At 51.5% G+C, this 57,671-nt stretch carries 50 protein-coding genes and 7 pseudogenes (2 of these 57 only partly in view); 24 read left to right on the top strand and 33 right to left on the bottom strand.

Annotated features, from left to right (window positions below; translation table 11 throughout):
• Positions 1 to 193, top strand: a pseudogene (locus tag KRAC_RS53890) (IS1182 family transposase); it begins 1,461 nt to the left of the window's first position.
• A 159-nt stretch (positions 194 to 352) separates the two neighbouring features.
• On the opposite strand, the gene KRAC_RS53885 reads toward KRAC_RS53890, so the two are convergent.
• From KRAC_RS53885 to KRAC_RS53865, 5 genes are all read right to left on the bottom strand, one after another.
• Positions 353 to 1,573 (bottom strand): mannosyltransferase family protein, encoded by a 1,221-nt coding sequence (locus KRAC_RS53885; RefSeq protein WP_007921608.1) that lies wholly within the window; start codon positions 1,571 to 1,573, stop codon positions 353 to 355.
• A 719-nt stretch (positions 1,574 to 2,292) separates the two neighbouring features.
• Positions 2,293 to 3,915, bottom strand: a complete 1,623-nt coding sequence (locus KRAC_RS53880) for a WD40 repeat domain-containing protein (RefSeq protein WP_007921607.1) — start codon at positions 3,913 to 3,915, stop codon at positions 2,293 to 2,295.
• A complete protein-coding gene (locus KRAC_RS53875; RefSeq protein WP_007921606.1) occupies positions 3,899 to 4,468 on the bottom strand; it encodes an RNA polymerase sigma factor in 570 nt (189 codons plus the stop codon). Before KRAC_RS53875 ends, KRAC_RS53880 begins: the two co-directional genes overlap by 17 nt.
• A 1,229-nt stretch (positions 4,469 to 5,697) precedes the next feature.
• On the bottom strand, positions 5,698 to 6,795 hold the full coding sequence (locus tag KRAC_RS53870) for a pentapeptide repeat-containing protein (RefSeq protein ID WP_052569335.1): 1,098 nt from the start codon (positions 6,793 to 6,795) through the stop codon (positions 5,698 to 5,700).
• 86 nt (positions 6,796 to 6,881) lie between these two features.
• Complete coding sequence (locus KRAC_RS53865) at positions 6,882 to 7,232, bottom strand: hypothetical protein (protein ID WP_007921603.1); 351 nt, start codon at positions 7,230 to 7,232, stop codon at positions 6,882 to 6,884.
• A gap of 966 nt (positions 7,233 to 8,198) precedes the next feature.
• Between KRAC_RS53865 and KRAC_RS53855 the strand changes: the two genes are divergently transcribed.
• Positions 8,199 to 10,088, top strand: a complete 1,890-nt coding sequence (locus KRAC_RS53855) for a reverse transcriptase/maturase family protein (protein ID WP_007921601.1) — start codon at positions 8,199 to 8,201, stop codon at positions 10,086 to 10,088.
• A 310-nt stretch (positions 10,089 to 10,398) separates the two neighbouring features.
• Here KRAC_RS53855 and KRAC_RS53850 read toward each other — a convergent pair whose 3' ends face one another.
• The 5 genes from KRAC_RS53850 to KRAC_RS78885 all read right to left on the bottom strand — a co-directional run bounded on the left by KRAC_RS53850 (position 10,399) and on the right by KRAC_RS78885 (position 14,077).
• Entirely contained in the window at positions 10,399 to 11,940 is a 1,542-nt protein-coding gene (locus KRAC_RS53850; RefSeq protein ID WP_040447632.1) for a BAR domain-containing protein, read from the bottom strand.
• An 8-nt stretch (positions 11,941 to 11,948) separates the two neighbouring features.
• On the bottom strand, positions 11,949 to 12,401 hold the full coding sequence (locus KRAC_RS53845) for a helix-turn-helix domain-containing protein (protein WP_007921597.1): 453 nt from the start codon (positions 12,399 to 12,401) through the stop codon (positions 11,949 to 11,951).
• 4 nt (positions 12,402 to 12,405) lie between these two features.
• Positions 12,406 to 12,801 (bottom strand): hypothetical protein, encoded by a 396-nt coding sequence (locus tag KRAC_RS53840; protein ID WP_007921596.1) that lies wholly within the window; start codon positions 12,799 to 12,801, stop codon positions 12,406 to 12,408.
• A gap of 75 nt (positions 12,802 to 12,876) precedes the next feature.
• Positions 12,877 to 13,422 carry an ISAs1 family transposase gene (locus KRAC_RS78890; protein ID WP_052568076.1) on the bottom strand — a complete coding sequence of 182 codons (546 nt, stop codon included), beginning with the start codon at positions 13,420 to 13,422 and terminating at the stop codon, positions 12,877 to 12,879.
• A complete protein-coding gene (locus KRAC_RS78885; protein ID WP_040443781.1) occupies positions 13,361 to 14,077 on the bottom strand; it encodes an ISAs1 family transposase in 717 nt (238 codons plus the stop codon). The genes KRAC_RS78890 and KRAC_RS78885 overlap by 62 nt, the downstream gene beginning before the upstream one ends.
• A gap of 133 nt (positions 14,078 to 14,210) precedes the next feature.
• Here KRAC_RS78885 and KRAC_RS77650 point away from each other — a divergent pair.
• Positions 14,211 to 15,062, top strand: a pseudogene (locus KRAC_RS77650) (IS66 family transposase).
• Between the two features lie 78 nt (positions 15,063 to 15,140).
• Positions 15,141 to 15,374 carry an IS66 family transposase gene (locus KRAC_RS80520; RefSeq protein ID WP_083815222.1) on the top strand — a complete coding sequence of 78 codons (234 nt, stop codon included), beginning with the start codon at positions 15,141 to 15,143 and terminating at the stop codon, positions 15,372 to 15,374.
• Between the two features lie 56 nt (positions 15,375 to 15,430).
• On the opposite strand, the gene KRAC_RS53810 is transcribed toward KRAC_RS80520, so the two are convergent.
• Positions 15,431 to 15,931 (bottom strand): hypothetical protein, encoded by a 501-nt coding sequence (locus KRAC_RS53810; protein WP_007921594.1) that lies wholly within the window; start codon positions 15,929 to 15,931, stop codon positions 15,431 to 15,433.
• 233 nt (positions 15,932 to 16,164) lie between these two features.
• Between KRAC_RS53810 and KRAC_RS80515 the strand changes: the two are divergent.
• Positions 16,165 to 17,773, top strand: a pseudogene (locus KRAC_RS80515) (ISL3 family transposase).
• A gap of 16 nt (positions 17,774 to 17,789) precedes the next feature.
• Here the strand turns inward: KRAC_RS80515 and KRAC_RS53795 are convergent.
• From KRAC_RS53795 to KRAC_RS77630, 7 genes are all read right to left on the bottom strand, one after another.
• Positions 17,790 to 18,167, bottom strand: coding sequence for a nuclear transport factor 2 family protein (locus KRAC_RS53795; RefSeq protein WP_007920593.1), 378 nt, complete (start codon positions 18,165 to 18,167; stop codon positions 17,790 to 17,792).
• A 218-nt stretch (positions 18,168 to 18,385) separates the two neighbouring features.
• Entirely contained in the window at positions 18,386 to 18,931 is a 546-nt protein-coding gene (locus KRAC_RS64410) for a COG4315 family predicted lipoprotein (RefSeq protein WP_007921593.1), read from the bottom strand.
• A gap of 115 nt (positions 18,932 to 19,046) precedes the next feature.
• The gene (locus KRAC_RS53785; protein WP_244422568.1) at positions 19,047 to 19,553 is read right to left on the bottom strand and encodes a hypothetical protein; all 507 of its coding nucleotides are present in this window, start codon (positions 19,551 to 19,553) and stop codon (positions 19,047 to 19,049) included.
• 400 nt (positions 19,554 to 19,953) lie between these two features.
• Positions 19,954 to 20,391: a hypothetical protein gene (locus KRAC_RS53780; protein ID WP_007921591.1), complete on the bottom strand. Its 438-nt coding sequence runs from the start codon at positions 20,389 to 20,391 to the stop codon at positions 19,954 to 19,956.
• 81 nt (positions 20,392 to 20,472) lie between these two features.
• Positions 20,473 to 21,183: a hypothetical protein gene (locus KRAC_RS53775; RefSeq protein WP_007921590.1), complete on the bottom strand. Its 711-nt coding sequence runs from the start codon at positions 21,181 to 21,183 to the stop codon at positions 20,473 to 20,475.
• 400 nt (positions 21,184 to 21,583) lie between these two features.
• Positions 21,584 to 22,102, bottom strand: coding sequence for a transposase (locus KRAC_RS77635; protein WP_244422066.1), 519 nt, complete (start codon positions 22,100 to 22,102; stop codon positions 21,584 to 21,586).
• A 29-nt stretch (positions 22,103 to 22,131) separates the two neighbouring features.
• The gene (locus KRAC_RS77630) at positions 22,132 to 22,596 is read right to left on the bottom strand and encodes a helix-turn-helix domain-containing protein (RefSeq protein WP_007908429.1); all 465 of its coding nucleotides are present in this window, start codon (positions 22,594 to 22,596) and stop codon (positions 22,132 to 22,134) included.
• A 342-nt stretch (positions 22,597 to 22,938) separates the two neighbouring features.
• Between KRAC_RS77630 and KRAC_RS53760 the strand changes: the two genes are divergently transcribed.
• Positions 22,939 to 23,631: a DUF998 domain-containing protein gene (locus KRAC_RS53760; protein WP_007921584.1), complete on the top strand. Its 693-nt coding sequence runs from the start codon at positions 22,939 to 22,941 to the stop codon at positions 23,629 to 23,631.
• A 1,263-nt stretch (positions 23,632 to 24,894) separates the two neighbouring features.
• Entirely contained in the window at positions 24,895 to 26,253 is a 1,359-nt protein-coding gene (locus KRAC_RS53750; RefSeq protein ID WP_007921579.1) for an IS1182 family transposase, read from the top strand.
• Between the two features lie 1,325 nt (positions 26,254 to 27,578).
• Here KRAC_RS53750 and KRAC_RS53745 read toward each other — a convergent pair.
• On the bottom strand, positions 27,579 to 27,845 hold the full coding sequence (locus tag KRAC_RS53745; RefSeq protein ID WP_007921577.1) for a hypothetical protein: 267 nt from the start codon (positions 27,843 to 27,845) through the stop codon (positions 27,579 to 27,581).
• A 146-nt stretch (positions 27,846 to 27,991) separates the two neighbouring features.
• Between KRAC_RS53745 and KRAC_RS53740 the strand changes: the two genes are divergently transcribed.
• The 3 genes from KRAC_RS53740 (at position 27,992) to KRAC_RS53730 (ending at position 31,943) form a co-directional block, all read left to right on the top strand.
• Positions 27,992 to 29,890 carry a Mu transposase C-terminal domain-containing protein gene (locus tag KRAC_RS53740; protein WP_040447628.1) on the top strand — a complete coding sequence of 633 codons (1,899 nt, stop codon included), beginning with the start codon at positions 27,992 to 27,994 and terminating at the stop codon, positions 29,888 to 29,890.
• 5 nt (positions 29,891 to 29,895) lie between these two features.
• Positions 29,896 to 31,167 carry an ATP-binding protein gene (locus KRAC_RS53735; protein WP_007921575.1) on the top strand — a complete coding sequence of 424 codons (1,272 nt, stop codon included), beginning with the start codon at positions 29,896 to 29,898 and terminating at the stop codon, positions 31,165 to 31,167.
• Positions 31,168 to 31,247: 80 nt separating this feature from the next.
• Positions 31,248 to 31,943, top strand: a complete 696-nt coding sequence (locus KRAC_RS53730; RefSeq protein WP_007921574.1) for a hypothetical protein — start codon at positions 31,248 to 31,250, stop codon at positions 31,941 to 31,943.
• A gap of 146 nt (positions 31,944 to 32,089) precedes the next feature.
• On the opposite strand, the gene KRAC_RS53725 is transcribed toward KRAC_RS53730, so the two are convergent.
• Both KRAC_RS53725 and KRAC_RS73190 read right to left on the bottom strand, forming a co-directional pair.
• Entirely contained in the window at positions 32,090 to 32,803 is a 714-nt protein-coding gene (locus KRAC_RS53725) for an IS6 family transposase (protein WP_007921573.1), read from the bottom strand.
• A 2-nt stretch (positions 32,804 to 32,805) separates the two neighbouring features.
• The gene (locus KRAC_RS73190) at positions 32,806 to 33,018 is read right to left on the bottom strand and encodes a hypothetical protein (RefSeq protein WP_007921572.1); all 213 of its coding nucleotides are present in this window, start codon (positions 33,016 to 33,018) and stop codon (positions 32,806 to 32,808) included.
• A 170-nt stretch (positions 33,019 to 33,188) separates the two neighbouring features.
• On the opposite strand from KRAC_RS73190, the gene KRAC_RS73185 reads away from it, so the two are divergent.
• Entirely contained in the window at positions 33,189 to 33,512 is a 324-nt protein-coding gene (locus tag KRAC_RS73185) for a hypothetical protein (protein ID WP_007921571.1), read from the top strand.
• Positions 33,513 to 33,577: 65 nt separating this feature from the next.
• Here KRAC_RS73185 and KRAC_RS53715 read toward each other — a convergent pair whose 3' ends face one another.
• Both KRAC_RS53715 and KRAC_RS53710 read right to left on the bottom strand, forming a co-directional pair.
• Complete coding sequence (locus KRAC_RS53715) at positions 33,578 to 34,357, bottom strand: IS6 family transposase (RefSeq protein WP_007921570.1); 780 nt, start codon at positions 34,355 to 34,357, stop codon at positions 33,578 to 33,580.
• A gap of 117 nt (positions 34,358 to 34,474) precedes the next feature.
• On the bottom strand, positions 34,475 to 34,915 hold the full coding sequence (locus KRAC_RS53710) for a hypothetical protein (protein ID WP_169461063.1): 441 nt from the start codon (positions 34,913 to 34,915) through the stop codon (positions 34,475 to 34,477).
• Between the two features lie 182 nt (positions 34,916 to 35,097).
• Between KRAC_RS53710 and KRAC_RS53700 the strand changes: the two genes are divergently transcribed.
• Positions 35,098 to 35,451, top strand: coding sequence for a hypothetical protein (locus KRAC_RS53700; RefSeq protein WP_007921564.1), 354 nt, complete (start codon positions 35,098 to 35,100; stop codon positions 35,449 to 35,451).
• Positions 35,452 to 35,693: 242 nt separating this feature from the next.
• On the opposite strand, the pseudogene KRAC_RS53695 reads toward KRAC_RS53700, so the two are convergent.
• Positions 35,694 to 36,191 (bottom strand): annotated as a pseudogene (locus KRAC_RS53695) (IS6 family transposase); the annotation flags it as partial.
• 119 nt (positions 36,192 to 36,310) lie between these two features.
• Here KRAC_RS53695 and KRAC_RS53690 point away from each other — a divergent pair.
• The 5 genes from KRAC_RS53690 to KRAC_RS53670 all read left to right on the top strand — a co-directional run bounded on the left by KRAC_RS53690 (position 36,311) and on the right by KRAC_RS53670 (position 39,305).
• Complete coding sequence (locus tag KRAC_RS53690; RefSeq protein ID WP_169461062.1) at positions 36,311 to 36,670, top strand: hypothetical protein; 360 nt, start codon at positions 36,311 to 36,313, stop codon at positions 36,668 to 36,670.
• Between the two features lie 314 nt (positions 36,671 to 36,984).
• Positions 36,985 to 37,623 carry a hypothetical protein gene (locus KRAC_RS53680; protein WP_007921557.1) on the top strand — a complete coding sequence of 213 codons (639 nt, stop codon included), beginning with the start codon at positions 36,985 to 36,987 and terminating at the stop codon, positions 37,621 to 37,623.
• Positions 37,624 to 37,848: 225 nt separating this feature from the next.
• Positions 37,849 to 38,193, top strand: coding sequence for a hypothetical protein (locus KRAC_RS73180; protein WP_157508122.1), 345 nt, complete (start codon positions 37,849 to 37,851; stop codon positions 38,191 to 38,193).
• On the top strand, positions 38,190 to 38,831 hold the full coding sequence (locus KRAC_RS53675) for a pyroglutamyl-peptidase I (protein WP_007913602.1): 642 nt from the start codon (positions 38,190 to 38,192) through the stop codon (positions 38,829 to 38,831). Before KRAC_RS73180 ends, KRAC_RS53675 begins: the two co-directional genes overlap by 4 nt.
• 189 nt (positions 38,832 to 39,020) lie before the next feature.
• Complete coding sequence (locus KRAC_RS53670; RefSeq protein ID WP_007921555.1) at positions 39,021 to 39,305, top strand: hypothetical protein; 285 nt, start codon at positions 39,021 to 39,023, stop codon at positions 39,303 to 39,305.
• A gap of 756 nt (positions 39,306 to 40,061) precedes the next feature.
• Here KRAC_RS53670 and KRAC_RS53660 read toward each other — a convergent pair.
• Complete coding sequence (locus KRAC_RS53660) at positions 40,062 to 41,231, bottom strand: helix-turn-helix domain-containing protein (RefSeq protein ID WP_075164612.1); 1,170 nt, start codon at positions 41,229 to 41,231, stop codon at positions 40,062 to 40,064.
• A gap of 224 nt (positions 41,232 to 41,455) precedes the next feature.
• Here KRAC_RS53660 and KRAC_RS73175 point away from each other — a divergent pair, with 224 nt between their 5' ends.
• The 3 genes from KRAC_RS73175 to KRAC_RS53645 all read left to right on the top strand — a co-directional run bounded on the left by KRAC_RS73175 (position 41,456) and on the right by KRAC_RS53645 (position 45,112).
• Positions 41,456 to 41,599, top strand: coding sequence for a hypothetical protein (locus KRAC_RS73175; RefSeq protein WP_007921548.1), 144 nt, complete (start codon positions 41,456 to 41,458; stop codon positions 41,597 to 41,599).
• 149 nt (positions 41,600 to 41,748) lie between these two features.
• A protein-coding gene (locus KRAC_RS68340; protein WP_085954385.1) for a transposase occupies positions 41,749 to 43,259 on the top strand; the annotation gives its coding sequence in 2 pieces (ribosomal slippage) (positions 41,749 to 42,631 and positions 42,631 to 43,259; 1,512 coding nt in all).
• Between the two features lie 86 nt (positions 43,260 to 43,345).
• Positions 43,346 to 45,112 (top strand): asparagine synthase-related protein, encoded by a 1,767-nt coding sequence (locus tag KRAC_RS53645; protein ID WP_007921546.1) that lies wholly within the window; start codon positions 43,346 to 43,348, stop codon positions 45,110 to 45,112.
• A gap of 774 nt (positions 45,113 to 45,886) precedes the next feature.
• On the opposite strand, the gene KRAC_RS53635 is transcribed toward KRAC_RS53645, so the two are convergent.
• On the bottom strand, positions 45,887 to 47,218 hold the full coding sequence (locus KRAC_RS53635) for an IS4 family transposase (RefSeq protein ID WP_007904998.1): 1,332 nt from the start codon (positions 47,216 to 47,218) through the stop codon (positions 45,887 to 45,889).
• 406 nt (positions 47,219 to 47,624) lie between these two features.
• On the opposite strand from KRAC_RS53635, the gene KRAC_RS53630 reads away from it, so the two are divergent.
• Positions 47,625 to 49,397, top strand: coding sequence for an ABC transporter ATP-binding protein (locus KRAC_RS53630; RefSeq protein WP_040447623.1), 1,773 nt, complete (start codon positions 47,625 to 47,627; stop codon positions 49,395 to 49,397).
• Positions 49,398 to 50,184: 787 nt separating this feature from the next.
• Here the strand turns inward: KRAC_RS53630 and KRAC_RS53625 are convergent.
• Positions 50,185 to 50,901 (bottom strand): IS6 family transposase, encoded by a 717-nt coding sequence (locus tag KRAC_RS53625; protein ID WP_007921540.1) that lies wholly within the window; start codon positions 50,899 to 50,901, stop codon positions 50,185 to 50,187.
• Between the two features lie 345 nt (positions 50,902 to 51,246).
• A complete protein-coding gene (locus KRAC_RS78880; protein ID WP_274532204.1) occupies positions 51,247 to 51,369 on the bottom strand; it encodes a hypothetical protein in 123 nt (40 codons plus the stop codon).
• A 270-nt stretch (positions 51,370 to 51,639) separates the two neighbouring features.
• On the opposite strand from KRAC_RS78880, the gene KRAC_RS53610 reads away from it, so the two are divergent.
• The gene (locus KRAC_RS53610) at positions 51,640 to 52,392 is read left to right on the top strand and encodes a polysaccharide deacetylase family protein (protein WP_075164610.1); all 753 of its coding nucleotides are present in this window, start codon (positions 51,640 to 51,642) and stop codon (positions 52,390 to 52,392) included.
• Here the strand turns inward: KRAC_RS53610 and KRAC_RS53605 are convergent.
• Positions 52,389 to 52,631 carry a hypothetical protein gene (locus KRAC_RS53605; protein ID WP_007921535.1) on the bottom strand — a complete coding sequence of 81 codons (243 nt, stop codon included), beginning with the start codon at positions 52,629 to 52,631 and terminating at the stop codon, positions 52,389 to 52,391. The genes KRAC_RS53610 and KRAC_RS53605 overlap by 4 nt on opposite strands.
• 13 nt (positions 52,632 to 52,644) lie before the next feature.
• Positions 52,645 to 53,463: pseudogene (locus KRAC_RS53600) on the bottom strand (IS6 family transposase).
• A 40-nt stretch (positions 53,464 to 53,503) separates the two neighbouring features.
• Between KRAC_RS53600 and KRAC_RS53595 the strand changes: the two are divergent.
• Positions 53,504 to 54,721 carry an IS701 family transposase gene (locus tag KRAC_RS53595; protein ID WP_083815221.1) on the top strand — a complete coding sequence of 406 codons (1,218 nt, stop codon included), beginning with the start codon at positions 53,504 to 53,506 and terminating at the stop codon, positions 54,719 to 54,721.
• A gap of 230 nt (positions 54,722 to 54,951) precedes the next feature.
• Here KRAC_RS53595 and KRAC_RS53590 read toward each other — a convergent pair whose 3' ends face one another.
• A complete protein-coding gene (locus KRAC_RS53590) occupies positions 54,952 to 55,131 on the bottom strand; it encodes a hypothetical protein (protein ID WP_040447622.1) in 180 nt (59 codons plus the stop codon).
• Positions 55,132 to 55,574: 443 nt separating this feature from the next.
• On the opposite strand from KRAC_RS53590, the gene KRAC_RS77625 reads away from it, so the two are divergent.
• Positions 55,575 to 57,011 carry a serine hydrolase gene (locus KRAC_RS77625; protein ID WP_007921531.1) on the top strand — a complete coding sequence of 479 codons (1,437 nt, stop codon included), beginning with the start codon at positions 55,575 to 55,577 and terminating at the stop codon, positions 57,009 to 57,011.
• 194 nt (positions 57,012 to 57,205) lie between these two features.
• Here the strand turns inward: KRAC_RS77625 and KRAC_RS77620 are convergent.
• Together KRAC_RS77620 and KRAC_RS53575 are read right to left on the bottom strand one after the other, a co-directional pair.
• A pseudogene (locus KRAC_RS77620) lies at positions 57,206 to 57,427 on the bottom strand (tyrosine-type recombinase/integrase); the annotation flags it as partial.
• 131 nt (positions 57,428 to 57,558) lie between these two features.
• Positions 57,559 to 57,671, bottom strand: a pseudogene (locus KRAC_RS53575) (IS6 family transposase) (it continues 662 nt past the right edge of the window).

The raw sequence follows: 57,671 nt of genomic DNA, 5'->3' as shown, positions 1-57,671 counted from the left end.
AGGGACTCTTTCCCAAGGAGTTCGCGTGATGGGTTTGCGCCGTTCCCGGTATATTGGAGAGAGAAAAACGCACCTGCAACACATTGCCACGGCTGCTGCCCTCAATGTTGTGCGCAGCATGACATGGTTCGATGGCCTTCCTCGCGCTCAGACTCGTCGTTCTGCTTTTGCTCGTCTGTATGACGCTGCTTGAGAGGGTTCGCCAGTGGTATCAAGGTTGCGTAAGAGCCAAGTTATGGTCTTTTTGACAGCATCCCTGATCAGCAGAGGAATTGCCTAAAAATCAGCAGCGTAATGTCAAAGTTTACACTATCTAAGACTTGAACGCATTTCTGCTTGCCTCTTTTCAATTTTAAACGATCCAGTGACCTGTAAGAAACTGAGTCATCATCACAAAAAGCAAGACTCCCGATACCAGGAAGTAGTTCAAGCGGATGAAAGGAACTTTATCAAAGTCAGCCAGAATTATAAAGGCTGGGAAGATCTCCAGCATAAAGCGCGGCATACTTTGCAGGGGGAAATCACTGTGAACAGGTACCAGCAACACAAATAGATAGAAGGTCCATGCCAGTATCAGGTAACTTGTCCTCTCTTTACCTAGACGCCAGGGACCAAAGGAACCGAGCAGCAGCAAGAAGAAAACAAATAAGACACAACCCACATCCATCAAGTTGCGAATACCCCAGAATCCGAGCAAGCCGCTTCTCCAAGCCACAGAGAATGCCTCTACGATCCCATACCAAGGAACACTCAAAACACGCGACCAAAATGTCTGAGCATGGGAGAACGCCAGAGGATCACCAAAGGAGATGTAACAATATCCAGCAAACAGGATAACGCTCAATGGGATTATGAACAAACTGATAACGTCTAAACGGATCGCACGCACATTAAATTGACGTTGACGCATATACTCATAACAGAATGGCAGAGCAAGGAACACCCCTGCTGAGCGTGTTAAACCAGCAAAGAAAGCAAAGAGCGCAGCTAACCACCAACGCCCTCTCCGTAGATGATAAAAACTCAGTAGCGTTAGGCAGAGAAAGGGAGCTTCTGTGTATGCAGTAGCAAAGAAAAATGAGGTGGGAAAGAGTGACAAGTAGAGAACAGTTGCCTGTGCTCGTTTTTCATCGTAATCTTCTTTAACGAGCTGAAACAAAATGACTAGCAACACAAACCAGGCCGCATTAGAGATGAAAGCTCCAACATAAAAACCGTTTAATCCAGTAACATACGTTCCCAGGCGTATGAGCAGAGGGAAAAGCGGGAAGAAGGCTGTCCTTTGTACATCAGTATATCCTTCTGTAGCAATGCGCCGGTACCAGCCTACATCTTTACGACTCCAATACAGCAGTAGATCTTGTAGATGTGGATGAGTCGCTGAAAAGTCTGATTGGACAAAGAGAACTACACAACACGAGAGCACTAGCAAGGCCATATGCAAAGCAAAATACAAAGGAAATATTTGTTTTACAGCATAAATCCATTTGTTATCTAGCCAACGTGTTCGAGTTGCACCGGGCGTATTATCCAGCTTGCGTAGCTTCTCAATAGAAATCTGTTCTATGACCATGAAATATTCTCCATTTTCAAATATATACATATATTGAGGTAGGACTAAGATCCTGGCGATTTTGTGCATGAGCGTAACTTTGTTCTAAAAACGAGTGGATGGCAAATCTTTTCAGTTCACAGTTTTCCGCTCTCATTTCCCAGATCGAGCGTAAAATCTGAGCGGAGCAACCAACCGTGAATAGGCTGTTGACTTCACTGAAAGTACATTCAGTTCACAGCCTGAGCTTCATCCGGGCTTCCTGCACATTTTCGCTAACATCTTAGGCCACCCTCTAACTCATCCACAGAATAATCACAAAGAAATCAATGATTAATTTCCAAGACATCATGCTGCCTGCACAGCCGCACTACCTGGTGGATAGCCCCGAGAGGTGCAGCCTTGTTCCCTTTCTGTAAGGAAAAGCCTTCAACTCCTTTGCCACGTGCAAAGAAGGCCGTGAAAGCGGCAGGTGATGCGCGTTCCCAGTCGTTCGAATGTGAAGAGGGGCCATCATTACCTCTTGACACGAGAGAGAGAACGCGCATCGAACATGGCACCGCTCAGGGGGGAAACACGCACGATGGATGGGTGTTCCCCGCGATATTCCCTGCCTACTACAGGCTCACTTGAGTAGGAACTCCGTTCCATCTTCCTAGGAGTCCGACTACGCGAGAGGGTCAGAAGCCACAGGGTTTCTAACCCCAGTGGAGTGTCACTTATATTAATGCACTGAAATCTCAGGCTATCCAGACCTTTACCACAGACGATGGCTGCGTTGGGAGCCCGGATGGTGATTTGGATGGTGTGTTTGAAACTGTGCTCTCGCTGGTTACAATATACTTGCCATCAGGTGACCACGCTGGCACACTTATATTGACCGATTGATTCGCTTTAGCAGACACACTATAGGTGTAAACCTTCTGGCCAGTATTACTATCCAGAATCGTCACCCCTGCAGTATGACCACCACCAACCCTGTTATCGTAAGCAATCTCTTTCCCATCTGACGACCATGCCATTGTGTTAGCTGCAATGCCAGCAAAGGTCTTGATGCGCTGTTTGGTCTGGACATTCCAGATTTGCAGTACTGCTGCGTTGTAAGACCCATCGGGAAGTAAGGAAAACGCTAGATTGTGACTGCCAGGTTGCCAGATAGAACCTATTACATATTGATTCATAGATTGCTGGAACACAACCTGCCGTGTTTGTACATTCCACACCTGCACCTGACTTTGTGGCAAGTTTCCCGAATTCGACATACTGGCTGCAATCTCTGCTCCATCAGGCGACCAGGATATATCACTAATACTCCAGCCTGGTTCCGTGGTCAGTGAAGTAGAACTCTTTCCAGTAAAAGGATTCCAGATCTGAATAACAGCAGGACCATCCGCCCCGGCACCAGAGCTATACACAGAGGCAATCGATTTTCCATCGGCAGACCATGCAATACTCCTGAATGAAGGTGCTGAGGAAAGCGGCAAGCGATAAGACAGGGTGCTCATTTTCGTTGCAGGGAGCTCCACCGAGGTCAATGCTGTTGAGGCAGAAACCGCCGAGACAGTTCCCGTTGGGGTCGAGGCGATCGAGTTAGCCCGGTAGCTTGTAACGATCTTTCCATTCTGCCCATTCACAATGAGCACTCTTTCGCTTGTTGCAACCGCAAGGAGCTCACTTTTGGGGGACCATGCTTGAGGGATCGAGAGTACTTCGTTCGGGTTCAATTCCAGGTTGACTCGGTGCAGGCCTGTCAGTGCATCCCATATCTCTACTGTCCCTCCCCCTATGGCATTCGTACCGTTACGAACGGCTGCCACCCGCTGCCCATCAGACGACCAGCTTACAGAGGATGAACCATATTCCTGTTGAGCGCTGTAGACAACGTGCCCATGTGTTGGAGCTGTACTTACCGATGGCGATGGAGCAGCTTGGCTACCTGTCACACTCGTAGGGTGGCTTTGCTGATAGGCGTTCAAAACGATAACAACACTCGCCAGAATGAGCGCAGCCACTAATCCTAATCCAATGCCTGAAAGACGTTTCAAAATAGTTTTTCCCTTGTCATCGTTCCTTGAAATTACTTGATCTTGCATGTGACGATTCCCCTTTGCGATTTGATAGTCTTGAATTGGTATTGGCATTTCCGCTACTGTTTGCTGTTCTGTGCCCTTTATCTGCTGTGTGACGCGTTTCCAGGCACGATCCAATACTTCAGGATCATCCATATACTGTTCGTGTATCGCACGAATCAAAGGAACATGTTTTTGTTCTGTGATCTTTGCTTGCGTTTGTATCTGTAACAGTTTATCGATATCTGTGTCTACGCTTTCAGGATGAAATTGATTATCATGATTTTTCTTCATGTTGCTCCTCCTGCTGCTGTTCGTAGAGCGAGCGCAATTTATTTAAGGCGCGGCTTAATATCGCCCGAATAGCAGATGCATTTTTATTTAGTCTCTTGCCGATTTCGACTGAATGCATATCATATACGAAGCGTAGCTGTAGCACCTCCTGTTGAAGAGCATTTAATTTTCTGATATGAGTCCTTAGACGAGCATAATCTTCATAGCGCAACGTTAACTGTTCTGGTAACTGATAGATATTGTCCTCCTCCAGGACCCCGATGATCTCATCGATTGATGATTGATCTCTATACCGGCGATTGCTACGATAGTGATCAACCATTTTATTGCGCGCAACTCGAAGTAGCCATGTTAATTGCTCATGAGAACTCATGTTTTGCAACGCGGGATTCTTTAATGAGGCCATGAACACCTCTACCAGAAGATCTTCTACATCTTCTTTTATGGTTAAACGTGTATTCAAATAACGCTGAACTGTCTGTGCATGACGCTGGTAGAGGATGCCAATATCGATTTCTTCACGGTTAGAATAAGTGCCTAGTCTATGATGCATCAATATATTTCCTCTTCGTTTTTGAGCCCTCACTTTATTCATCGGATACGGACATCAATGTGTGATGCTTTTTTTCTTTTTGGTGAAAATGAGACATTTTTTGTAGAGGAATTATGTAAACGCGAGGACTCGATGAGGTACTTTTTTGGGAATTATCTGAGGTAATCTTTTCCCTCTCTCATGAGGAGAAACCGCTCCGTAGGCCATACACTCCCTTTTTCTCTCTCAGGGGTTACCTCAAATAATTGCACAATTTCACCACCATCTAATGGGTCTTCCGCTCCTTTGAAACGTCATGCGTTGCAAACGCACCACTCCGCATGAGGTCGTGTAGACCTCAGAAGATACTGCTGGCGAACCCTCGAAAGAGAGGTGACAAAGCCAGGCGCAAGATGTATCACCGATGCGATCGGTGGAAAGATCAATTTTCTTGCTCAAACGTTCTAGTGCAAGCTTGCCTATGGAGCGTGAACTGCTGAGGTAAAAAGAAGCGTTGTCTTGCTTCCATAAGGACATTCTCACCCTGCTCGCTGCCCATCCCTTGAGAAAGCTGCTCAGAGGGGTTCGCCAGCAGTATCTCGTTTGGTGATAAAAAAGAGAACCATATCAGCCTGGGAACTGAGAAGAATGCCCAGAGTCACTGCAAATGCTTCTTGTGGATGGTGCAAGAGCCAAGGGGCCTTCTTGACTGTGCAAGCCACATCACCAAACGAGTCTAAGAGCCAGAATATGGTTCACAGACGCATTTGGAGTCGAAAATAACTCCAAAGAGCATGTACCGATGCCCGGATCAATCGCTCTTATCGAACTTGCATCACAAGTTATTGGTGCAGGAAAAGCAGGCTGGCCTGCAAATTTCAATTTGTGAAGCATATTACGCTGGATTTTGCCAGAATAGTCTGCACGTCTCATTATCTCTCATACATGGTTCCTTTTCAAACAAGATTGACCTTTGCCAGAGGAGGTTGTTGTGCTTGCTTCACTTCCTTAATGTATTTTAGGGGTGATCTATTCCATTGATACCAAAGATCTGCTCCAGGTCGCGGCTGTACTTCTGTTCTGCCCACTTCTCGAAATAACTACTTTCTCTGCAAGTGATAGCCTACATTCACTCCTATCTTGCTTTACCCCTTGCGGATCAAAACCTGGGCAGACGATTCGCGTAGAGGAACGTTATCAATGTCGAGCGGCTTATGTGGGTAAAGTGCGAGGCTAGTTATACATACCTCTCAGTTAGGGATAAAGACATCGTTTAATGATGCAACAGTTTTCAGTTGTTCCTCTGTGATAATGGTTCCATCTCGAATAGCCCCATCTAAGATAGCTCCATCTAGCTTCGCGTTGCTCAGGTCTGCGTTGCTCAGATCTGCTAGAGTCAAATCGGCGTTAGTCAAATCAGCGTTGTTAAGTTTCGCGCCATTTAATTTGGCTCGAAATAATCTGGAATTGCTTAGATTTGCTGCACGTAGATTAGCTTCAATCAATTGGACCTCACTCAAGTTAGCACTCTGTAAGTTTGCGTTGTTGATCTCAGCGTTATTGAGATTAGCGCCCCAGAGATAGGCTTCGCTCAAATCGGCCCATCTCAAATCTGTATTACTGAGATTGGCATCGTCCAAATGGGCCTTGCATAATTTGGCCTGGAATAAATAGGCTCTGCTTAAATCGCTTTTAATTAAACTAGCTCTGCTTAGGTCTGTATTCACTAGTTCAGCTCCAATCAAGATGGCTTCTGATAAGCTCGCACTTAACTTGGCATTAGCTAATTTGGCTCCACTCAGATCAGCTTTATCTAGTTGCGTATTGTTAAGATTTGCCTCACTCAAATCAGCCCTATTGAATTTGGCTGAAAGTAAGTATGCTCCTTCCAAATCAGCTTCTCGCAAGTTAGCACCCCGAAGACTCGAATGGCTGAGAACGGCTTTTTTGAAAATAGCATTACTCAATTTGGCATTATTTAAGATAACCGAATGTAGCATTGCCTCACTCAAGTCAGCTCCCATTAGGTTTGACCCAGCCAAATCAGTTAGGCTCTCATCTGTACTAATATTAGTGCCTCTTAGACTAGACTCCGGGAAATTGATAGGTTTCTCTACCCCCCTGAGATCAGCACCTAATAAATCAATAATGTTGCCTGTACCTTTCTTTATAAGAAATGACTCATGTAAGAACAGCAGTAAACTTGCTTTGCGTGTCCCATCTAATTTTTTCAACGTGGTCAAGGTAAGTGCTCGTGCGATAGTCCGTACCTCATCTCGTGGTTTTGACTCACGCAGTTTATTCCCTTCGAGAAGCAGCTTTGACATGCGGTCGAGATAAGATTGCAAGGCGATTTCTCGCTGATTGTCATCTGCAATGCTCCTTTCAAGCTTAGCCCGTTCATCTGCTGCTTTCTTATCATCCTGTCAGGATCTCATGCCACTTCCTTTTCTTGCGCATCTAGATGTAGAATGCCTGAATCTTGCAGGCGAAAGATCAGATGGCGTCCATCTGGTAAGTTTGGCTGTCCTTGAGCAACCTTTGCACACAGCGTTTCCAAATCTCGGTTGAGTGCGCGGTCGTTAAATCGCTTGAGTTCGACCTCAACTCGCTCCCGTCCCCAGAAGATGCGCCCCGGCAACTGAAAAAAAGGCTGCAAGCGGTGCCAAGTTGCATGAGCGTACTCGACTGGAAAATAGTGATCACGCACCCATATACCCAAATTCGCGAGAGCCACCTTGAAGATCGTCATCACTTGATCTTTGTGGTTGTCCAGTTCGTACATTTCCCGCTCCTGTCGTGTGCGCCGTGAGGCGCGTTGTGGTATCCCTGCTGGAAGCAGGAGAAATGAGGGAATACATTTCTGGGTTATCAGTCTACCTGGATGCGAAAGTTGAAGGGGACAAGAGCAGACTGAGGAAGCGGGGCATGCTTGAAAGCGTTAGAGAGCAGGGCTACCGTATGACCCGCTTGCCATGGGTAAAGCTAAACTGCCTGAACTCCAATCCTGACGGGGTGAATGGGCGCACCCATCGGAAAAACGCTTGAAACCGATGTCACGCTCTGTCTCGGCATGAACGGTGGGCTGGGGCAATTCCCTGAGCGTGAACGGGGACCAACGAGGTCTATCAAGGGATGAGTGGAGACCCTAAAGCAAGCTAGCACGTATCACAACGACGTACCACGGGATCACCTTCCTGTCGCGAGGCAGATGGTGACAGAGCCGCCATATGATTGCGCCCATGTGGCATAGAAGTCTCTGCCTTGGAAAAGGCATCACTGGAGCATGGTGATTAAAGCAGCATCTTACCTGCGCTCACAATGAGTTCAGGGATACCTTCCTCCGAAAGGTGAGAGGGGACAGTAGCATGATGTGAGCAAGGCTGGTGAAGTTCGAGTACCGCGAACCAGAGGTCAGTCAGCGAGGTCGTGCGTGGTGAAGACCGGATTGTTTGAAACCTAGTCGTGGGGGAAAAGTGGCAGCCCGCAGGATACGGTATGATCGCCTGCGCTCGATGTTGTAGAGAAAGCTCATATTTCCCTGCAAAGCTCCCATCGAGACCAGCCCGCAAGGAGCGGGAAACGACGGACGGGACACCTAAAACACGAAGCGAGGCTTCTAGAGCAACTTGGGGATGGCCTACAGCCTGTGAAGGCCAAGGTCACGGAGGAGTCATAGTACTATCTCATCAAAAGTTTTTGTTGAGAAGGAAGGACTCTAGGGAATCTGCTTAATTCTAAGGAGGTTGACTTGGACGAGTCACACAAGACCTTACAGAGACTTGAGCGCCTACGACAACTGAATACAGACAGGAACTGGATCAACTCGAACCTCTATCGCCTGATGTACAAAGAAGATTTGTACGTTCTGGCCTACGAAAGGATTAAATCAGCCCCAGGGAATATGACCCCAGGAACGGATGGAAAAACCATCGACGGCATCTCCATGTGCATGATCCAACACATCATCGAGGAGATGCGAACGGAACGATTTCAGTTCAAACCGGTCCGAACGGTCTATCTGCCAAAACCCAACGGAAAGAAGAGAAAGTTAGGAATCCCCTCCACGCGCGATAAAATCGTGCAAGAGGTGATCCGCACCATTCTCGAATGCATCTATGATAGCCCAAAGGGACCATACTTTCACGAAACCAGCCACGGCTTCCGCCCGAACCGCAGTTGTCACACAGCGCTACGGGAGATTCGCGGGAAATGGCCGGCCATCAACTGGTTTTTGGAGGGAGATATTCAATCCTGCTTCGACGCGATCGACCACGGCGTGTTAGTGAGCCTCCTTCGCAAGAAGATTCGAGACGAGCGCTTTCTCAATCTCATATGGAAGCTCCTGCGGGCAGGATACTTAGACCTACGAGAAGCGAGACACGATAGTCTGGCAGGAACCCCGCAAGGCGGCCTGGCAAGCCCAATCCTTGCAAACGTGTACTTGCATGAACTGGATGAAAAAGTCGAAGAAATGTGCAAACAGGTAGAGAGAGGCGGGAAACGGAAACGACGAAACCCCCTCTACCACAAACTGTCAGAACAAAAACTCCGCCTTGTCAAGAAAGGAGCAACACGCACAAAAGAATTCCGCGAATTAGTACGACAAATCCGAAATATGCCAGCAGTAGACGTGGATGACCCTAACTTCATCCGCCTCAAATATCTGAGGTATGCGGACGATTGGCTGGTTGGGATCTGCGGACCTCGAAAGCTTGCAGAACAAGTCAAGGAAGAACTGAAAACCTTCCTGAGTCAACGCCTCAAGCTCACCTTGAGCGCGGAAAAGACAAAAATCACGCATGCACGCAAAGAACAGGCCCACTTCCTTGGAACTCGACTAGCCATTGGAAGAGAAGGAATTCAACGAGTCGTCACGACCAACAACGGTTCCGTACGGCCTGTCAAACGCCGTTCAACGGGCTGGGAAATAGTTATGGTGGCTCCCAGAGATGAGCTCATCAAGAAACTCCATGCGAAAGGATTTTGCACTGCACTAGGACAACCCACCACCAAGTTAGGATGGATACATCTAGATGCAGACCAAATCATCGCCCTCTACAATGGCATCAATCGAGGAGTACAAAACTACTATCGCTTCGCGGACAACTTTTCACACCTGATACGTATCCAATACATTCTCAAGTTCTCACTTGCTCACACGCTGGCAGCGAAATACAAGTGCTCAGTGCGCCAAGTTTTCAAGCGCTTTGGGAAAACTCCTACCGTTACCATCAAAGCAAAAGATGGGAAACGAGATCGTCAGGTCGCATTCTACAACAACAGCGACTGGAAAAAGCAACGGAACGGTTTTCAAATCAACCAAGCGACAGTCGATCAGCTCCGATGGAGCATGAAATTGCGATCACGCTCAAAATTGGGAATGCCATGCTGTATTTGTAGCAGTTCTGAGCAAGTAGAAATGCACCATGTCCGCCATATTCGGAAAACTGGCGCGAAAAAACCAGCCGGCATCAACGCCATATTACAACTGATGAATCGAAAACAGATCCCTGTCTGTTCAGAATGCCATCAGAAGATCCATCGAGGCGACTACAGTGGAATACGTCTCTCTGATCTGGCATACAACCCGTACGAATCAGTACAACGTAGGAGATTCCGTGAGAGCCGTATGCGGTGACAAGCTGCACGTACGGTTCGGGAGGGGGAGGTTGATGCTCTTGAGTGATCAAGACCTGGCCTCCTACCTCACGTCGTAGGAGTGACGACCTACCAGGGAGATCGGGAGATCCGATCGCAGGGCAAAGGGCGGCAGGAGGGGCAGGCCAGAACTGTGTAGGGTTGCAAGGCCGCGCAATGCATAAGACCTTGCTTATTCCCGATGCTATGGCCGGTTTCCTCTGGAAAGCTGTATGCTCGGAAACGGGCCTGTACAGTTTGGGAAGGGGGCAACAGAAAAGGTCCGAGAGGAACCTCGCTGGTGCCCTACTTCATTCTAGATCCTCAAGTGCTCGGAGTAACTCACGTTGTTCTCTACAGTACTTCTCGCACTTCGCAAACTCCTTGTTGCTGGTGTGATAGGCTTTCCACTGGCGCTGCTGGTACTCCTCAATTTCGGCATCAGCCCCAGCCTTCTCCTCTTTGATCGTTTTGTGCCGAAGCCAGTGCTCGACGCCTTGCTGCTCCATCTCCATTTGATGCTCGTTAAGGACGCGATAGAGCATGTCGGCTCGTTCTTTCGTCTGTTGACAACGTTTCCGGTACAGCTTACTCGCGTTGTGCATACGCTTGCGAGCTCCATCTGTCCACCGCTGCACGTTCTCAAGCCGTTTTTGCAACGCTTCTCGCTTTTTCGTCACTTCAGAGTTGGCGACGACGGTTTTTGCATAGCCATGATTGGTATCGATGCCAAGCGGGATAAGCCAATCTCGAATAGCATTCTCTTGAGCAGGCCACCGTCGAGTGTAGGTATGCACCAGTTCCGCTGCATCTGCTTCTGTTGCTGTCGTCACAATAGGAATCAGTTTCGGCTCGGTTGGTTGTGCAGACAAAGGCGTGGCCTGCCAGCCCTCGTCTAACCAGTACTCATGCGTCCCATCGGGGTTCTGATCCCAGCGCAGAGGTCGGTCGTTCTCCTCTGATGATGGTGCTTTGGGAACCAGACGGCGCCAGTCACGGATCAGCGCTACCCGCACCTCTAACTCTTGTCCAGGGTGGTTAGGCAAGGGCAGGCCGAAGCGCGCGAGTGCCACCTCTCGGATCACCTGGCCTTGTCGATTTGTCTGCAAAGGGACAAACTCTCCAACTTGCCGGAACGACTCCACTCCAGTATATTGATCGGTTCGCAGCACCGTTACCACTGTCTGCCCTTCATTTGCCAATGCTGCCAGGAATTCAGCCGCCATGCCCTCACGATCCACGACAATGCGCTTGGAGCGAGCCATCCCAGCCGCTTGCTCGTAGTGAGCAAAAATGGCTGGCAGCCCAATCGTCAGATGCTGGTCCCCCCGGTGCGTGGTGACGAGCAAGGGATGACATTCCTGATCGTGCAAGACCACAAGAGCGCGACATCCCAGGACTTTTCCCGTACGTCCAATCAGTCCGCGTGGAATCAGCGCATCGGCATAGACCGGCTTGCGGTGCCCATCGACGTAAAAGACGGACGTAGGTGTCTCTTGCTCCTGTGGCTCTAACTTCCATAGCGAAGCGGTCCAGCGTGCCAGAGCTTCAGTGAGAGGAACATTGGCTTCAACAGTGGCCAGCTCGGCCAGAAACCGCTCGGTATGGCGGTAGCCGTAGGCCCGATGCCGTCCCGAAAGCCTTGCCAACGCCTGGCCGGTGTAGCCGCGCAAATCCCAGGTTCGTCTGAGTCCTACCACTTGCAGGAACAGGAGGGTGAGCAAGAGGCAACGCAGAGTCACAGGTCGGCTTCGGGCGACACGGAGTGATGGAGCGGCCGTGGAGAGGTTAGGCGTAAGAGCTGTCTCCAGACAGAAAAGCAGTTTGGTTTCCTGAACAGCCGCCAACAACAACAGGCCGCCTACGCCTTCTTGCCACTCTGGTTCTGACGAAGAAGTCCCTGCTTCCGTTTTTTTTCTTGCGGTGATCGCTTGGAAGGATTACTGACGCCAAGATCGGCCCGGACACGGTTGATTTGGCTCACACTCACCTGGAGATCAAAACGCTCTCGCAGAGCGACCTGAAGAGTGGAACTCGGTGTACAAGGAGCCTCTCGGCAGCAGGCTTCGAGAAAAGCACGTGCCTCTCCACGTAGTTTCGACGGATGACCATGTCGCCCATCCTGCAAAGCGCTTTCCCCTTTGGTACGAACAGCATGAAGTAAACGGTACGCCATCGCTCGTTTCAGTGGCGTTGGAGTGCTTGCGCTGATCTGCCGAAAGGTGTGGCCCTCCAGCATGGTTGTCACCAATTGTTCTCTGGCTGCTTGGCGTTGGTGTCTAGCCATGTTTGCCGCGTTGTGCTCCTTCTCCATCTGATCAACTCCTCTGCATGAGCCACTCGACACCCTGTTCGACGACAAATGGCTTTGTGCTGCGCTCAGGCTGCCAGCCTGTTTGTAATGCCTGGCGAATGAGCCAGGCTGCGTGTTTGGGCGTGTGAAGATTGATGCCAGGGACATCCGATTGGTATCCCGATTGTAGATCCGTAAGGTCAAGTGGCAAGCCAGTTCGCAGTGGACCTCCTACTATGGGGTCTTCCCAGGTGCGAAAAGAGATGTGGAGAGGGCTGTTTTTCGCTTCAAGCAGGTAGGCGGTAAAATGGTCATGGCACTGCCAGGGATTGGCTGGATCCTGCGTCGCCACGTAGCCCGGCGTGAATTTCCAGAGATAGGTTTGGCCTTGCACGACAATCCGTCTGAGCTTCTTTTTCACTCTGCACCTCCTCCCAAGAATCTACCATACTGCGGAGTCTATGTCTAGATACGTAAGTGAGGGGAGCAGGGTTTCTCAAAAGTCCTGAAGCAACCAAGCAAGAGCCTCCTCTGGATGAGAGGCAAAACGACGAAGCTGGCGAGCGACGGTGGAAACCCGGTGCAGGTGCATGAGAGAAAGAACCACGTTATTGAGCACGGCCAGCATTTCCATCACCGGAATGAAGCGGACTCGGCAACGGTCCTCCCCAAGGGTGGCATCTCGATGCCAGTGGAGATGATTCTCCACCTTCCAGTGTGCTCGAAGGTAGTGCAGAAGACGTTCTGGAGGACAATGCCTCAGAGAAAGCGTTGTTAACCCGTAGCGAACCTCGCAACTGTGCTTCCCTTTGATCGTTCGTTCGCGCTGTAAGCGAAAGACCTGTCCAATCTCGCCCCAATCCTTGAAGAACAAGCCATTGAGATCGGGACTGCTCATAATCGAGCGACGTTCCAGACGACCATGGCCCTTGTCAAGCTGAGTATACGATTGCCAGGTGCTCTGATCTGCTTGCGGGTCTTCAAAAAACAGTTCGAGGTCCGCGCGAGCAACAGGTGTATTGTCCTTGATGATGAGAATCACCTCCCCTCCAGCTCGTGCGCACCAGCCGAGTCATCTCGTGATAGCTTTGCGCCGCATCAACGGTGATCACTCGCCCTTTACATGTCACCTCGGTCAGAAACGGTTTGAGCGCGCCAACCTCATTCGTCTTAGAGCCAATGGGGATCTGCTGGAGGACCACACCCGTTTCTGCTTCATAAATATGCAGAAGATGTTGTTGGGGATGCTCTCCTCCATATGCCTGCTCCCCAGTGCTTTTGAGCGCTTTGCCATCAATGGCCAGATGGACGTGCTGGTCGTCTGGCTCTCCTTCTCGCTGGTGGCTCATCTGGCGCACAAACCACGCGGCCAGATGAGCATTGACCTGTTGACTGTCTAAGCGTGCCAGGACGTAGCTGTAGGTATTGGCACAAGGCATCCGTTTCCAGGAAAGGTTCACATTCGCGCGGATGACCTTTTCCTGATCCTTTGCCCATTCACTTGCTGCTAGCAGGCTGCTCATCCCCGCCAATTTTGCCAGGACGACCACCAGCAGCACCCCCGCGAGGTCATATTGCCTTCCTCGTGCTTTTCTTCCGTCTCTCAGATGGTGACAAACCTGATACAGGGATTGCATCTGTCTCGACGAGCAGACGGGCTCCCCCTTGTTTTCTTCCAGCAATGTTGTATAGTCCATGCTGAGTCACTCCTTGAATGCTGTGTTTTTTGATGTCATGCATTCTACTGGATTGACTCTTCTTTTTCACCCCTCACCAGACTTTTGAGAAACCCTGGTGAGGGGAGTGGCGTGAAGCCCTGCTGATACGATCTTGATCCACCGGGTTGAGCACTGTGCGCACTGCCAGTACGATCTCTCTGTTGCTCCTGCCAGACTCGTCGAGAAACGTCAGGTCATCGACTTGCCTGCCAAGCGGCTCTGGACCACGGAACATCAGGCCGAAGAGAAGCAGTGTCCCAAATGCTTGCACCTGACCCGTGCCTGCTTCCCCGCAGACGTTAGAGCACCAGCACAGTATGGGCCTGCTATTCAGATGGCGGCAACCTATCTGGTCACTGGCCAGGTCGTTCCCTACGCACGGGCGAGCCAGCTCCTTCACGATCTCTTTGGGGTCCAGCTCTCCCCGGCCAGCATCACTCGTTTTGTCCAGGACTGTCATCAGCATCTTGCCGCGTGGGAAACGCAGCTCAAGGCAACGATACTCAAGGCACGGGTCCTGCATCAAGACGAAACCGGGATGCGTGTGGGGAAAGAGGGCTAGTGGGTCCATGTGTGTGCTACCAAACAGTTCACTCACTACGGCGCACATCTGAAACGAGGATGAGAGAGCATGGATGCCATCGGCATCGCACCGCTCTTCGAGGGCATCTCGGTGCATGATGGCCTCCCCAGCTACCAGGGCTACCGGTTCAGCGAAGCATTGTGCAACGTCCACCATCTGAGGGATCTGACCTTTATCGAGGAAGAACTCAAGCAAGACTGGGCCAAAGACATAAAAGACCTGCTGCTCGATATGAAAGAGGCTGTTGAGCTAGCCCGCGTGCGAGGCCAGCCAGCTTTGGAGACGGCTGTCCTCGCGGCGTTGCTCACGCGCTACGACCGGATTGTGCAGGCTGGCTTCCAGATCAATCCTCTGATTGAGAAGCCACCAAAGACGAAGTAGTACAAGCGCCTTCCTGACAGGCCCAAACAAAGCCCGGCACGTAACCTGCTGGACCGTTTCTCGACCCGCAAGTGAGGCGTGTTGCGCTTCCTGCTGGATTTCAGCGTGCCCTTTGATAACAATCAGGCCGAACGGGACCTGCGCATGATCAAGATCCAGCAGAAGGTCTCTGGCTGCTTCCGCACACCCGATGGCCTTATCAGCTTCTGCCGCATTCGCAGCTACCTCTCGACGCTGCGCAAGCAGAGAGTGCTGATCTTTGCTGCACTGGAGCAGGCTCTTACTGGTCACCCGGATTTCTCCATGTTTTGACCCCTTCTGAACAGTTACCATTTTCGCTAGGATCTTAGTCTACCCTCTTTTTGCGGTTATCCTGGGGGTACCTCAGATACACGCTGCATGCCACGCAGCGGTAATCTTGTCACCCCAATAAGCAAAAAACCGATGAGGCAAGACCAGAATCCAAGCCCACTTACATTGATCAAGATGCTACGCCACCCGAAGTTAGCAAAATTAAGACATGAAAGGATGAAAATGATTCCCATCCAGAGAAGGCCTATTTGGCCGATATTGTTGTACAATCGATTAGTAGAAATTCTTTGATTACGCCGCAATTTCCAAATTTCTCCTCCTAACTCAAAAATGATAAGTGCAGCAAGGAGCCCAAAAGGAATAATCCAAAGGAATCCTCCGAGTTTAGGGAAGGTTTGAGCGACGAAGGGAAGGGTCATGAGCTTCCACGCAGAGGGGCCTTCTAAAAGATTCCCGTGAGTATGAAAAGGAGCAATGTACCAGGGTAAAAAGAAAAAGCCAATCAGAAGGAGAAGGTTGCCTAGAAAAAGGAGGGCAATTTTTGTTCTATTGTTCATGATATCCTCCCTAAGGTAGCTCGCGGAAAATAAACCCTAATCATCCCCTCATGAGGTTTTGATGGTATAGTTTCCCACTTTCCCATGTTTACTATCTGCTTGCTCGGCACACAACTGGTAAATGACATCCGAAGTGGTTCTGTCTCACTCTTGGTGATTTAGGTTGCTTGCTTTTTTCATCAATAGATCGTTCTACATGCAGAAATCCATAGATGTAGAAGGATCTGGTGAAAATGGAAGTGAAGCAAGTCGCAGCTCTCCCAGAGAGATTAGAAGTGACAGATATTGAGATGGTTGATGGAGTGCTTACCATTATGGCAGTTTCCATACAAGCACGTCCAGCTTGCCCGCTCTGTGGAGAGCCTGCCACACGGGTTCATAGCTATTACACCCGCAAAGTCGCAGACCTTCCTTGTAGTGGACGGCAGGTCCGTTTGTTCATCCACGTGCGAAAATGCTTTTGTGATGCGCCCGACTGTGCCCGAAAAATTTTTGTAGAGCGCCTGACGCCTTTCGTTAACACCTTTGCACGAGTCACACAGCGTTTGTATCAGATCGTGCAGATTATCGGCTTGGCAACTGGAGGGAGGCTTGGCGTGCGTGTCACAGATCGTCTGGAGATACAGACCTCACGCCACACCATTCTCCGACGCATCATGGCGCTGCCTACAGAGCCAGTTGGAGCAGTTTCACAGATTGGCATTGACGACTTTGCTTTCAGGCGTGGTCGCAAATTTGGCACAATCATCGTGGATTTACGCACACATAAGGTGCTCGACGTGTTGCCAGATCGGACGGCTGACACTTCAGCCGCCTGGATGGCAACCCACCCAGAAATTGAAGTAGTGAGCCGAGATCGAGGAGGAGACTACGCTGCCGCAGCCAGGAAAGCGGTTCCAGAAGCCACGCAGACGGCAGATCGGTTTCATGTGTTGAAGAACCTTGGAGAGGCTCTGGAGGGAGTCCTCTCACGTCATCTTGCCGCTTATCGCAGAGGCCAAGCCGAGAAGTCAAGAGCCACTCCCCTCGAAACTACCCAACCTGTCAAGCCGCTGAAATCGAGTCCGAAGGCAGCCGCGCTGAGCCAGGCGAAGCGAGAGGAGCGCCTGGCTACATACGAGCAAGTCGTGGCTTTACGGAAACAGGGCTTCTCGCAGACAGCCATTGCCAACCAGGTTGGAATCGGGCCATGCCACCGTTTCGCGCTGGCTGCGCAGTGATGCCTTTCCCCAACAACCACCACGTCCGCGAAAAAGCCGCCTTGATCCCTATCTCAAAGAGGTTACCAAGCGGTGGGAGGCAGGCTGTCACAACATCGCTCAGTTGCATCGGGAGTTGGTTGCTTCTGGTGTTCCCCTGACCTACAAGATTGTATACAAGCAACTGGTTCGTTACCTTCCAGAAGGGCGGAAGAATGCCCAAAGGCCCGATCAGCTTCCACGGCCTCCTGTGCTAGCACGACAAGCTGTCTTCCTGTTTCTTCGCAGACCTTCGGAACTGGAGGCCGACGAACAAGAAACGCTGGCGCTGCTCCAGTCTCTGCACACGGAGATGAAGCTGGCCTACGAGTTGGTTCAGCAATTCGCTCAGATGTTACGCACGCGCACAGGAGAACAGCTCGACGACTGGCTCGAACGGGTAAAAGCCAGTAAGATTCGCGAACTTCAGGGCTTTGTTACTGGTGTGGAACGAGACAAAGAAGCAGTGACAGCAGGGCTTACGCTTCCCCAAAACAATGGTTTGGTCGAAGGGAAAGTCAATAAGCTCAAGCTGATCAAGCGGATGATGTTCGGGAGAGCTGAATTTCCTTTGTTACGCCAGCGCGTGCTCCATGCGCTGTAACGCGCGAAGCCGGAGATCACCCCTTCCACTCGTACCGGGGTGCCGTCATGGCATATTCTCGAAGATGAATGATTTTCCCTTGGCTCACCCGTGCCAGGGATGCTCCCTCAAATCCGCCCAGGCCGCCCTCATGCCGACATTCAAAGTTCCATTCAAAGAAACAGGTCTCATCCGTGGCAAAGAAGGAAGTGATATCCCACCGCGTGACAACATTACCTGGAGCAAACCAGGAATCAATCCATCGAGCGATCATGTCGCTGCCTCTGTAGGTTGGTCCGTAGGATTCAATGATCACGCAGTCGGGATCGAGCGTGCTCAAAATTTGTTCTCGATCTGCTGTTATCCACCCTTGAACATAGGTAAGGATCAACTGGTGAGCAGTTGCATCGGGCATAGGGCCTCCTCTTAAGAAGTGTTCTCGAAAGAGCAGAGTCTTCCACGCCGTATTCTATACTGGCACAACCCCTTTGTCCAGTTCGAGCCCCAAGCAAGCGAGCTGAATCACCAAGAGTGGGCCAGATCCACTTCGGATGTCATTTACCACCAACACACGAAGCCCCTGGCAGGATATACCGCCAGGGGCCTTCGCTTCTTTCTCCGTAAAACGGCTGTTTACAAGCCAGTGGGGATGCCAGGGGTGGCGGGCTGCCAGGGCGAGTTGTCGGCCAGGGGCGCATTGAAGTCGCCAGGCTTCTTGTCGCCAACGTAGGTGTAGAGGGGATAGCCCTGATAGAAGACCATTTTGCGCCCCAGGTAGTCGGTGCCCACACTCAGTTTCCCGGGAAGTTTGGTGGTAGAGGTCGGTGTGCCTGTGCCCTTGTAGAGCAGGGGATGCCAGGTTTTGGCGCATGCGCCGTCACAACTAAAGCCACTCGCCCCCTGCCACTCATGGACATATAATGTCATGCCCTTGATAGTCGTCAGAACGGTGAACGTGCTCCCCACCGCTTGATGGGAAGGAACCTGACCCACCGACACCACAACGGAAGATGAGCGATGGCGTGAGTTGCTCGTGAGCGCCGATTGGATGGGAGAACTGTTGAGCGATGTGGTAAGCGTGTTGGCGCTGGTCGTTGAAGGAGTGGAGCCGCAGGCCGCCAAAATTCCAACAATCAGCAGAGTAAGGCCCAAGCTACAAATGAGATTTTTCAAATGCATACTTTTTTTCTCCTGTGTTCATAGACACTTTTTGATATAGTGTTTCATTGAGGGAAACAGCTATCTCTCCGCCTTGAGAGCGTTTTTTGGGAGGAACGCTCGAAACCTTCTCTGCTTAGCGACACTTCCCGGCTGGCATGACCATCTGAGAATGCAGAGTATTTGGGCTCGTGACCAATACACCTCCCGGCTCTGGATAGGTATGATCATAGGGAAGACTTCCTTGCCATGTGAAGGTGAAGTTTGAGAGACGCTGACCAGGCAGAATAGTTAACTTTTCCGTCGTTTGGGAACGCCCATTATTGACGGTATAGGAGAACACAATCGTTCCCCCGTTTGGGCCTGAGTCGACATGAAAGACGGCATTGTAGACGACCTGAATGTACGATCCACATGTCCATAGTGAAGTGGTGCTTGGGGTGACAGTCATATCAATGCTTGTAACCTTGAAGGTTGAAGCATTCGTCGTGACCCCATTGGCTGAAGATGCTGCGTGCGGGTGAGATGGGGAAGTTGTTGCTGCATTGGCTATCTGGCTACCAATGACACTCCCAAAGATTGCTATTCCTACTATAAGAAAACAAACCAGAAAGATGAAAGTTTTCCTTGTCCTGTTGTTCATCCACATTGAAACACCTCTTTTTAGAAACATTTGTAAACGGGATTTAGCTCTGGTTGTCCTTCTCGTTTGATGCCGTTATATAACATACGCTGCTACATCATCCCCCTACTACTCCTAGTAACGCTTGCAATTGTTGTTTTGTTCCGGCCCAACATATGATCTTCCAAAAAAGTCTCTGGGTGAACGTGGCAATAAAACTTATCTGAGATAGGCTCAGGATGTTAGCATGTAATATCTGGCAAAGGGTAGTGTTGCAAAAAATTTAAAGCTCAGCAAATTGAAGCGCACTCGAACATCTCTCGTCAGGAAAAGATGCAGAACATGCACCTTTTCTCTGTGACAATGCTTCTTGTGCCGTCATTCCCCGCTCCATTTTCTCAGCTCAAATTTTTTTGCAACACTACCCAAGAAGATGGGCGGCGTAGCTTTGGCAGCCGGTGAAGTACCACAATTGAAAGTCGCCAAGGGATTGTCCCATGGCATCGGTCATTTGTTGGTCCTCCATGATCGTGGGCTGGCGATCAAAGCAATAGCCATTTCCACTCTCCCGGTTATCAGGAGAGAAGTGGGGGATGACAGGAAGGACGCCGTTGCAGTTTGCTGGTGAGGGATGCCCGGCGCAAGGACGGGAGTCATAGGGCTGGCTGGCAGTGTCTTGGGTGTGTCCCTCAAGGGTGAATGCGTGCGCCAGATCCATGACGTGAGGAGCAGGGATGTCCCTGCCACGATGCGCTTGTTGCTTGCTCCCCTGAACACTGTCATGCCAGTAGAGACTGGATGTGAGTGTTGGCAGGAGGAGTCCTAGCGCCAGGAAGCAGAGCAGAGATTGGAGTGTCATGTGGTGTTTTTCCTTTCAATGTCGCTGTTCGCGTTTGACCCATGCCAGGCAAGGGAGTGCGTTGTGCTTTCTCCCTGAGGGCTATGGGGTTGTTTGCGGTGCAATGAGTTTGGAGGCACCGTTGTCGGTGCGGCAATTTTGGGCGTAGGCGTTTCTGACGACCTGGTAGCCGTCGGGAATGGGTGAATCTGCGCAGACATACATGGGATTTCCGGTAGGGAATTGGAATGTTTTCTGGATGATGCCAACGCCTTTCCCGCATGTGAGTGCTGCCGCGGGGCGATCGGTAATCTTATATTCAGCGACGATAGTGGTGCCAGAGGGAAGAGGAGAGTCGACACAGACATCAATGGGATTGGACTGGTTGGAGAAAGGGGCGATGGTCTTGGTTGCGCCGAGCAATTGAAAAAACGTCTTTTGACAACGGCTCGCGTTGTATTGTTCCGCTGTAATGACAAAATTGCTCGGGAGAGGAGAGTTGAAGCAGATGGCTTGTTGGGTAGTTGGAGGAGGGGCAATCGCCAGGACATTCGGACCGTCCCAGGGACTTCCACACTGCGTCCAATCTGCCCACTCATCCACGATCACCCACCCAGGAGGAAGGGGAGTTTGTGCGCAAATGGGATGGGGAACGGGGCTGGGGGCGTCATGCGAGGCGGCCAGGGCGAATGCCGGGAGGCCTGCGAGTAAGCCCAATGCAAGCGAGAGCGTGACCAGCCCACGAGTGAGCGTGGCTGGAATATGACCACGCTTCGCTTGGAATGAGGCTAGGAGTGCTTGCAAAGCGATCATTATCTGTATCCTTTCGTGTTGCGGTGTGCTTGCCGGCGTGAGAACAGGCTCGAGTGAATGAGTTCTTGTGGCCTTGTGGATGCCTGGTCGCAAGCGCATCTTGAACGGTTTGATGAATGCTACCATCTTGTTTCAGGAGAGGACTGGAACAGAAACGGAACGTGTCCGGAACAGGAGCGGAACAGAGGGATGATGAAGGGTGGGCATCGCTGGCCAGCCACCCTTTGTTGGCTTGTTCCCCCTGATGGTGATTGCTATGACGAGTGCGTGCCAATGCAGGTGTGGTGGGTATCGGTGAGAAGAGAGGGAATGAGGATCTGGAGTGCGGTGTCGCTCTCTCTGATGAGTGCCGTTGTGGCATGGTCTGTTGAGCGAGCTTTATTGACCTCCGTAGAGAAAACTAAAGTCGGTAGCCAGCGTGGGCATAACATTGGGAAAGAGTAGATTTTCGATGTCTGAGCCGTTCTTTGGCACGAAGCAATTGCAGGCGGAGATCTTGCAGGTTAAGACCGCAAACATTTTTCAGTTCGACACGCTTGAGAAGATTCCACACGCCTTCTTGTGGATTTAATTCAGGCGCATAAGCAGGCAAGCGTTCCAGATGAATGCGTTGGGCATCATCTCTCGACGTGAAATTTTTAATGGCCTTACAGCGATGAATGGAAGCTCCGTCCCAGATGACGAGGATCTTTCCCGGTATCTCACGCAAGAGTAACTGTAAGAAGCGCACGACATCCGGCCCCTTGTACGAATGGTCTTGTATTTGCATGAAGATCCTGCCCTCCGGAGTGATGCCACCGATAGCCGAAAGATGGTCATAGGACAACGGGACTTGCAAAATAGGGGTCTGTCCACGCGGGGAATAGGTGCGTACTACCATTGGTAGCAGGTAAAAAGCTGACTCATCGACGAAAACCATTGTCCATCCTTCAGTTTTGACCTTTTTTTTCATTCATCAAAATGCAGCTCTTTCCACGTGCGAATCGCATCTTCATCGCGTTGCGTGGCCTTCTTGATGGGTTTTTGTTGGCTATACTTGAGATTACGTAGCAGTAGGCTACAATGGGCTGGGTGATACTTGACCCCGAACTGTTGTTGGATCATCTGGGCTACTCGCGCCGTTGTCCAGACCTGGCCACGAAAACCGAATGCTTCGGCTCCCAGTTCTAATAATGCCGGGAATTGGGCTTGCTGCTCCTTGCTCCATTTGGGTATTGCTCCTGGAGGTGACTTGTGTTTGAGAGCTTCTACTCCCTGCTCTCTGGCCTTCTTAAACCACTGGCTGACTGCACCCTCTGTTACTCCAAGTGCCTCGGCAATGTCTTTCTGTTTCCAGCCTTTTTTATGCAGTTTCCAAGCCTGCATTCGTCTCTCTTCACGCCAATTTTTCGGAGGTATCGATTTCTTGCTCATACCTCCTTCTCTCGGATCACGTGGCTTTTTTCTTTAGTTTTCTCTACGGAGGTCAATAAGGGCTCCTGTAGCGGCGAATGACCCAGTGATGGGATGCATATCCTTTCTTACGCGATGTGGTGGTTGTATGCTTTCCTCGATGACTGGTCTCTCCCACCAAGCCCTGGCCGGTCTGGTGGAGTTATCCGAACTGTCAACTCAATGCTGCTTCTTGAACCCGCTCATCCCGACTAGAGACGTGTTGGAAACACATCTCCAGACGCATCAGAAACATCTGCTGATCGCTTATGCTTGGGATAATGAATAACTTCCTATCGAGGATCTGGAAAAGGAGCAAAGAGCATGGATACCATGCAAGCATCATCTGTTGTAGGCAATACACGAAAACCCCTGTCAATGACCAGACTATTGCTGCTCTGCGGAGCCATCGCCGGCCCCCTTTTTATCTTGATCGTGCTCATTCAGGACTACACGCGTCCGGGTTTTGACCCACGGCTCGATATGCTGAGCCTTCTCTCTCTTGGGGACTGGGGATGGGTTCAGATGGTGAACTTCGTACTCGCTGGAGTGCTCAATCTCCTCTATGCGGTTGGTCTCTGGAGGAGACTGCATCCTGGGCGAGCCGGAACACGGGGACCGCTCTTGATCGGGGCCTATGGACTCGGTCTTGTGACTGTTGGTTTTTGTCGGACCGATCCTGCCAATGGGTTTCCTCCAGGATCTCTTGCCGGAACTGGTCCCTCCTGGCACGGTGCGATCCATGCCTTGGGCGCCCTTTTCGTCTTCGTTGTCCTGGCTGCAGCCTTGGCGGTCTTTGTCCGTCTCTTCCTCGCACGCAAAGAGCGCGGGTGGGCGCTCTATTGTCTGGCAAGTACAGTTCTTCTCCTCCTGTGCTTTTTCGTGGGGTTTACCAATGCGGCGTTTATGGCGCGCCTCGTGCGGCTCGGGGTGCTCATTGGTTGGATGGCAGCATCAATGATTGCCATCAAGCTGTTCTGCACGCCAGATACAATGCAACAGACGCGAGACCAGTAACCCTCTCGCGACCAGATGGTTTCTCAAGAAACGCTTGCAAACCAAGTACCTGTCCGCTTTGGTTTGCAAGCGTTTCTTGAGGAGCGCAAGCTGGCAGCAAAGCCCAAGCGATTCGCAGGACTCCTTCGACGATTGACCAGTTCTACAGGGTTTCACGCCAGTCGATCATCTGCGCATCTAGAATGAGAACGGTAAGCAGGAACCTGACTCCCCAGTCTCATTTCAGATGCGCAGGTTCTCCTATGGGCAGACTCCCTGTCAAAGCAGCAGACCTAACCTCATTTTGGAAGCACATTACATCAAACCCGGAGGTGGAATTGCTGCACGAGAAATCAAAAGCATTGACACGATTAGATTGAGAGGCTGTAGCTGATTGTGAGCTATCACCCATAATATTGCTTGCTGCGTTAGAGGCTGATTGCCCAATAGAGCTAGCACCAGATGCAGTAGCTGATTGTGTAATAGTGGTCAGCAGAGATTGGACAGGGCCAGTTCCGCTGCTCGTGCTCGTGTTCATATCTGAATGCATAAAATAATTCCTTTCTTAATTTCAACCTTAATCTTGTGACGCTCTCCTAGCAGCTTGTCGGAGAGAAGCAGGGTATCAAAAAGAGAATGATGTGGTAGAGTATGTGTATCTCCTACGTTCAGAGAGCTTGGCTCAGGCGGGGCATTGATGCTCAGTCTGGCTCCATTCCCGTTCATACTCTCACACGGAAAGGAAGAAGTATGCAAGTAACGCCACCCCCCATCCACCTGTTGACTATGGTAAGGCTAGGAATATCATCACTACGGTCATTCTTGGCTTGTTTCTCCTCCTCTTGCCCTTTTTCATACTTTCCACTGGATATGAGGATGGCCCAGCTGTTATGTGGAGGATCGTGTCCGATGCGCGCCAATCAGGGATTTTATGGATCAATGGAGCTGGAACCGCCTTGATCACTCTCGGCTACAGTTTTATCGGCATCATCTGGAGCATTACTTCTCTCGTATACTCTCTCCGCGAGTACCGGCAGAAGGAACCACATGCGAAAAAATCAGCTATCCTGTGGGCAATCATCCTACTTGGAGCAAACATCCTTGTGATTGCGAGCGTGTTAGTTGTTTGTCTCTCCCCTCTTTGCGTTGATGATGGCTCTTATAATGGGAACAGTACGTGCGGCTTGACGGTCCCCGGAATAGTGATACCCACGCCCACACCCATGCCGTAACGCGTTATCATTCTCTTCTTGACGACTACACAAGAATGGTATACTGGTGCGCATGAGTAGAGTCTTCAAAACGGTGGACTACGCCCAGGCGCTTGATCTGACCGTGCGACTGGGCGACTGTTTGCCTCCTGATCATCTTGCCCACTTCGTGGTAGACAGTGTGGCCCAGCTTGACCTCTCGGCGTTGTATGCCCAATATGGGTCGCGCGGTGGGCAACCCTACGCCCCTGAAATGTTACTGAGTTTGCTCCTCTATGGCTATGCCACTGGGGTGTTCAGTTCGCGGAAGATCGAGCGCGCCACATATGAGGCGGTGCCATTTCGCTTCATCGCTGGCAATCTATATCCCGATCACGATACGCTTGCCACGTTTCGACGCACGTTTCTCCTCGAACTAAAGAACCTGTTCGTGCAGGTGCTCTTGCTCGCCCAAGAAGCAGGCGTGCTGAAACTTGGCACAATCAGTCTCGATGGGACCAAGGTGCATGCCGATGCCTCGAAGCGCAAAGCGGTGAGTTACAAGCGTCTGTTGGAGTTGGAGATCCAGCTACAAGCCGAGGTTGAGGAGTTATTTGCGCTCAGTGAACAAGGTGAGCAGCCAGAGGCGCCCGATGGACTGGTGGTACGCAAGGAGATTGCACGACGGCAGGACCGCCTGGTTCGGCTGGCGGAGGCCAAAGCGGTGTTGGAAGCGCGCGCCAAGGAGCGGGTGGCAGTCGAGCGGGTGGAATATGAGGCCAAACTGGCGCAGCGCGAGGAGCGAGAGCGTATGACGGGACGCCGCTCAGGTGGTCGTCCACCGACGCCGCCAACAGAAGGACCACGTGATGGCGATCAGTACAACTTCACCGACCCGGAATCGCGCATCATGAAAAGCTCGACACATGCCGGTTTTGAGCAGGATTACAATGCACAGGTTGCAGTAGATCAGAAGAGTCTGCTCATCGTGGGATGTGCGCTCTCTAATCATCCGAACGATAGTCAGGAAGCCGAACCCGCTCTTTCAGCTATCCCGGCAGCCATCGGTACACCCGAAGCAGTGGCCCTGGATGCAGGCTATTTTGGCCCCGCGACGCTAGCCGCATGTGCCAAGCGCAGCATCGAGCCGTATATTGCGACGGGCCGCGATCCCCATCATCCTAGTTGGCAGCAGCGTTTTGCTCCGTTACTCGATCCTCCGCCCGAGGAAGCAAACCCGCGGGTGAAAATGGCGTACAAGCTCAAGACCGCCTTGGGCAAAGTGATCTATAGGGCACGCAAATACACCGTCGAACCGGTGATTGGGATCATCAAAGAGATTCTGGGTTTCCGCCAGTTCTCGTTGCGCGGTCTGCAGGCTGCTGCTGGCGAATGGTATCTGGTTTGTTTGGCTTTTAACCTCAAGCGCTTTCATACCTTATCCTGGACGTAGTACAGGACGACGGCATCTTTCCAGTTCAAATGGCACAGCATAGCGTCTTCTGCCGGTGAGTATGCTCCGTCGAGTCGCTTTTGCCCGTATCATGAAGGACGCGTGCGCTGTCGGAGCGACTAGAGTGATCGCAGCTTCGTTTTCTCCGACAGGCTGCTAGTGAATACAGAAGTTTTTTCCTGGTGGACACTCCTCCACCCTCATAATTTTGTGTGAGAAATAGATGCGTTTCTCATCTCGACTCGAACTTCACTCACTATAGAAGTCAACTACCATTAGTATATGCTTCGTGCAAAGCATAATTCTGTTATACAAAATACGCCAAAATCTCCCCTAACTGGTTCACGCATATTTTTGTTGTTGAGAAAAGAAAAGGAGGCCAAATGGCTCCGAATGAGAAAAAAAGGGAACCATGAGGAGAGGGAACAAAGGCGAGTGCGAAGGAGAGGAGCCACAGAAAATCGCGTAAGGACATGCTGTTGTGAGTGGGGCGAGAAAGAAGCGGGAAGGAGGAGGATCATGTCTGTGTGCTAAGGAAGGAGGCCATCTGTAAAGTTACAATAGATATATAGAAATGCATGGAAAAAGAGAAAGTGATAAAAGGGGTTGCCAATTCCCACTGGTTTCCCCATGCTGGCATGGTGGCCCCTGGTGTTTTTCCTCTGCTCTGCTGGGTTCCCCCTCGCTGCTTCCTGTGCCATGCTGATTACCCAAAGAGGACTCCTTGTCTGGTACTGTCAACTTAACCAGAAAAATGAAGAGTATTGCTGAGGTATGGCGAAGAAAGATGCTGATGGGTCATGGAAAATGGGGAGGGGGATACCTATGGTTATGCGACTCGTTTTGCTCCAGTCACTTCTTTCCATGTTTGCAATCGGTCCTGTAAAAGGGTACGATATTCCTGGTAAATGTCCTACGAAGTGAGACGATCTGGCCCGCAAACATGAAACATTGCCCTCAATCTTGAACACTGGGACAAAAATTCCTGGAAAAAACCGCTCCCCGTCAAGTATACTTGCTTCAAAAGCTGTAAATTGCTTCCCTCATCGCGGGAACTGACAAACCATTGGTATTGCGGAAGACGGACGCACGAGATCGCGGCGAGGATACTCATGGTCGCACCAGAAGTACAGGGCATTGATCTATTCAAAATCGCGGGCCGCTCCATTTCAGGATGGGTTCCCAGTCTCAAAACGGGCACCGTGATCAGACAACCGTTTTGCAGCCAACTCGAAGAACGCTTAATGCTGTGGCTTGAGTATCACCCTCTGGTTGCCAGCTATGCGCGTGGTGACATTGGCCCGGAGTTCGCCACGAAGTATCGACTACCGATTCCGCAACATGCCCCGTTTGCGATTGGCTACACGTTTGAGAACACCCCCCATCATTACCTGCCCGATTTCGTGGGCACGCTCGCCGACGGAACACCGTTCCTCGCCGAGGCGGGCATGGAGGATGACAAACGGAGAGATCGTAACCTGGTCAAAGCCGAGGCCGCACGACGGCTTGCCAGCTTGCAGCAAGGCACTTTCTGGATTGGTACCGAGCGGACCTTGACGAAACGTCGCCACTACAATCTGGTCTTTTTGCATGCCAGACGCAAAACGTTTCCCGCCTTTGCTGACATTGCCGAGGCCCTCGCCTCGATCTGGCCTTGGGGAGAAATGGCCGAAGTCGGCGAGTCAGCAGACTTTCACACCAGTTTCCCGTCGATCTGGTGGAAGCAGCGATCTGGAAAGTGGTGGCAGATGCGGCGGCAGCAGGACATCTGCTGCTCGATTTGGAGCAGTACACCCTCTCTCGCACACTGCCTCTGGCCTTGCTTCCACCTGATGCTCCGGTGCTGGTGCCCTCCCCGCTTCCTGACATGCTTTTGCTTGAACCGGAGCCGACGAAAGTTCCAACCAGCTCACGTCCACCGTCCCCCATCATTGCCGGTCCGACCTTTGATGCCTCGACGCTTCCAGAGCCCGTGCTCCAGCAGTTCCACCGCAATTTGCGGGCGGTGGAACTGGTGCTGGCCGGGGCCACCCAGAGTAGCGTCGCGGAAAAAGAGGGCATCCCGCGTTCGACGCTTTCGCGGTTGGTGAGCCGTACTCGCGAGAGAGGTCAGATCGCCTGCGTGCCTCACGGCAGCTATCGTCGTGCGACGAGCCTGCATCCGGCCTTCCAAGAATGTATCCGTCGGCTGTTTGGACTGCCCACACGGCTGACCATGACGGCAATTCGAGAACACACCGAAATGCAGCAGGTGGCGGCACGTTTATCGAAGGAAACCGGAACCCCCGTGAGTCTGCCCTCCTACAAGCAGGTGCGCACCGCCGTGCAGCACTTGAAGCTGGACCCGGATCTGATGGCGATGCGCGAAGGGGCGAAATCAGTGGCACGGCCCCGCGAGTCAGCCGAGTCCTTTGTGCTCTCCATTCCAGCACCGGCTTTGCTCACCCAGGTCGATGAGCACACGATGGACCTGTACATCGTTACTCCTGATGGCTCGACGGTGGCGAGCCGTGTGCATGCGGCAGTGCTCATCTGTGTCAAAACAGCAGCGATCCTCGGCGCGGTTCTGGCCTTGGGGCCACTCAAGGAAGAAGACTATATGCGCCTGGTGAAGGTGAGTATGGAGAGGAAAGATCACCTGGTTGGCATCAATGGCTGCGAGCATTCCTGGCCGTGTTTTGGCAAACCCGCGATTATCTTTCATGATCGAGGGAAGATCTTCACCTCTGAGCGAGCGCGACAAGTGCTGGTAGATCGCCTGGGCATTATCACAGAGCAAGCCCCCCCGTACGCGCCATCTGCAAAAGGAACGGTCGAATCACTTTTTCGGTGGATGACGGAACGTTTTGAAAAGAGACTTCCCAACTCATCGTACGGTATCCACGATGCCGAAACGGCAGCACAAGCGGGAGGCATGACGCTGGAAGAACTGGAGCGCTGTTTCTACCAGGCCATCGTGGACGATTATCAACGAGATGTCGATACGCTGCGACAACAACGCCGTTACCTCCTGTGGGAACAGGCCGTGGCGGCATCCGGGGTCCCACAGTATCTCGGTTCGCCCGATGATTTGAAGCTGTTGCTTATGAAGGCCCAAAATCGCAAGACACCGCATCATGGCTATCGTGTGCAAAACGGCAACAGATTATCGTTTCAGGGGCGCTGGTATGTGTGTCCTGGACTCCTCTCACGGCTACGGGGCCGTGAGTTTGATCTGTACTATGACAGGCGTGATATCAGTGTGCTCTACATCTTCGTTGAAGGCAGCTATGTGGGCGAAGCCTATTGCCCGCAACTCATGGGAGGCCGAGTGAGCGAGTGGGAAGCCAAAGCCATGCGCCAACACCATGAGGAGCAAGCGAAGATTGCCCATGAACAGGGATTGCCTGTTCGTGCTCGTATTCAGGACGAAGCCAAAGCCTCACGCTGTCGCCGCAGCACAGAGATTCGCGCAAGTGAACAGGCTCGTCAATGGGATCGCCAACGCGGCGACATTCATCCTGCCCTCGTTTCTGAACGATTAGCCAGTGTCCAGGCCCAAATCACGCAAGTTGTCACGCTTGCGGACCCGGTCCCGGACGCTGAGGATGCCCATCCCGTTCCTCTCTTACCCGTCCGCATGATGCGAGAGGAGTAACGTTCATGACTCATCCTCTTTTCAGAAAAGAGATGTTCATCGAAACCGCCTTTGCGAAACGGCTCCAGAAAATGCTGTATGCCTCCTGGGACAATCGTTCCTGGCATCTGCTCGTGGCTGATCCGGGCGCTGGCAAAACCATGACGATCCGCGACCTGCAAAAAAGAGCTGGCGGACGATCCGTTCTCGCGGTCGTAGCTCCCAAAAACAATGACGATGAACAGGCGTTGGGCGACCAGTTTTTGGCAGCGTTGGGCTTGCCGATCCGAGGGCATTGGAGCACGCGCAAGCCAAAACTCATGGGATACTTGCATCAATACGGCACCGAATTCCTCATTGTCGATGATGCGCACGATCTCTCACTCGAACACCTGATGTTCCTCAAGGAAGTGACAGACCAGGGGAAGTTACAGTACGATCATCCGCTGGGGTTGTGTCTGGTAGCAGCAGGGCGTGGGGACACGATCCCTTTAAAGGGAACATTTGATTTGCCCGACCCAACCTGGCTGCAATTCCGACGACGCTTTGACAAATTGCAACCCTTTTGCCGTATCGCTTCCCACACCTCCGATGAAGTCCGTGTCATCCTGGCGACCCTGGAGCAGGTGTACCAGCCCTTCTTTCCGCAACTCAACATGCGCCAATGGACGAGCAGCATCTATGGCTGGCTCACCAATCCAGTCCTCGACCCAACCCACTCAGGCCGTGTCACGATGGACAACCTGATGAAGTTGGTGACGACGGCCCTGGAATGGTCGTATCTGGCTGGAGAAACCGAGGTACGAGCCGAGCGGTTCAAGTCCGCTGCCGAGCTGCTCGTACTGCGCCATGATACACTCAAGCTCATTGATGGAGCAGGCCCCGAGGCCCTCCCCCAGGATCAGAACCAGCGAGATGCGCCGAGTGTGAATGGAAAAGAGCCCGAACAGCAGGCTGCCTCGGAAAATGCTGTGTCGAACGCTCCGAGCACAACAGTGGAAACGGTGGAAACGGTGGAAGAACAGGAGCACACGAGTAAAACAGCCAACTGCACGTTTTCTGGAAAGGTGGTTCCTATCGATCTCAAACGCTTTACCGACAGTGGTATCAACCTGGTGGAATGTCCTGATTGTGGAAGAATGCGTTCGCTCTCCCCCGTCAAGGGCATCCTCCGGTTCAAACAACACACCCGACGCAAGCAGCAGATTCCTCTGACAGAGAAGCGCTGGTCAGCCACCGGAAAAACAGACTGGGGCGTGGTTGGAGGAGAAAGGCCGACGGTGCCAAGCATGGAGTAAATCAGACAAGGAAAGCATGATTCTGCTCTTTCCTCCCTTCGAATGAGGAAAAACGCTTTAATGGAAAGGAAAGTCACCCAATGACTCCAAAAACCGGCAAAAGACCTTCTCCCTGGCTTCTGCTCGTTGTTGGCTTGGTCTGTGTAGGTAGTGTTGTCGGCCTCATCGTGGGTATATCCATTCCACTCACCCAACAGAACAACAAGCAGGCAACACAAACAGCCACTCAATTCGAGAAAGATCGAGCCACTGCCAACGCTGGAGCAACACAAGAGGCGCAAGCCACTGAGGCTATTGCGACGGCTACCGCCAATGCTACTGCTCTGCTCTCTCTCGCGGCAAATCTCAACGCGCATGATCCTGGCCCTCCCTACTCACCCTATCTTGTTGGGAAACTCCTTGTTATCAATCAGACAACACATCAAATCGATACCGAGATTCTTGAAGACCCTCATTCCTTCAGCTTGCCTATCTCCTATCTCCTTCCAGCAGACATGCTGGCAACCACACCCGACCAGGTTGGAACCATTTTGTTGCTGGATTGTAGAAAAGTTGAGGTTGGGAGCGACATCATCAAAGGTATCCCTTTCTACCAGAGAAGTTGTACAATGACGATCATTGATCGAAGACGGGCTCTTGTCGTAGACAAACACGATTTTACCGGGCCACCTCCTCCTTCTTATTCCGTTTGCCTATCCCCCTGTTCTGATGGCATCTCTGGGGATTATCCGGCGACAGCTATGGTTCAGTATCTGAAAGGTCTCCCAAGAAAGTAATCCCTGTACGAACGCTCCCCAGAGTGGAAATCACGGGATGAAATGGCTCAACCATTTCATCCCGTGATTTCCACTTCAATTTACAAAAACGTCGATAAAGAAGCCAGATGAGGAGCAGTTTTGTCCAGGAAATTTTGTCTCATTGCTCAAGATTGAGGGCAATTTCCCACATTTGAGGGCCAGACCTGCTCACTTCGTAGGGAATTTACCAATTCCCCGGCAGTCAAACGGTGACGTCGCGGTTGGAAATGCCCAGCAATGGGATCGAAAGCAGAGAGAAAGCGTTGGGCCTGCTTGGCTGATTTGAACCGCCGCATCTTCTTTTCACGCAGCCGCGTGGGTTGGTGGGAGTTTTCCGCTCGATTGTTGAGCCCTTTGTGCTGGCGATGCTCCACACCAGGCAGGATCTCACGTTTCGCTGCTCCATAACTCTTCAGTTTATCTGTGATGATCACACGCGGGACGTACTGGAGCCCTTTGAGGAGCTTCCGAAAGAAGCGTTTCGCCGCTTGTTTTTTCCGTCGGCTTTGGACAAGGATATCGAGCACGTTGCCATCCTGGTCCACGGCCCTCCAGAGATAGTGCGTTTTCCCGTTGATCTTGAGGCATACTTCATCCAAGTGCCACTTGTCTCCCGTTTTCGGGCGACGATGTTTCAGCTCATTGGCGTACGTCTGGCCAAATTTCAAACACCACTGTCTAATAGTTTCGTAGGTCAACACGACCCCACGCTCTGCCATCATCTCTTCGACATCACGGAAACTCAAGGAAAAGCGGAAATACAACCAGATGCAGTGGCCGATAATCTCAGACGGAAAGCGAAAGCCTTTGTAGAGGGATGCAGATGCCTGTGTTTTCATGGCTATTCGTCTACCAGAAAGTTTAGCCGCTCAGCAAGTTGACAATACCGACAGAATTGCTCCGCTGTAATTTGAGAGAGTCGCCCCGGTCGGGGAGTATCACTGCGTCGTTCGATGATGGAGAAGTCATCGAGCGTGAGCCTCTGCCAACCAATCCAGCGCATGCGCCAACACCGCACTGTATCCACACTCACCCTCAGTTCTTTGGTGTTCATGAAGAAACAATCTCACCAGACACGAAAAAGAAAGGAAGACCCATTTTAAACGATAAACTACATCCAAATCCGGCCTTGAGCAATTTTATCTACTAATTGACACCCATCGAGAAAAAAGATATGCTAGCGCAAAAGAAAACCATCAATGCTCACCAATGTAGGAGTTTTGCATGCGCGATCCCCATCAGTCTAATGTTCCTTCTCAGCCGGGATATCCTCCTCAGCCGGGATATCCTCAAGGTCAGTATCCTCCTCAACCGGGGTATCCTCAGGGTCAGGGGAGGGCACACCAGCGATTAACCTACCAGCGGAGACGCCGTCTCAGTCGTTTTCAGGTCCGTATGGGGACAATAGGCTTTCTTGCCTGTGCCGCGGGAATCTATCTACTAGTTACCGGTCAGGCAAAAAATCCTGTAGCAGGCCTTGCCCTGATCGGAGGGGGGGCGCTGGTCTTCGTGCTCTTCCTGCTCCTGCCACTGTCCCTACGCCGCTAAATCGGTTGTGTTGCAAAAACACTCAAAGACCAAATGAGCGAGGAAGCTCTTTTCTCTTGCTAGGCTTAGACTGCCACCCCAAACAGACGGGCGAGAAAGGTGACTTGCTTTTTGATGTCACCTTTTCCCACACTGTGTACCTGCCCCTTGCGAAGCATATGCATCGTCTCATAGCCCTGTAAGGTTCGCCGCGCTGTCTCAAAGGAAAAGAAGCCCATCCCTGGTTTGACCAAGCGCTTGATACAACGGTGGTCTTGCTCAACGAGGGTATTGAGATATTTGACCTGCCTCAGTTCGACAGAGGTGGCAAGTGCCCCGATGGCTTTGCGTTCTGCAATAGCCTTGGGGTAAGCTGCATTCTTGTCGACGTTGATCACCCGAGAGGTTAGAGTGGTGGGGAGCGCCACCACCGTGGGCTTGGTCACCTGTTCCTCAATCGGATGAGCTTGAGGAGCTGAATCAGCGGTAATATGCAGCGCTTTGTGGAAGAAACGTTTGGCAGCCTCGGCATCGCGTGTCGGACTCAAGAGAAACTCCAGTGTCTGCCCCTGTGAATCGACCGCCCGGTAGAGGGACGTCCATGTTCCTTTGATCTTGATGTAGGTTTCATCCACTCTCCAGGAGTCATTGGTGGCTTTGAGGTGAGGTCGACACCGCTTTTCGAGGTCTGGAGCGTCGTGCTGCACCCAGCGGTAGATGGTCGTATGATCGACACGCAGCCCTCGTTCACGCATCATTTCTTCCAGATCCCGGTAGCTCAAAGCAGAGCGAAGGTACCATCGTACGCACAGGAGAATGATGTCGGATTGGAAGTGACGCCATTTGAATGGGTACTGATCTGTCATAACGGGGGCCTCTCTGGCTTGTTTCCGCCCACGTTACCAGATCAACTTTTTTCTTGCAACACAACCCCGCCTTTTGCCTCGTTTTTTTGCAACACAGCCCCCGTTAACGAGTTACGATTACGCTTCACGAAGGGCTTTAAAGTTTTCGCGAATCGACCGGGTAAGCGCTGCTAAACAGTCAGCACACAAATCTTTCATGTTGCCAAAGAGGGTACGCGTCTCTCCAAAGAGCGCTTGAACGCGCTCATAGGGAAGCGCGTCAACGGTGACGATATAGCTTTTGGCCTGGCGCATAAGCCGGTTAACTCGTGCTTTCAATAGTGTGAGATCTTTCCCAGCGTCTTGTTCGCAGAGCTGGAGATCAAGTATGGCCTGGAGCATGGCCTGGTAGTAGTGCAGAAACACGAGCTTTTCCTCATGCTGGTCGCCGTTTGCTTCATCGGTCTGCATGGCTGTGCGCAGCTCGCTCGTTAAGAATTCCTGGTTGGGATCGGTAGACATAGGTAGTCCTTTCGTTGCCTGGTCGATGGCATAGACGTTGACTCTATTATAGAGCAAGAGAGAACGTATGTCCTATGAAGGGGGAGAGATGGATGAAACGTTCATCGTGCAATACTCTAAGGTGATACTAGCGGTGCTGGTCGGTGCTTTCGCGGCCAACACACTTATAAATTTGATACATATTTATCAATGGCGAAGGGCCATCAATCGATGGCAAAGAGAACAGGAGGAGCTTGCGCATGGGCAAGACATATCTTAGCGCGGCCTGGACCGAGACCGTGGCTGCTCTGATCTACAACCGCATTCACAGGCCAGAACCTGATCGCACCTGGACCGATTGGCGACTCCCACTTCACCCAGATAGCGCGAGCAAATACCGCTATCTAGCCATAGACCTGCTGAACGTCCTAAGTGAAACACCCGATGCAGACGATACAGTGGTATTTTCGTTCATTAAACAGCAACCAGATGCGGATGGGGATATTGTACGGGAGCTTGTGCGTGGGAAGCATCTGGAGGTTATTCGTCGGTTCGTGCAAGATCCCAAGCACTCAGGCGAGGAGGAATACAAGATCTTGAGTGACCTCGGGTAAACTCTCTCTACTTATTCCTTGAGATGGAATAATGCACCTAACCCTGGTGGTGGCTACGTTATCAGGCGCATCATGCATCCAAATTGACCAATGCATTGATGGTTCATTAGGACTATACTTATAATTTGAGCAATAACCATTAAAGCAAAATTGTCGATGGATTGACGTTTGGTTCTGTCAGATCTGAGATCACAGAAAAGCGTACCGGACTCATGGGAATTGTTTACCTCTGCATCACTGGCTTATGAGACTGCTTGTAGCAGTGTCTGGAGGGCTCCCAGACGCTGGAGGAAAACCTGTCGTTGTTTCAGGAGAGAAACCACCTCTCCCGTAGTGCAGCGAGGCCGAAGAGAGTTGCGCAACTCATCGAAAGCACAACAAAAGCGTGCCGCTGCTTCAATGGTTCCAAAGCCGCGCATAGGATAATACCGTTGTTTGATGCCACGGTGATCTTGCTCCAGACGGTTATGAAGATACTTATTAGTCCGATGCCGCACATCCTGACCCATCATCTCGCGGATGGCTCGCGGGTAGGACGTGTGACCATCAGTCGTCACTTGATCAGGGACAGAGCCAACCACTGCAACTGCTTGCTGGAAAAATCGTTTGGCTGCTGCCATATTCCGCTTCTCGCTCAACATGGAATCCACCAAATTGCCATCGTGATCAATTGCCCGATACCAATAACACCATTTGCCATGCACTTTCAGGTAGGTCTCATCTACATACCAGGAGGTTCCTGGGTAGTGTTGCAAAAAAATTTGAGCTGAGAAAATGGAGCGGGGAATGACGGCACAAGAAGCATTGTCACAGAGAAAAGGTGCATGTTCTGCATCTTTTCCTGACGAGAGATGTTCGAGTGCGCTTCAATTTGCTGAGCTTTAAATTTTTTGCAACACTACCTCTTCTTGCCAGGCCTGGCGCAAATGGGCAACAGCCAACGCTCCAACTCCAGGTGGATCAGTATGATGGCAGCGGCATTCTCAATGGGATTACCCAGTTCTTCTGGCATCTCGGAGATGAAGATAAGCTGCTCCCTTCAGCCACACAAGCCATTGGTCCTCTCCAGGAGCAGGAAACCTGGTCTCCCCTGCTTTTCAGTCCAGATGCCCCCGTCCAGGCATCAGCCATCCTGCACGTCAACCAGCAACCCTTTACTGCCTTCAGTGGCTACTATGCCAACGGCCAACCCATCACCATCAATGGGCAGAACTCCTAAGCACCGCTCGCTCCTGCGTATTCCTGCTCATCACGCGGGAGCGAACCATGTGCATACACCAACCAGACCAACCAGCACATCAGAAAGGTCAGGCCCTGAAAAAAAATGAAGATCACATACCCACTAATGCTCACCCGCGCCGCTGGAGAGCACATAACGCACATGGAACACACAACAACATACACACCTTCCAGTGTCAAAAAAACACCCCACTCGAAAGGAGCATAGAGTACATGAAGAAATGATTCCTGCCTGGACTCCTGGCACTCGTCCTCCTCCTCCAACTACTCATCCTGGGAATCTTCTGGTCGACCATGAACACCATGGCAAACCAGAATGCCCACCCGCGCGTGACCATTCCTCCCCCCGCTCCCACAAGCACCATGGACGCGGCGAACGCCTTCGCACGTGATGGGCATACCCACCAAGGGGCAACTACTACCCAGAGCTATGACTCTCGTCCTTGTGCCCAGCACCCATCACCTGCAACCTGCAACGGCGTCCTTCCACTCCGCCCTCACACCCCGCTAGAGAGCCGGGAGCATGGCAGCGGCTCTTGCTTCGATCAGCAGATCACCATCATGGAGGACCAACGAATTCCAGACGCCATGGGACACATCATTGCCGACTTTCAATTGTGGTTCTTCGTCGGCTGCAAAAGCTATGCCGCCCATCTGATTGCAGCACCAGATCAACCACCACCAACTATCCAACTCCAGGTGCAACAATATGACGCAGCAACAACAGCAGCAGATGCCAATACCCTGCCCCCCTCAGCAACACAAGCCAGCGGTCCTCTTCAGGATCAGGAAACCTGGTTCCCCCTGCTCTATAGCCCAAACGACCCCGTCCAGGCTGCCATGACCCTGCACATCAACCAGCAGACCTATACCGCCCTCAGTCACTTCTATGCCGCCGGCCAACCCACCACTCTCCACGGTCGCTCCTCCTAACCTACACACAGAAGGAGCGTCATATGAGCAGGACGTGGACATGGTGGGGATAGGACGCTCCTCCTCTCGCTCCGGGCAGCACCCTCGCTTCCCTGGTGGGGGGCTGCCGCTGGGGAAGCGGTGAGAAACAGGTATCATAACCGAGAGCTCCTTTGTGGTGAGATTTGTGGTTATGAATACTCTGCAAGGGAGCTCTTTCTTTGTCAAGCAAAAAGGGCTTTACTGGTGAAAAGCGGTGTGCTTGCGACTGCTGATTTACTTGCTCCTGTATTGAGAGAAACCGAAGGCGATCAAAGATCGAGCAAGAGGCAGTTTTCTACTGCTGATTTACTTGCACCCCTCCTTCTCAGAAATGGAACACTAAAAAGCTCTGGAACACCAGGCAGAACGGTTGCAAAACAAACTCAAGAACAGTATGCTATTCATATATGTCTGGAATCCGAACAGGCGGCGTGCGATGCCGAAGCCGTTGATGTTATCACTGCTGCTTCATTAGAAATATATGCAGGTGTACATCCACTTATCACGGACGAGAGCAGACAAAAAGATGGAAGGTTAGTTATCACATGAAAGTACACATTTCCGGTTTTGGGCCGTTTGGAAAGGAAAAAACAAATCCCACGGCCCGCTTGATTGAAGACCTTGATAGCTACCGTATTGACGGCGCATCACTTCAGTTGCATCTCTTGCCTGTTACCGTTCAGGGAATACATGATTATGCCAAATTGCTTTATGAAGAGAGTCTTGATGACGAGATCCTGGTAATTGCTTTTGGTCTCGCCGGCGGAAGAAAAGGCATGGCTATAGAAAGAGTGGCCATTAACTGCTTCGACTTTTCAATACCCGATAACGATGGTAAGAAACTTATCGATACCCCTATTGTTCCGGGAGGCCCGGATGCCTATTTTTCCGGACTTCCAATTAAACGAATCCAGGCATTCTGGCAACGTACCGGTATAGCCGGTTATGTTTCCAACACTGCTGGCACGTATCTGTGCAATGGACTCTTCTACCTTCTCCGGCACTACACCAGGGCTTCCGGCGCACGTGGTGGCTTTATACATGTTCCTTATACAGGGGACATCATTACTGATTCTTCAGAGCCAACAATGAGTTATGCGGATGTGTTGAGCGCGGCCAAGATGGCTATCGAAGTAGCGATACAGTACCCTGACGATGAAGTGCTTCCAGGCGGAGCTATTTGCTGACCTTTACGAGTAATCACGTATGGGGGAAACGACACGTGGTTCGTTCCCAAGGACCACTCACCGATTTATTCTGATCCCAGCCATACATAGAATTCCCAAATTTACACATAGTTACAAGCGGTTGAGATGTGGGATACTGGCGTGGAGATTACCAATAAGAGCGCATAGACAGAAAGGATATCTAAAACGATGAAAGATCCAATCATCAAGGACATGAGTGTCAAGGATGAAAGCGGCCACGAACGCCATGTTCGCATGGTGCAACTAGAGGACGATTTTACCCCTGAAGGTGACACGCGCTATACCACCTTCGCACGCTTCCATACAGACGGGAGTGTCGATATTGTCACTACCACATATACGTTTAATTCGACCAGCGCAGCCACAGCGGTAACGCAAGCGGTTAATTTAGGTGATGGGGAATTAGACTTGCTTTTCAAGGCGTGGCAATCCTGGGAACCATTTAACGAGTAGCACATAGATAGAGTTAAGCGCGGCCAACTCCCGACGTTGGAGACCTGGACCGCGCTTTTTATTTGGATCCAATAAAATCTAGTTACTGCATGACTGCATGTGCAGTAGGTTTGCAGCACATACATATAAATTACAAAATTGTGTATCGTCGCGTTACTCGAAGGCTATGCCCAACGGGTAAGGACTATGTACTCCCCACCGGAGACACCCAACGCAGAGAAACCACAGTAGCCTCTCTAGCTTGTTCATTAGCTCGAAAGAGATGGCTTTTCTCCCCTCTAGGGGCATAGGTGCTCTGGCTGAAAGAGCTTCTATCGCGCCTCCAGCGGATCTGCTTTTTTCGCGCTTACGCTGAAAATCTGTACTTTATTCGCGCTTACGTTGAAATATTTCGCGCTTACGTTGCTCGAAAATGGCCTGTTCAAGCTCATTTCGCGTTCGCGCTTACTCTGAAACTTACACGTGCTCAGAAGCCGTCTGAGACGTGTCTGGTTCTCGTGGAGGACAACAAGGCCCTTTTCAGGATCTGCATTTTGCAGACCGTGCTTTTTCCGCCACAGGCGCCTCACCTCGCGGCTATCCAGCCAAATGACATCCCGCTCCGCCTCATAGATCCAAAGGATCCCTTCAGAGCTCATCCACTCATGCAATGTCTGTCGTCCTATGCCAATCTCCTTCGCCGCCACGATATTGTCAACTTCATCTCCTCCTTACGGCTGGAGTGGGAACGGTTACCGTAGGTCCCCTCTGCAATCATCACATCCTTAACAGCGTAAGCTCTTCCAAAAAGTCTCTCACGACAGGCACATCAGCATAGCCATCGGAACGCACCTGCGCGATGAAAGAGTGAGCTTGGGTAACAGCATGAGGTGATCGCATCGAGTGCACTTGATGCAAGAACTCACGGGCCATTCCCACACTTGCCTCTATCTCCCTTTGCATGTGATACGCCTTTGCCCAATCCAAAAAGATCCAGGCCCATAACCGCCTATCGCCATCCCGCTCTATCTGCTTCGAAATACCATCTCTCATCTCTAATGTTTTTTGCGGTTGTTTCAACTGGAGATACCCCCAGCTTTGTTCAGCCAGAATCGAACTGAGACGGGCAAAGACAAAATCGGTCCCCTCGCCATAGTTACTTACACCTGTCGCAAGTGAGTAGGCAGTGTCAGCAGCGCGCTCAAAGTGCAAGGTATCACCTCTGCTCGCATAGACTCGCGCAAGGTACGTGTGAACAAAGGCCGCGATATGTTTACTTGCCTGAAAGGAGTTATCACGTGCTCCTTCCAACCACTCGACGGCTTCTCGCGCCCTTCCATCTCGTTCGAGTTCTGATCCGTAACTCATCATGGCAAGCGCAAGTACTCCTGGATCATTCGTTTGCTGCGCCATTTGAAACATCTCTTGATAAGCCATACGAGCTGCCTCGTATTTTTTCTGCTCCACCAACGTCACAGCATTAAGGCGAATGGCCTGAGCAAGAAGCTTGAGATACCGTTGTTCGAATTGAAATGGTGGTGGTAAATCTCTCTGAAAAGAAAGGAACAGGCTGTTCAACTGCACACTGCACTTTTCAGCGCAATGCATGAGAGCGGCAGAACGAGACATCCACGCCTGGTGGATCAGGCATTCAACGGTATTGAGTGTTTCCTCATGAAGCTGTCGCCCCTGACTTAGTGCGTCAGGATAAAACGGATCATATTCAGATAGACCAAAATGCCAAAGGGGAATATTAAGCAAGGCGCTTAGATTTCGTAACGTATCAGGGTTCGCAATCCGTTTCTCCCCATACTCGATATCCTGTACATAACGCATTCCTACCTCTCCACCAGGCCAAAGTCTGGCAAGTTTTGCCTGCGTCCACCCCCGTTGTCTCCGAAATGTACGAATTGTCTGCCCGTAATGATAACGAGAAGAATCCTGCATTCTCTGTCCCCTGTGTTGTCCCTATCGCACCGTTTTGTGTGCTCTCTAACGTGCTTTTCAACTCCAGCCCCCCCCAATGAGTACCTAGAAAATCGCCACCGTGGTGCGAAAAATACGCACGAAAATGGGGGTATACACATCGCTCAAATTAGAATATATTTTCAAATAATGCATCTGCATTATATCACACAAGGCTTCTTAGTGATCAAAAAAGGAGAAAATCAATGATTTTGAAGGTGTTGAAAGCGATTGTAGCCTTCGCATTGGCTCGTCCACAGAACAATACCCAGAGTATCGGGTATGTCGCTGGGAATGGTGGCTGGGACCTCGAGGACGCAGACCACCTGAGAAAAAAACTAGAATCGTAAACAGGCCTTGGAGGAAGGAGTAAACTGTACAGAAAGAGGTGCATCAGGAGAAAACGTAGATGAGAGGAAGAAGAGTTGCCCGTCCCCAGGCAGAGCAGCAGGTCCGTTTAGAGCCACACGAGGAGCATTGTCGCTCGTGTGGAACATGGATGCCGGTGGCCTATCATGCGCATCGGAAGATCCTTACCGTCAAGGGGTTAGTCCAGTTACGCTTGGTCGTTCGTCGTTGTCCCAATCCAGCATGCCAGGCCTATAAACAGCCCTACCGACCAGAGGAAGAAGGCCGATGGGCGTTACCCCATGGAGAATGTGGTCTGGATCTGATCGCGTTGGTGGGCAGATTGCGCTATCGAGAACAGCGCTCAGCTCCCGAAATGCAGCGGATCTTGCAGGAGCGAGGACTGCGGGTCTGTGAACGGACCGTTGAGCATCTGATGCACCGCTACGAGGAATTGGTGACGCTGCATCTCTCCTGCCGGCAACGACTGCACACCCGTTTCTCCTCTCAAGGGCGAGTGATCCTGGCCATCGATGGGTTGCAACCCGATGTGGGCCATGAGGTCCTTTGGGTGATCCGGGAAGTGCTCACAGGGGAGATCGTGCTAGCTAGAGCGCTTCTCAGTTCAACCCAAGAAGATCTCTCCGGCCTGCTCACCGAGGTGAAAGAGATCCTTTCTGTCCCGGTTCATGGGATCATCTCCGATGGGCAGCTCTCCATTCGCCGGGCAGTTGCCAGTGTCTTCCCTGAGGTTCCTCATCAGCTCTGCCACTTTCATTACCTGCGTGAAGCGGGCAAACTCATCTTTGAGGCGGATCGGCACGCCAAAAAGGAACTGAAAAAGCAGGTTCGCGGTGTGCGGCCCATCGAACGAGCCGTGGAAAGCAGGACCGATGCTGAGGCGGAAGTGATTCACGAGTACGCTTTGGCGGTTCGAGCCAGCCTGACCGACGATGGCTTGCCACCGCTCTCGGCTTCTGGCTTACGTTTGCAGGAACGACTTCAAGCGATCCATGATTCACTTGAGCGAGTGGGAGAAAAAAGGGGCTTCCCAGCGCGCTTGAACGATTGAAGCGTGTGCTCAACAAAGGGCTGGGGGCCACCAAGGAGCCCTTTGAGGTCGTGCGTCCGCTCTTTACGCTGCTTTTCGAGGTGGCCCATGTCTTGAGTAACCAGCAACAGCACGAGGCAAAAGACGTGCACAAGCGCTTTGAGAACCATCTCATGCGGATGCAAGAGCAGGTCGGACAGTCGGAGGCTATGAGGCCGGCGCTCGTGCACTTCCTGAAAGTGACCGAAAGTTATGCCCCCCATCTCTTCTTCTGTTATCAGGTGGCGGGTCTGCCCAAAACCAACAACGATCTGGAGCAGGCCTTTGGCAAGGTCCGAGCTGGTGAGCGCCGAGCCACGGGACGCAAAGGAGCCATCCCTGGACTGGTGGTGCATGGACCAGTGCGGGTGACCGCGGCACTGGCGACACGCTTGCATTCGTTCAGCGCCGAGGAACTGATCCCATACGATCTGACCCGCTGGCAGCACGTGCGGTCAGGAATCTCCTCTCGGCAAGAGGCTCGTCGCAAGCAGTTTCGTTTTCGCAAAGATCCCACCGCCTATCTGGCTCGTTTGGAGGAACAACTTTCTAAGATGAGTTTACGATTCTAGAAAAAAATAACTCCCCTCAACATGTATGGATCACTCGTTTCTGGACCAGAAGCAGGTGATCCATATTTTTCTATTCTGGAGCAAAAATGCATTTCACCTATCACTATACTGGATTTTATGGCCAATGGGATGGTGCTGATATCCCTTCCCCTGTTTACTGGCGACTTGGGGAGCCAGAGGGTTCGTTAGCTGGAGCGAGTGGCGCCATTCAATGGCTCCATCCCTATAAGAGAAAGGAACCCCTTCCACAAAGAGCAGAAGGGCTGCTCTGTCTGGCCGGACTCGTTCGGCAGCCAACGAACGCACCCCAGCGTATAGTGGACGCGGTAACGGAGAGCCTTTTCCCTTGTCAGTTTCACAAACTGGCGGGTATTAGCGATAATGCTGCAGGGTGTTTCCTCCGAAACGATGGAAGCCTCTACCTGTGGGTGGGGAGGGCATCAAAAGATTCGGTCTTCTTTCGAACGGATAGTCCCCAGATTCGTTGGTCTACCAACCCGCTGGACCTGGTTGAGGCATGCGATCTTGACCTTTGGGCCCTTCGCAGATGCTGTCATGGGGACGATGTCTGTATCTACCCCTCACTAAAGCGTGTCGAACAGGGGCAGTTGATCATTATTCGCAAAGATAGAAGTCTCTTATTCCACCAATTTGACCAGTTCCACCCTGCAACGGCGCTCAAAAAACGTACGACCAGGATGGAAGACTTCCTCCAACCAACACGCGATGCCTTGCATCAGGCGATATACCCCCTTTTCGCTGAACAGAAAGTCGGACTCCTCCTCAGTGGAGGGCCTGGATCAGCCGCGCTTCTCGCCACCCTAAAGCAGGCGGGGGTCAATACGATTGCCTATCACCTGGAATCGCCCGATCCGGCGGGCTCAGAATATCACTATGCGAACCTGGTCTGCGAGGCGCTAGATGTTCCGCTCGTGAACATCACCATGGATACCAAAGGCTCGTATCTCACCCAGAACTGGGTTTTCTCACACCCCTACGGGCACCCCTGGGCCCGGTGGTACGATCAGGTGGCCCAACGGGCACGCATAGACCAAGTCAACCTGCTCGTTACCGGCGGGGGCGATGATAGCGCTTTTGGGCCGCAACTCACGTACGGCCTGCATTCCCTGCTCACCGCGCGCATCATATGGAGAGAGAAAACCCGGATGGTGCGGGGCTTGCTTTCGACCGATTGGAACGTATTGGACATCCTCAGAAGCCTTTCCCCTGCGCAACAGCTTATCGGTCCCTCATCTCTTGCAGGGGTCAGAAAAGAAGACCATGAAATGCGAAGGGCAGATTTTTTGGTTCCCATTCCATCCAGTCAGAGAACATGGGACGATATTGCTCTCAAGGCCGCCCCTTGTTTTTCTCCACAGGCCATCGCCCTGGAACATGCCATCTTACAGCCCAACGGGATAAGAATGTACAACCCATACCATCAGCGACCTGTGCAAGCCATCTCTTTGGCATTGCCAGACGCGTACAAACTCACCCCAAATGTGTTTCCCAATCGAGCCCCAACAGCTCGCATTGTCGATAAGCCCATACTGCGTATGGCCTTCGACGATATCTCCCCAGAGGTAATGTGGCGAACCTGGCCCGTCTGGACACAAGCGTCTGGCCAACAATTTTGCCTGCAACACCAAGAAACGCTACGCCTTCTTTTGGGGGCCGAGTCGCGCCTGGCAGCTCTGGGGGTCGCTGATCCTGCGCGGTTAGAACATGTCTTACAAAACCGCACCCGCATCCGCGAAAATTACATGACACTGATCACCAGCTCAATGGTCGAACTCTTTTTGACTAACGCCTGGTATCCTCAAATCCAGAGAGGAGGACCAGTATGGAGATAATCCTTCAACGCATACAATTAGCCCCGCTGGTATTCTACAATGCCTATGATAATAGAGGGTTTCTGCTGGACCTCATACACAACCGACTTATTGAACTAAACGAGGACGACACCACTATCCTCAACGCCCTTTTCCATCGCAGCACACTTTCGGAAGCGATCCGACACATCCACACCACTTCTCCGGCACTCGATCATCTGGGTGAGGCAGAGGTACTCGCACTGGTGGACCACCTCAGCGATCAACGCCTTCTCGAAACTCGTCCCTCTCCACCCCCTCTTGCACACCTCATACACCCCCTAAAAGGCGATGCCACAAAGCCCAAAACGCCAACCACGTCGGTTCACCAGGCCACATTCAGGCAACGCCTTACAGGAGCAGGGCACATCATTTCAGCGCTCAACGAATTGCGCAAAGGCGAGGAAGGGCTCTATAGAACCCACCAATACCTCCAGAAACTCAAAGATAGTTGGAACACGAGAGGAGAACAGACATCGCTCTCAGGGGAGCAATTGGCAAGAAGAGAGTACTGGTTTTACCGGCTCATCACCGGCCTTGTCGAACGCCGGATTGCACACTTACTCGGCCAAACCGTAGGCAACGAGGGACTTTGCTTGATCCGAGCTGTTGCGCTATGCGCTTACCTCTTACCCCTCGGTATCCCTGCAACTCTCGTCATTGCACGCCCCAGATACGGAGTAAGTGGCGGATTCAAACTCCACGTATGGGTAGAAATAGAGGGGCGCGCCTTCAATGAGACCCATACGCACCAACTTAAGGATCGAGGACCCAGCCCGTCGATCTCCGCTGGAGGAGTTGGGTGGAATTGGGATGCTTTTTGCGCTTGTTCATTTGACAGCCTGAACGCATGCGATGTTGGATGCTTTGGAAGGCAGAGTCAAGTGAGCCGTTGCCTGCCAGAGCTTCGAGGAGAGAACAAGCTGCATCGCGAACGACCTGGGCCAGCTTGACCAAGCTGCGCTGTTCATCTTGCCAGGCGAACAGAATGACGAGCCAGTGTTGCAGAAGCAGCCCAATGAGCTTGGCATACAGTTCACAGAGGATTCGCCACGGATTTTCCGTTCGCCAGTCATCAATTCGTCCGTACTGCTTCCATAATTTGTAAAGCAGCTCCATCTGCCACCGCTCTCGTAGGAGCACCAGAGCTTCCTGCAAACTGAGCAGGTGAGCAGGAGCATCGGTGAGCAAGATTGTCCAATCAGCGAGTTCCCAGGCCCTTTGCCCAAGCGGGCGGTTTCGTCGCAACGCCTCTGTTTCCAGATCGGCGCGTCGCCGCTTGGCTACTTCCTCGGGAACCCGGATGATGAGCAAGCGCATCAGATAACGGTGCTCATCGGCAACCCTCACCCAAAGTTCTTTCGTCTGTCCTACCTGGCGCGGAAGCAGGGGGTCCAACTTCAGTGGTTTGCCCTCCACCGTCCAATACAGGGTTCTGGCTTGAGCGCGAGTCAGCGTGTAACTATCAGCCGCTCGCCGGGCTGCAATGCTTCCCCAGTCCAGGTATCCCAGATCCGCGATATATAAACTGCCAGCGGGCAGTAGTTCCTCTTTCAAAGGGCTGGACCGATCACTTGTGCGGCCGGGGGTGAGCTTTGGCCCTTGCAGGCCCCCTCGCTTTAATTCCCAGCGCACATGGAGTTTGACTGCCGCGTGACCTTCTCCAGGCGCTCCACCGCAGCCTTGCCAGCAGGTAACCAACTCATTTGGCAGCGCGACAGTACTGCTGTCTTCGAGCATGATTGCTTCAAATCGGTTCACCAATTCCAGAGGCACTTGCCGATCCGCCTCCACGACAACACCAGTCATCTCCTCCAAAATGGCATGCAGGAAATGGGCACATGCTTGGGTGAAGCGCTTGTGGACCGCCGTATCTGTCACCTCTATCTCCCGAAGCGTCGCCACTGATGCTAGCGTCTCCAGACTGGCCTCAGGATGGCTTAGCCAGCCAAAGACCAGCGTTTGAAGCAGATCGGCTCCGCTGAATTTTCTCTGCCGTTCAATACAACCGGTTTCGCGAGCTAACACATTGGCTCGGTCCTCCAGGATGTGTTTCAAAGACTGCTCGACTTGTGCTACATTTGTCATGATATGGCTCCTTCTGTTCTCGATATCGGGGTTTTCTTTCTGATATCATCGCAGATGGAGCCGATCTTTACCTCATCCTTTCTTAAGTTGGTGCGTATGGGCGCGCCTTCAATGAGACCCCAAACATCAGACAGGGATACGAAGTGATGTGCACATTCCCTGAGTTTTGAGCAATTTCCCTCTCCATCTTTTCAATTGCCTTCATCTGGGTTCCCACCGCATCAGATGAAGGCTGCCATACCTACAGTGTTTTTCCTTCTGCCCGTAAACCAACTCACTCCCCTACTACATAGATCAACTTCGTTTGCCTTTTCTATCGATTGATGAGAGAATAGCGATCTGACAGCTCACATACAATGGATGAGCAATGAGGTCAATTCCTCGGCTAAGTGGTGGTGAAGAAAGAATGGATAGAAAAACGGGCAGTTCCTTTCGCATTGTTTTCCGGCATCTCCTTCCGGAGTTACGCCCTTACATATGGGCAATCCTCTTCAGCCTGAGCATCACAGGTCTCGTCATCAGCGCGGATCTTTTACAACCATTGCTATTTAAGCAGCTCCTCGATGCCGCAACACTCTCTATGAATTACCCCGTGGTCATTCAGTGTCTGCTCTTTCTTCTCGGGCTCGTTTGCGTTCGCTCCGTTCTGAGTTACTGGGAGATCTTCGCGCGCTCCAAGGTAGGCGAGTCGATATCAGCGCAACTTCGCAGGAAAACGTTTGAGCATGTGATCCACCTCCCACTTCCCATCTTTCATGAGATGGAGGACAGTGCTCTCGTCCACCGCATCATGCATGACTGTGGCGAGGTCGGCAGGGTCTACATCTCAAGCAAACTTCTTCCCATGATAGCGCAAGTGATACAGGTTCTCGCACTCATTGGCTTCTTAATTGCCCTCAACTGGCAGGTCGGGCTGGCATCTCTTCTCGTATTTCCTCTTGGCTGGTTGATTTCGCGAGGGGTAACCCATCGCAGTCACGCACAAGTCATCCGTCTGCGCACGCTGGTGGAACGCGGCCATGGAATGCTCCAGGAAATCTTTTCGTGTATTCGAGAAGTGAGAGCCGTCGGAAATGAGGCTGGTGAAATGCGCCGCTGGGACAACTGGTTACAGGACTATGGTCGAGTTATTTCACGTACGACAACACAACATCACTTTATCCGGGGAACGCTGAGCCGGTTAATTGATTGGATTGGTCTATGCGTCGTCTTCGGTTGGGGAGGATGGCAGCTCTTAGGCCACCACATGACCGTCGGAACGCTCCTGGCCATGTCCCTCTACGTCCAACAACTCTATACAACGCTTTCTGCACTCCTCTCAGGGCGCCTTGAAACCATTGAGGTCGCCAACGCCCTTGAGGCGATTCAGAACATCCTCCAGCGTCCAAGAGAGTGGCCAGACCAGGGCCAGCAGGCCCTGCCCGCAGGAGATGGACATCTCGAGTTTGAGGATATCAGCTTCTCGTACCAGGACACCCCCACCATAAAACAGGTCTCTTTTCATAGCGCACCCGGGCAAATGACGGGGATTGTTGGACCAACCGGAAGTGGAAAGAGCACGTTGATGCATCTCTGTCTGCGCTTCTATCCAGTCGCCGCGGGAAAAATCTTGCTGGATGGACAAGATATTGCCGAGATAGCCCCTCACGTTCTGCGACAGCACATTGGACTGGTATCCCAGGATATTCAACTTTGGAATACAACGATCAGGGAGAATTTACTGTACGGGTTACAAACAGAGGTTCCCTGGGAGCGTGTCATTGAGGTCTGTCAAAAGACCTGCGTTGATGCCTTTGTCCGCCACCTTCCTCAGGAATATGAAACAGTTGTAGGTTCACGTGGGGTAAAACTCTCTGGTGGAGAAAAACAGCGCATCGCGTTGGCACGCGCGCTCCTTAGAGATCCAAAGATTCTTCTCCTCGACGAGGCAACCTCAGCCCTCGATGCTCTTACTGAACGTGCTATTACAAACGTCTTGCTCCAGATGGGTGAAAAGAAAAATCGCCTTTTGGTAGCTCATCGCTTAGCCACGGTTCAATCCGCAGATCAGGTCATTGTGATCGCAAATGGAAAAATTGTAGAGGCAGGCGATCCACACAGTCTCTACAAACAAAATGGCATGTACGCTACACTGTATCACATACAAAAACTTGGAGAAGGAGTGCCACCAAGAAGTTGATGACAACTCCCCGCACATCAAGAAGGGCTTCTTGAGCCATGCCACAGTTTGCTTGAGATAAAAGGCGGCGACGAACTGTTAAAGACACGATACTGTGCGAGGGGGATGAACGGCCCTCTGCTGAAGCAAAAGGGATTGAGAAGGAAGTAGATCACGACCACAGTTTAGCAGAATGCAATACCTGCAGAGGAGTCCGTATCAGATAGGCTATCTGATACGGACTCCCCCCTCCTGTAACTTCTCCGTGTTTAGCTGGGAGCATTGGTGATCCTTTGAGTTCCAATCACACCAGCCCTTCTGCCCAGCGACGCTCTCGGCAAATGCGTGCCTTATCACCCTTACCCCACTCCCCTTCCTGTGCTGCTCTCAAGAGATACTTTACGTTCGTACGACTACTCTGAGGAAAGCCCTATCCACATAGTTTCTGCTCCGATTTTCGCATGCACACACCCTACGCGGAATTTCGTTGTTGCTGCTTCATTCGTAGCTGTCCAAAGGCCCCCCGGACCTTTTTGGTCTTACTCCAGTTAATTTAGCTGAACACTGTGAGAGGGAAAAGGGGGTAAATCCATTAATAAAGGAGGGGAGGAGCGATGGAGCAACAAGTACCGATTGCTTTACATCCGAAGAAGAAACAATGAAAATTGTCAATAATAGAAACGGACATATGTAGCGCACCGATCTGTTTTTAGGGTATTGTCAACTTATTGAAAGAATGGAAGAGCTTGTAAAAAAGAAGGACGAGGGAAAGAAAAGAGGTAGAAGAATAGGAGTGGACGATGCAGTGTTATGCCGCAGTTTTTGTTTCGGTTACCTCATTCCAGATCTGGAATCGGGTCTGTAAAATGGCACGGTATTCCTCAGCACGCAGACAGTGTCTTCGTGGTTGGAAATGGCCAGCGATGAGGCCGAAAGCCGAGAGAAAGCGTTGTGCGTGCTTGGCTGATTTAAACCGCCGCATCTTCTTTTCACGGAGCCGTGTGGGTTGGTGTGAATTTTCCGCTCGATTGTTCAATCCTTTGTGTTGCCGATGCTCCACGCCAGGCAGGATCTCGCGTTTCGCTGCTCCATAGCTCTTCAATTTATCAGTGATGATCACGCGTGGCACGTGGTGCAGCCTTTTGAGGAGCTTGCGGAAGAACTTTTTGGCCGCATTCTTGTTGCGTCGGCTCTGAACAAGGATATCCAGCACGTTGCCATACTGATCAACAGCTCGCCACAAATAGTGGGTTTTGCCATTAATTTTCAGGCACACCTCGTCCAGATGCCATGTATCTCCCGTTTTCGGACGGCGACAGCGCAGTTCGTTGGCATACACTTGCCCAAATTGAAGGCACCACTGGCGCACTGTTTCATACGTCACGACGATTCCGCGCTGCGCCAGAAGCTCTTCAACATCGCGAAAACTGAGCGAGAAGCGGAAATACAGCCACACTGCGTGGCTGATGATTTCTGGTGGGAAGCGAAAGCCTTTGTAGCTTGGAGCCGTGGGGGTTGTTTTCATGCAGTTATTCTAGCACATTGTTCAGCTACATTCCCAAGTTGACAATACCCTTCATGGCAATACTCTATCTGGTTATGGCAAGTTGCAGAAATCCAGCTACTAGTTAGGGTATTGTCAACTTAAAAAATTCTGTTGATGAGCTTTCACCACTTTGAGGCCAAATGAGTCATGATTTTCTCGCAACCAGGGCCAAGAAAAGGACACAATCCCCACTTTGAGGTCCTTTTCTTCTATATAAGCTCTACAGTTTCGATTAAGTTGACAATACCCTCCCTCATCCTCGCCCAGTGCATCCGTTCCTACCTCTTCGATGATCAGATCTCTACACTGCTTCTCGTTGGCTCTTCATACCTCATGACCACCTTGCACCGCGACCCTGCTCTCGAAGGCCGGGTCCTTGCTTGGCGCACGATCACCGATTTCGATTCCCCAAACGACTCCATCGTCGCCATCCGAAAACACTAACACGATCTCTTGCGGTGGCCCTTGGAGAAGAAAGGGACCTCTCAGATCGGTAGTGTTGCAAAAAATTTAAAACTCAGCAAATTGAAGTACACATGGCCATCGTTTCCCACTAAAAGGAGCAGAACATGTGCATCTTCTCTATAAGAATGATTCCTATGCTGCAATTACTTGCTCTGTTTTCTCCGCTCATAATTTTTTGCAACACTACCATACATCCTACTAAGAAAGGACTATACTATAAGAAGAAGGCCAAGAAAACGTCTGGAGTTGAGGATGCGAAAGTTGCTCTATTGCATTTTAATATGCAATCTGCTCTTTATGCTTAGCGCGCTAAGCATACTCACACACACTTCAAGGGTGGTTCATGCCGCCACGTTTCAGGCTGCCATTTCATCTACAACCCTGGGGAGAGGTGACAACGGCAAGGTATCTTCGTGGACAAATGCTCATTACTTCACACATCATGGACCCCCTATTTCTATTGAATTCACCTTTGATGATGGACCAAATCCAATCTATACTCCTCTTATACTTCACATACTGGCACGATACAACATCCACGCAACCTTCTTCACCATCGGAAGGCAAGTACAATCCTATCCATCACTCGTACGACAGGAGCATCAGCAAGGAGATGTCGTTGGTAACCATTCTTGGAATCACCCTGATCTGACGAGGCTCACTCCTCAGGCCATCCACACACAACTACAAGCAACGTCTGTCGCGATCCAACGGGCAACGGGTGCCTCACCTCTATTTTTCCGGCCTCCCTATGGCTCAACCAATGCACAGGTACGCCGCGTGGCAAGCCAGCTTGGCTTACAGCAGATATTGTGGACTATCGACACAAGGGACTGGCAACGACCAGGCGTAAACCAGATTGTACATACAGTACTTACGCAGGCAACCAACGGCTGCATTATCTTAATGCATGACGGTGGTGGAAATCGTTCTCAAACGGTGCAGGCCCTACCTCTTATCATCACAGGCTTATTACAACGTGGCTTTACATTTACCATTGTTTAGTTGGCACTACCAGTGAACGCGGCAAGCGCGCGCTTCGTACTCGCCAACGCCTCTTCTATCGTCCCAGGCAGACAGGTCATAGGGGTTGCGGTACTCGCGCCAACGACCTTCCACAACCGCTCCGTCGAGGTGGAGGGAAGCTCTTGCTTCCCGGCCTGAACCTGTTCGACTACCTGAGCCGCCCACAGGGATGTGTCAGAACTGAGAATCAAGTAGACGATATGGCATGTTGAATCCATTCAACCGATGCTTTTAGGCTACCAGATCCATGGCTTTCAAGGCATCCAATCGTTGGCAGAAGAGACGACGCTGGTCAGCAAGAGCAACGTGTTAGTTCATGGTGGCACGATACCGGAAGAACTGACGTACCTCGTCAAACGCCCAGCAGAAGCGTGATGCCGACGCGAAGCTTCCAAAACCACGCATCGGGTAGTACCGCTGTTTGATACCACGGTGGTCTTGCTCCAATCGATTATTGAGATACGGATTACAGCGGTGAATGACGCGCGTGCCAAGCGTTTCACGAATGGCACGCGGATAGGAATTATGGCCATCGGTTGTTACGCGTTGTGGAACGTCACCAATGACCTCGACGGCTTGCTGGAAAAAGCGCTTAGCCGCCTCCATGTCTCGCTTCTCGCTCAGCATTGAGTCAACCAAGTTGCCATCCCTATCGATGGCGCGATACAGATAACACCACGTCCCATGTACTTTGACATACGTTTCATCCACATACCAGGATCGTCCTGCTTGTCCGCGTCGTTTGGCTCGCAGTTGCTTTGCAATCAGCGGAGCGAACCGCGCTTCCCAATCTCGAACGGCTTCATGGGTGAACACAAAACCTCGTTCAAGAAATATCTCAGCCAAATCCCGCAAGCTCAGCTTGTAGCGCAGCCGCCACAGCACAACGAGCAGGATAAGATCAGTGGGATATTCCAAAAAGTTGAAAGGGGTACCAGTACGCTCATTGAAGATGCGATGGCACCCTCGGCAACGGAACGTCCGATAGCCCAGCGTGGTTTTCTTGTTCTGTTCCTTGGTGGTCACTGACAAGCAGTACGGGCAATCCATGGGGCACGCCTCCTGAAACTCTGTGTGAGATGATCAGTCTATCACATCTTGGAGGAACGCTGCTTGGGGTCTTATTCTCAGTTCTGACACATCCCTCAATCGTGCGAAATGGTCGAGTCGAGAACTCAGTCGCCGCTTGCTGCTGTTGCTGGTGCACCTGTTTGTCGCAGGAAACGAGCCAGTGATCATAGGCATCGATGAAACGATAGAGCGCCGACGAGGCCGCAAGATTGCCGCACGAGGCGTCTATCGTGATCCGGTTCGTTCGAGCAAAGAATTCTTTGTCAAAACGAATGGGCTGCGTTGGATCTGCATGATGCTCTTGACCCCGATCCCCTGGGCTCAGCGGGTGTGGGCCTTGCCCTTTTTGACGGTGCTGGCTCCCTCGGAACGCTATCACCAAGAGCGCAAGATGCGGCACAAAACCATCACGGATTGGGCGTGGCAGATGATCCTGCAAGTGGCTCGCTGGATGCCTGCTCGAAGCCTGGTGGTGGTCGCCGATGGGACGTATGCGGTGCTCTCATTCCTGCTGAACGTGAGCCGCTTGCGATCCGTGAGCGTCATCACGCGATTGCGTTTGGATGCCTGTTTGTACGATCCTGCCCCAAAGCGGGAGGCGGGCCAAAAAGGCAGACCTGCGCTCAAAGGGAAACGGCAGCCAAAGCTGGCAGAGCGACTGCAAGACCCAAAGACCGTCTGGCAAACACACACACTGTCCTGGTATGGGGGGACAAGGCGAGAGATGGAGATCGCCACAGGCACGGCTCTGTGGTATCAATCTCCCGTCCCTCCTGTCGCGATTCGGTGGGTACTTATTCGCGATCCAGAAGGCCAATACGAGCCAATGGCTTTGCTTTGCACCGATCAACAGGCAGAGGCTATCCAGATCCTCGAGTGGTTTGTCTTGCGCTGGACGGTCGAGGTCACCTTTCATGAAGTGCGTGCTCATCTGGGCGTCGAGACGCAACGGCAATGGTCGGATCTGGCCATTGTGCGCACCACCCCTGCCTTGTTGGGCCTCTTTTCGCTCGTGACCGTATTTGCGCATCAGTTGTTGGGTGAGCAACCGTTTCCCATTCGCCAGGCGGCTTGGTACACCAAAGCCTTGCCCACCTTTTCCGATACGCTGGCGTTCGTTCGCCAGCATCTTTGGCTCTCCACCTTTTTTTGTATGTCGCCCTCAGAAGGCGATACCGTTCAAATTCCACGGGCGTTATTCGATCGTCTGGTCGATACGCTCGCTTTTGCAGCTTAGTGAGAACATGTTGCCTGAAACATTTGGATAAAGTCTACTTCAGATGCTACATTTATCTTCTCCACCTGCTTGTTTCTTGCTTACCTCTCTCTACACAAAACCCGGCATGGCCTCCCGTTTCCCCTCATCTATTTCACAAAAAAACAGACCCTTCCTCTTCAACACATTCTTTGCGGCGTATTTTTGCACACTCCGTGAGGCTCATGTCTCAACACACTCCACATGTCCCTTCATCCTCCCCCATATCTGCCTTGCTCTTCCACCGATGCTTCTGTTCTTTCTCCCCCATCCCTCCTTCGTTTTGCCCCTATTTCACACTTTCTCTGATCCTCTTTTTCACACCATCTGTGAGGAATTCTTGCCTGTTTCTCCTTTTTTTTTATTCCCTTCTTCTTCTTCTTCTCACACATTAAACATCCTTCTTCCCCTCATTTTCCACCTCAATTCCTGCCTCATCTATTTCGCTGATTTACAAATACGCTGCGCGTTTCTCCTCCAGTACGTCGTGTAGGATCGCGAGCGTCTGGCTCGCGATTATGAAGGGCTGGTGACCAGTTCGGAGGCCCTGATCCAGTTGGCTTCGATCCGGCTCATGCTCCAGCGGCTCTCTCCTTTCCGCTACTAACACTTGTGGCTAGAACACTCTCTAAGCGTATCCCTTTGAACAGGGTATACAAATAGCAAAACGCGCTTTTCATAAACTACTCAAACTGCCAAAAGTACCAATCCAAGGAAGCTAATTGCCAATATATTGCATATAATTTTTCATATGTGTTAATATTAGTCAAGTGGATAATGAAAAGCGCCAATTCTAAATTAAGAACAGAGAACAATGAGGAGGCCCGAGACCTTTATGTATGCAGAGCAAACATCCGATCTCGCTGGTCGTATCAACCGCATCGAGCAGAATTTATTTATTCCGAGCCGCATATCAGAATACTCTGCACAAAAATCTAGTTTGCTCGATGCCATGGAGCGTTACGGGGTACCAGGTGTGAGTGTCGCAGTCATCCATCAAGGCAACATCGAGTGGGCTAAGGGTTATGGTGTACAGGATGTGGAGACGCAGGTGCCAGTGACGATCGACACGTTATTTCAAGCAGCATCGATTAGCAAGCCTGTGACGGCAGCTGCGGTGCTACGATTGGTGGATGCAGGACAGCTCGACCTCGATGAAGATGTGAACGCAACTCTTCGTACGTGGAAAATCACTGGCACACAGCTTTGGCAGCCTCGCGTGACGTTGCGGCATTTATTGTGCCATGGAGCAGGTGTAACTGTGCATGGTTTCCATGGGTATGCCCATGATGCTGCGCTCCCAGCGATTGAGCAGGTGCTGGCAGGCCAGCGTCCAGCTAACACCGATCCAATTCGCGTCGATACTCTTCCTGGTGCTCAATTTCGTTATTCCGGCGGAGGATTCTGTATTCTCCAGCGCCTCTTGATGGATGTGACCGGTCTGCCATTCCCTGAACTGATGCGCGATCTTGTTCTGTATCCCGTAGGGATGAAACAGAGCACGTTCCACCAACCTCTGCCACGCGCATTGATGGAACGTGCTGCCACAGGGCATCGGAACGGAGCCAAACCGGTCGCCGGAAAGTGGCATACCTATGCCGAAATGGCTGCCGCTGGTCTTTGGACGACGCCCTCAGACCTCGCCCGTTTCGTCCTGGCGCTTCAACGTTCCTGGTCTGGTGAAACTGGCAGCCTGCTTTCACAAGCCATCACGCGTCAAATGTTGACGCCTCAAGTGGTACCGTTTTTCGGGTTGAGCTTTTGGCTAACGCCCCGAGGAGTGGACGATGGGACCACCATGCGTTTCACCCATCCTGGTGGCAATGAAGGATTTAGCTGTCTGCTGGAAGCTTACTGCCAGGAAGGACTGGGCGCCGTTGTGATGACCAATGTCGATCAGGGAATGGGCAAAGTCGAAGGGCTGATCCCTGCTATAGCTCAAGAGTACAACTGGCCAGGTTTCCTGCCCAAGTCTGCGGGAGTTCCTGAGCAAAATTCTGTGTTCTCAGATGCCTACGTTGGAGTGTATGAATTAAGGCAAGGTTTTACCTTCACTATTTTGAAACAAGCAGGAAGCCTATTCCTCAAGCCAACGGGCCAGCATGAGTTGGCACTCTTTCCCGAAAGCGAAACAGCGTACCGTCTCAACGGGATAGATGCAACGGTGACTTTTGTAAAGGAAGGGTTACAGCAGGAGGTGACTAGTTTACTATTCAAGCAGAATGATATCGAAATAGCAGCGAAAAAGCGAGTGTCGTGCCCCTCAACATAAAACATTGCAATATGGGCTCTTGAGTATGAATGGAACGAAAAACAACGCCAAGAAATCGGAACAGTGAAAAGAACGCTCGAACAGGCTCTTTGACTATCCCCGGAGTGTTTGAGTTTTTCTTTGACCTGCTCACGGCTGACTTGGGTATACCGAGCGGTCGTTTGGATTGCTGGCGTGCCTTTCTTGGTCATATGGCCCAGATAATACGCTACTTCTTCCAGACTCCAGCCAGCTTCACGCGCTCGGTGAGCAAAATCATGGCGCAAATCGTGAAACGTCAGATCGGCAATGTGTTCCCATTGATCCTTTGTCGCTCGCGCTTTCAGGTTGCGGAACCAGTGATGAATCCCTTCCTCGGTCAGCCGTGCGTTCCGTTGAGAAGGAAAGACGTATTCCCGCTCAGGATCGCCTGTCACCTGGAGATAGTCGTAGAGGGACTGGTAGGAAGGAAACAAGCCTCGCGTTTTTTCGCACCCACCTTCTGAGGTTGTGTTGCAAGAAATTGAAGGAAGACAAAATAAGTAGAAAGGGGTTCTGATTGTTGAGTTTATCCTGCTACTCCAAAGAGCTTGGCGATCAATGTAACTTGCTCTTTCACATCTCCTTTTGCCACGCCTTGCAGTTGCCCCTTCCTGATCATGTTCATCACCTCGAATCCTT

It is taken from the genome of Ktedonobacter racemifer DSM 44963 (assembly GCF_000178855.1).
Taxonomy (GTDB): Bacteria; Chloroflexota; Ktedonobacteria; order Ktedonobacterales; family Ktedonobacteraceae; genus Ktedonobacter; species Ktedonobacter racemifer.
The sequence above is the reverse complement of the archived record's forward strand: the minus strand, read 5'-3'. Positions and strand labels throughout refer to the sequence as shown.

Excerpts from the sequence above, each read along its gene's own strand:
- KRAC_RS53885 (WP_007921608.1), bottom strand. The coding sequence starts at position 1,573 with ATGGTCATAGAACAGATTTCTATTGAGAAGCTACGCAAGCTGGATAAT.
- KRAC_RS53880 (WP_007921607.1), bottom strand. The coding sequence starts at position 3,915 with ATGAAGAAAAATCATGATAATCAATTTCATCCTGAAAGCGTAGACACA.
- KRAC_RS53875 (WP_007921606.1), bottom strand. The coding sequence starts at position 4,468 with ATGCATCATAGACTAGGCACTTATTCTAACCGTGAAGAAATCGATATT.
- KRAC_RS53865 (WP_007921603.1), bottom strand. The coding sequence starts at position 7,232 with ATGTACGAACTGGACAACCACAAAGATCAAGTGATGACGATCTTCAAG.
- KRAC_RS53845 (WP_007921597.1), bottom strand. The coding sequence starts at position 12,401 with ATGGAGAAGGAGCACAACGCGGCAAACATGGCTAGACACCAACGCCAA.
- KRAC_RS78885 (WP_040443781.1), bottom strand. The coding sequence starts at position 14,077 with ATGGACTATACAACATTGCTGGAAGAAAACAAGGGGGAGCCCGTCTGC.
- KRAC_RS53810 (WP_007921594.1), bottom strand. The coding sequence starts at position 15,931 with ATGAACAATAGAACAAAAATTGCCCTCCTTTTTCTAGGCAACCTTCTC.
- KRAC_RS53795 (WP_007920593.1), bottom strand. The coding sequence starts at position 18,167 with ATGCCCGATGCAACTGCTCACCAGTTGATCCTTACCTATGTTCAAGGG.
- KRAC_RS64410 (WP_007921593.1), bottom strand. The coding sequence starts at position 18,931 with ATGCATTTGAAAAATCTCATTTGTAGCTTGGGCCTTACTCTGCTGATT.
- KRAC_RS53785 (WP_244422568.1), bottom strand. The coding sequence starts at position 19,553 with ATGAACAACAGGACAAGGAAAACTTTCATCTTTCTGGTTTGTTTTCTT.
- KRAC_RS53780 (WP_007921591.1), bottom strand. The coding sequence starts at position 20,391 with ATGACACTCCAATCTCTGCTCTGCTTCCTGGCGCTAGGACTCCTCCTG.
- KRAC_RS53775 (WP_007921590.1), bottom strand. The coding sequence starts at position 21,183 with ATGATCGCTTTGCAAGCACTCCTAGCCTCATTCCAAGCGAAGCGTGGT.
- KRAC_RS77635 (WP_244422066.1), bottom strand. The coding sequence starts at position 22,102 with ATGGTTTTCGTCGATGAGTCAGCTTTTTACCTGCTACCAATGGTAGTA.
- KRAC_RS77630 (WP_007908429.1), bottom strand. The coding sequence starts at position 22,596 with ATGAGCAAGAAATCGATACCTCCGAAAAATTGGCGTGAAGAGAGACGA.
- KRAC_RS53760 (WP_007921584.1), top strand. The coding sequence starts at position 22,939 with ATGGATACCATGCAAGCATCATCTGTTGTAGGCAATACACGAAAACCC.
- KRAC_RS53750 (WP_007921579.1), top strand. The coding sequence starts at position 24,895 with ATGAGTAGAGTCTTCAAAACGGTGGACTACGCCCAGGCGCTTGATCTG.
- KRAC_RS53745 (WP_007921577.1), bottom strand. The coding sequence starts at position 27,845 with ATGCAAAAAGACCAGATTGTAGTGGCGACGTTTCGTCAAGGTCCGCTC.
- KRAC_RS53735 (WP_007921575.1), top strand. The coding sequence starts at position 29,896 with ATGACTCATCCTCTTTTCAGAAAAGAGATGTTCATCGAAACCGCCTTT.
- KRAC_RS53730 (WP_007921574.1), top strand. The coding sequence starts at position 31,248 with ATGACTCCAAAAACCGGCAAAAGACCTTCTCCCTGGCTTCTGCTCGTT.
- KRAC_RS53725 (WP_007921573.1), bottom strand. The coding sequence starts at position 32,803 with ATGAAAACACAGGCATCTGCATCCCTCTACAAAGGCTTTCGCTTTCCG.
- KRAC_RS73190 (WP_007921572.1), bottom strand. The coding sequence starts at position 33,018 with ATGAACACCAAAGAACTGAGGGTGAGTGTGGATACAGTGCGGTGTTGG.
- KRAC_RS73185 (WP_007921571.1), top strand. The coding sequence starts at position 33,189 with ATGCGCGATCCCCATCAGTCTAATGTTCCTTCTCAGCCGGGATATCCT.
- KRAC_RS53715 (WP_007921570.1), bottom strand. The coding sequence starts at position 34,357 with ATGACAGATCAGTACCCATTCAAATGGCGTCACTTCCAATCCGACATC.
- KRAC_RS53700 (WP_007921564.1), top strand. The coding sequence starts at position 35,098 with ATGGGCAAGACATATCTTAGCGCGGCCTGGACCGAGACCGTGGCTGCT.
- KRAC_RS53680 (WP_007921557.1), top strand. The coding sequence starts at position 36,985 with ATGAACACCATGGCAAACCAGAATGCCCACCCGCGCGTGACCATTCCT.
- KRAC_RS53675 (WP_007913602.1), top strand. The coding sequence starts at position 38,190 with ATGAAAGTACACATTTCCGGTTTTGGGCCGTTTGGAAAGGAAAAAACA.
- KRAC_RS53670 (WP_007921555.1), top strand. The coding sequence starts at position 39,021 with ATGAAAGATCCAATCATCAAGGACATGAGTGTCAAGGATGAAAGCGGC.
- KRAC_RS53660 (WP_075164612.1), bottom strand. The coding sequence starts at position 41,231 with ATGCAGGATTCTTCTCGTTATCATTACGGGCAGACAATTCGTACATTT.
- KRAC_RS73175 (WP_007921548.1), top strand. The coding sequence starts at position 41,456 with ATGATTTTGAAGGTGTTGAAAGCGATTGTAGCCTTCGCATTGGCTCGT.
- KRAC_RS53645 (WP_007921546.1), top strand. The coding sequence starts at position 43,346 with ATGCATTTCACCTATCACTATACTGGATTTTATGGCCAATGGGATGGT.
- KRAC_RS53635 (WP_007904998.1), bottom strand. The coding sequence starts at position 47,218 with ATGACAAATGTAGCACAAGTCGAGCAGTCTTTGAAACACATCCTGGAG.
- KRAC_RS53630 (WP_040447623.1), top strand. The coding sequence starts at position 47,625 with ATGGATAGAAAAACGGGCAGTTCCTTTCGCATTGTTTTCCGGCATCTC.
- KRAC_RS53625 (WP_007921540.1), bottom strand. The coding sequence starts at position 50,901 with ATGAAAACAACCCCCACGGCTCCAAGCTACAAAGGCTTTCGCTTCCCA.
- KRAC_RS53610 (WP_075164610.1), top strand. The coding sequence starts at position 51,640 with ATGCGAAAGTTGCTCTATTGCATTTTAATATGCAATCTGCTCTTTATG.
- KRAC_RS53605 (WP_007921535.1), bottom strand. The coding sequence starts at position 52,631 with ATGGATTCAACATGCCATATCGTCTACTTGATTCTCAGTTCTGACACA.
- KRAC_RS53590 (WP_040447622.1), bottom strand. The coding sequence starts at position 55,131 with ATGTGTGAGAAGAAGAAGAAGAAGGGAATAAAAAAAAAGGAGAAACAG.
- KRAC_RS77625 (WP_007921531.1), top strand. The coding sequence starts at position 55,575 with ATGTATGCAGAGCAAACATCCGATCTCGCTGGTCGTATCAACCGCATC.